This is a genomic window from Streptococcus ilei (genome assembly GCF_000479335.1).
GTDB lineage: Bacteria > Bacillota > Bacilli > Lactobacillales > Streptococcaceae > Streptococcus > Streptococcus ilei.
The window spans coordinates 1,325,275-1,382,945 of sequence record NC_022584.1 but is presented as its reverse complement, the minus strand read 5'-3'; the positions used below and the strand labels follow the sequence as shown (position 1 = coordinate 1,382,945).

45 protein-coding genes, 1 other RNA gene and 1 pseudogene (2 of these 47 only partly in view) are annotated in these 57,671 nt (G+C 43.2%); 43 read left to right on the top strand and 4 right to left on the bottom strand.

Going from position 1 to position 57,671, the window contains the following annotated elements; all coding sequences use genetic code 11:
- From N596_RS06475 to N596_RS06435, 9 genes are all read left to right on the top strand, one after another.
- On the top strand, positions 1–2,588 hold the 3' portion of the coding sequence (locus tag N596_RS06475; RefSeq protein WP_042361282.1) for an alpha-L-fucosidase. Its footprint begins 1,123 nt before the window's first position; the window shows 2,588 of its 3,711 coding nt (coding positions 1,124–3,711); its start codon lies off the left edge, out of view; it ends in the stop codon at positions 2,586–2,588.
- 229 nt (positions 2,589–2,817) lie between these two features.
- Positions 2,818–3,276: a CtsR family transcriptional regulator gene (locus N596_RS06470; RefSeq protein ID WP_042361280.1), complete on the top strand. Its 459-nt coding sequence runs from the start codon at positions 2,818–2,820 to the stop codon at positions 3,274–3,276.
- A 7-nt stretch (positions 3,277–3,283) separates the two neighbouring features.
- Positions 3,284–5,713, top strand: coding sequence for an ATP-dependent Clp protease ATP-binding subunit (locus tag N596_RS06465; RefSeq protein ID WP_023027355.1), 2,430 nt, complete (start codon positions 3,284–3,286; stop codon positions 5,711–5,713).
- Positions 5,714–5,724: 11 nt separating this feature from the next.
- On the top strand, positions 5,725–6,213 hold the full coding sequence (locus N596_RS06460) for an ECF transporter S component (RefSeq protein WP_023027354.1): 489 nt from the start codon (positions 5,725–5,727) through the stop codon (positions 6,211–6,213).
- Entirely contained in the window at positions 6,194–6,598 is a 405-nt protein-coding gene (locus tag N596_RS06455) for a DUF4430 domain-containing protein (RefSeq protein WP_023024640.1), read from the top strand. Before N596_RS06460 ends, N596_RS06455 begins: the two co-directional genes overlap by 20 nt.
- A 162-nt stretch (positions 6,599–6,760) precedes the next feature.
- Entirely contained in the window at positions 6,761–7,495 is a 735-nt protein-coding gene (locus N596_RS06450; RefSeq protein ID WP_023024639.1) for a hypothetical protein, read from the top strand.
- 198 nt (positions 7,496–7,693) lie between these two features.
- Positions 7,694–8,752, top strand: a complete 1,059-nt coding sequence (locus tag N596_RS06445; RefSeq protein ID WP_023027352.1) for an AAA family ATPase — start codon at positions 7,694–7,696, stop codon at positions 8,750–8,752.
- A gap of 12 nt (positions 8,753–8,764) precedes the next feature.
- Entirely contained in the window at positions 8,765–9,547 is a 783-nt protein-coding gene (gene pnuC / locus N596_RS06440) for a nicotinamide riboside transporter PnuC (RefSeq protein ID WP_023027351.1), read from the top strand.
- Complete coding sequence (locus N596_RS06435; protein ID WP_023027350.1) at positions 9,548–10,345, top strand: NUDIX domain-containing protein; 798 nt, start codon at positions 9,548–9,550, stop codon at positions 10,343–10,345.
- Between the two features lie 189 nt (positions 10,346–10,534).
- On the opposite strand, the gene dusB is transcribed toward N596_RS06435, so the two are convergent.
- Both dusB and hslO read right to left on the bottom strand, forming a co-directional pair.
- Entirely contained in the window at positions 10,535–11,515 is a 981-nt protein-coding gene (gene dusB, locus N596_RS06430; protein ID WP_006595451.1) for a tRNA dihydrouridine synthase DusB, read from the bottom strand.
- Positions 11,502–12,374 carry an Hsp33 family molecular chaperone HslO gene (gene hslO / locus N596_RS06425; RefSeq protein ID WP_023027349.1) on the bottom strand — a complete coding sequence of 291 codons (873 nt, stop codon included), beginning with the start codon at positions 12,372–12,374 and terminating at the stop codon, positions 11,502–11,504. Before hslO ends, dusB begins: the two co-directional genes overlap by 14 nt.
- Before the next feature lie 375 nt (positions 12,375–12,749).
- On the opposite strand from hslO, the gene N596_RS06420 reads away from it, so the two are divergent.
- From N596_RS06420 to N596_RS10390, 22 genes and pseudogenes are all read left to right on the top strand, one after another.
- Positions 12,750–14,042: an adenylosuccinate synthase gene (locus N596_RS06420; RefSeq protein ID WP_023024632.1), complete on the top strand. Its 1,293-nt coding sequence runs from the start codon at positions 12,750–12,752 to the stop codon at positions 14,040–14,042.
- A gap of 221 nt (positions 14,043–14,263) precedes the next feature.
- On the top strand, positions 14,264–14,776 hold the full coding sequence (tadA, locus tag N596_RS06415) for a tRNA adenosine(34) deaminase TadA (RefSeq protein ID WP_023027348.1): 513 nt from the start codon (positions 14,264–14,266) through the stop codon (positions 14,774–14,776).
- Positions 14,777–14,814: 38 nt separating this feature from the next.
- Positions 14,815–14,910, top strand: an RNA gene (ffs, locus tag N596_RS09750) — signal recognition particle sRNA small type.
- A 319-nt stretch (positions 14,911–15,229) separates the two neighbouring features.
- Positions 15,230–16,579 (top strand): glucose-6-phosphate isomerase, encoded by a 1,350-nt coding sequence (locus N596_RS06410; protein WP_008808173.1) that lies wholly within the window; start codon positions 15,230–15,232, stop codon positions 16,577–16,579.
- A 186-nt stretch (positions 16,580–16,765) separates the two neighbouring features.
- Positions 16,766–17,566, top strand: coding sequence for an SDR family oxidoreductase (locus N596_RS06405; RefSeq protein WP_001000837.1), 801 nt, complete (start codon positions 16,766–16,768; stop codon positions 17,564–17,566).
- Positions 17,567–17,628: 62 nt separating this feature from the next.
- The gene (locus N596_RS06400; RefSeq protein ID WP_023024629.1) at positions 17,629–19,455 is read left to right on the top strand and encodes a BglG family transcription antiterminator; all 1,827 of its coding nucleotides are present in this window, start codon (positions 17,629–17,631) and stop codon (positions 19,453–19,455) included.
- Positions 19,455–20,018 carry a transcriptional regulator GutM gene (locus N596_RS06395; RefSeq protein WP_023027346.1) on the top strand — a complete coding sequence of 188 codons (564 nt, stop codon included), beginning with the start codon at positions 19,455–19,457 and terminating at the stop codon, positions 20,016–20,018. Before N596_RS06400 ends, N596_RS06395 begins: the two co-directional genes overlap by 1 nt.
- Complete coding sequence (srlA, locus tag N596_RS06390; RefSeq protein WP_023024625.1) at positions 19,948–20,490, top strand: PTS glucitol/sorbitol transporter subunit IIC; 543 nt, start codon at positions 19,948–19,950, stop codon at positions 20,488–20,490. The genes N596_RS06395 and srlA overlap by 71 nt, the downstream gene beginning before the upstream one ends.
- Before the next feature lie 16 nt (positions 20,491–20,506).
- Positions 20,507–21,487: a PTS glucitol/sorbitol transporter subunit IIB gene (gene srlE, locus N596_RS06385; protein WP_020992831.1), complete on the top strand. Its 981-nt coding sequence runs from the start codon at positions 20,507–20,509 to the stop codon at positions 21,485–21,487.
- A 98-nt stretch (positions 21,488–21,585) separates the two neighbouring features.
- Positions 21,586–21,957, top strand: a complete 372-nt coding sequence (locus N596_RS06380) for a PTS glucitol/sorbitol transporter subunit IIA (protein ID WP_008808177.1) — start codon at positions 21,586–21,588, stop codon at positions 21,955–21,957.
- A 440-nt stretch (positions 21,958–22,397) separates the two neighbouring features.
- Positions 22,398–22,874: pseudogene (locus tag N596_RS06375) on the top strand (glucose-6-phosphate isomerase); the annotation flags it as partial.
- Between the two features lie 183 nt (positions 22,875–23,057).
- Complete coding sequence (locus N596_RS06370) at positions 23,058–24,227, top strand: hypothetical protein (protein ID WP_023027342.1); 1,170 nt, start codon at positions 23,058–23,060, stop codon at positions 24,225–24,227.
- Between the two features lie 21 nt (positions 24,228–24,248).
- Positions 24,249–25,046, top strand: a complete 798-nt coding sequence (locus N596_RS06365) for a hypothetical protein (protein ID WP_023027341.1) — start codon at positions 24,249–24,251, stop codon at positions 25,044–25,046.
- Positions 25,047–25,403: 357 nt separating this feature from the next.
- Positions 25,404–26,135 (top strand): hypothetical protein, encoded by a 732-nt coding sequence (locus N596_RS06360; protein WP_023027339.1) that lies wholly within the window; start codon positions 25,404–25,406, stop codon positions 26,133–26,135.
- A gap of 10 nt (positions 26,136–26,145) precedes the next feature.
- Positions 26,146–26,892 (top strand): hypothetical protein, encoded by a 747-nt coding sequence (locus tag N596_RS06355; RefSeq protein ID WP_023024614.1) that lies wholly within the window; start codon positions 26,146–26,148, stop codon positions 26,890–26,892.
- A gap of 17 nt (positions 26,893–26,909) precedes the next feature.
- On the top strand, positions 26,910–27,821 hold the full coding sequence (locus N596_RS06350; RefSeq protein ID WP_023024612.1) for a hypothetical protein: 912 nt from the start codon (positions 26,910–26,912) through the stop codon (positions 27,819–27,821).
- Between the two features lie 69 nt (positions 27,822–27,890).
- Entirely contained in the window at positions 27,891–28,805 is a 915-nt protein-coding gene (locus tag N596_RS06345) for a hypothetical protein (RefSeq protein WP_023024610.1), read from the top strand.
- Positions 28,806–29,014: 209 nt separating this feature from the next.
- Positions 29,015–29,713: a 2,3,4,5-tetrahydropyridine-2,6-dicarboxylate N-acetyltransferase gene (dapD, locus tag N596_RS06340; RefSeq protein ID WP_006595464.1), complete on the top strand. Its 699-nt coding sequence runs from the start codon at positions 29,015–29,017 to the stop codon at positions 29,711–29,713.
- Positions 29,714–29,773: 60 nt separating this feature from the next.
- Positions 29,774–30,907: an N-acetyldiaminopimelate deacetylase gene (locus tag N596_RS06335; protein ID WP_023027338.1), complete on the top strand. Its 1,134-nt coding sequence runs from the start codon at positions 29,774–29,776 to the stop codon at positions 30,905–30,907.
- Positions 30,908–30,919: 12 nt separating this feature from the next.
- Positions 30,920–31,459, top strand: coding sequence for a 5-formyltetrahydrofolate cyclo-ligase (locus N596_RS06330; protein ID WP_042361276.1), 540 nt, complete (start codon positions 30,920–30,922; stop codon positions 31,457–31,459).
- Positions 31,443–32,117, top strand: a complete 675-nt coding sequence (locus N596_RS06325) for a rhomboid family intramembrane serine protease (RefSeq protein WP_023027336.1) — start codon at positions 31,443–31,445, stop codon at positions 32,115–32,117. The genes N596_RS06330 and N596_RS06325 overlap by 17 nt, the downstream gene beginning before the upstream one ends.
- Positions 32,118–32,356: 239 nt before the next feature.
- Positions 32,357–35,212 (top strand): C69 family dipeptidase, encoded by a 2,856-nt coding sequence (locus tag N596_RS10390; protein ID WP_023027335.1) that lies wholly within the window; start codon positions 32,357–32,359, stop codon positions 35,210–35,212.
- Positions 35,213–35,302: 90 nt separating this feature from the next.
- On the opposite strand, the gene galU is transcribed toward N596_RS10390, so the two are convergent.
- Both galU and N596_RS06310 read right to left on the bottom strand, forming a co-directional pair.
- On the bottom strand, positions 35,303–36,214 hold the full coding sequence (gene galU, locus N596_RS06315) for a UTP--glucose-1-phosphate uridylyltransferase GalU (protein WP_023024600.1): 912 nt from the start codon (positions 36,212–36,214) through the stop codon (positions 35,303–35,305).
- A gap of 61 nt (positions 36,215–36,275) precedes the next feature.
- On the bottom strand, positions 36,276–37,292 hold the full coding sequence (locus tag N596_RS06310) for an NAD(P)H-dependent glycerol-3-phosphate dehydrogenase (RefSeq protein WP_023024598.1): 1,017 nt from the start codon (positions 37,290–37,292) through the stop codon (positions 36,276–36,278).
- Positions 37,293–37,522: 230 nt separating this feature from the next.
- On the opposite strand from N596_RS06310, the gene N596_RS09745 reads away from it, so the two are divergent.
- From N596_RS09745 to N596_RS06250, 12 genes are all read left to right on the top strand, one after another.
- Entirely contained in the window at positions 37,523–42,403 is a 4,881-nt protein-coding gene (locus N596_RS09745; RefSeq protein ID WP_023027334.1) for a Spy0128 family protein, read from the top strand.
- A 156-nt stretch (positions 42,404–42,559) separates the two neighbouring features.
- Positions 42,560–43,249, top strand: coding sequence for a gamma-glutamyl-gamma-aminobutyrate hydrolase family protein (locus N596_RS06300; protein ID WP_023027333.1), 690 nt, complete (start codon positions 42,560–42,562; stop codon positions 43,247–43,249).
- A 237-nt stretch (positions 43,250–43,486) separates the two neighbouring features.
- Positions 43,487–43,933 (top strand): dUTP diphosphatase, encoded by a 447-nt coding sequence (locus N596_RS06295; protein WP_042361437.1) that lies wholly within the window; start codon positions 43,487–43,489, stop codon positions 43,931–43,933.
- Positions 43,884–44,450 carry a histidine phosphatase family protein gene (locus N596_RS06290; protein WP_042361272.1) on the top strand — a complete coding sequence of 189 codons (567 nt, stop codon included), beginning with the start codon at positions 43,884–43,886 and terminating at the stop codon, positions 44,448–44,450. The genes N596_RS06295 and N596_RS06290 overlap by 50 nt, the downstream gene beginning before the upstream one ends.
- 13 nt (positions 44,451–44,463) lie before the next feature.
- The gene (gene radA / locus N596_RS06285; RefSeq protein ID WP_081698230.1) at positions 44,464–45,825 is read left to right on the top strand and encodes a DNA repair protein RadA; all 1,362 of its coding nucleotides are present in this window, start codon (positions 44,464–44,466) and stop codon (positions 45,823–45,825) included.
- Between the two features lie 81 nt (positions 45,826–45,906).
- Positions 45,907–46,602, top strand: a complete 696-nt coding sequence (locus tag N596_RS06280; protein ID WP_023027329.1) for a TIGR00266 family protein — start codon at positions 45,907–45,909, stop codon at positions 46,600–46,602.
- A gap of 289 nt (positions 46,603–46,891) precedes the next feature.
- On the top strand, positions 46,892–47,389 hold the full coding sequence (locus tag N596_RS06275; RefSeq protein WP_023027328.1) for a beta-class carbonic anhydrase: 498 nt from the start codon (positions 46,892–46,894) through the stop codon (positions 47,387–47,389).
- 175 nt (positions 47,390–47,564) lie between these two features.
- Complete coding sequence (locus N596_RS06270) at positions 47,565–49,580, top strand: DUF2079 domain-containing protein (protein ID WP_023027327.1); 2,016 nt, start codon at positions 47,565–47,567, stop codon at positions 49,578–49,580.
- A 394-nt stretch (positions 49,581–49,974) separates the two neighbouring features.
- Positions 49,975–51,504 carry an LPXTG cell wall anchor domain-containing protein gene (locus N596_RS06265; protein ID WP_023027326.1) on the top strand — a complete coding sequence of 510 codons (1,530 nt, stop codon included), beginning with the start codon at positions 49,975–49,977 and terminating at the stop codon, positions 51,502–51,504.
- A gap of 73 nt (positions 51,505–51,577) precedes the next feature.
- Positions 51,578–52,537, top strand: a complete 960-nt coding sequence (gene pgfS / locus N596_RS06260) for a glycosyltransferase PgfS (protein ID WP_023027325.1) — start codon at positions 51,578–51,580, stop codon at positions 52,535–52,537.
- A 20-nt stretch (positions 52,538–52,557) separates the two neighbouring features.
- Entirely contained in the window at positions 52,558–55,482 is a 2,925-nt protein-coding gene (pgfM1, locus tag N596_RS06255) for a glycosyltransferase PgfM1 (RefSeq protein WP_023027324.1), read from the top strand.
- Between the two features lie 436 nt (positions 55,483–55,918).
- Positions 55,919–57,671, top strand: the 5' end (the start) of a protein-coding gene (locus tag N596_RS06250) for an SspB-related isopeptide-forming adhesin (RefSeq protein ID WP_023027323.1). The gene runs 8,084 nt beyond the window's last position; 1,753 of the gene's 9,837 nt are visible here — the first part of the coding sequence; the start codon lies at positions 55,919–55,921; the stop codon falls past the right edge of the window.

The following is a 57,671-nucleotide window of genomic DNA, read 5'->3' as shown; positions in this document are numbered from 1 at the left end:
AGCCTAAGTCCCTGCGTGAATTGATGGACATTTACTTCAAATCTGTCGGTCGTGGAACGCCACTCTTGCTCAATATTCCACCCAATCAAGATGGAAAATTTGCGGATGCCGATGTGGCCCGTTTGAAAGAATTCCGCCAGACTTTGGATCAACTCTACAGCGTGGACTATGCGGCGGGAGCTTTGGTAGAAGCTGATTCGACACGGCGCAATTCGCATTACGCAGCTAGCCATTTGACAGATGGCGATGAAAAGACCAGTTGGGCCCCTGCCGATGATGCCAAGACCGGCTCTTTTGTCCTCGATCTTGGGAAAGAGCAACACTTTGATGTGGTAGAGCTCAAAGAAACCATCGAGAAAGGCCAACGGATTTCCGGTTTCACCATCGATGTAGCGGTGAATGGCCAATGGGTTCCTTTTGGAGCTGGGTCAACCGTTGGATACCGCCGTTTGATCAAAGGGCAACCAGTTGATAGTCGCTACCTCCGAGTGTCAATTACTGATGCCCAAGCCACTCCAATCTTGAACGGTGTCTCGGTCTATAAGACGCCAGCCAGCATCGAAGAAACCGATGGCTATCCGCTTGGTTTGACCTATCATTCTGACCGGACTGCTGACCGGGGCAATAGCCAATGGAATGAAGAGGGAGAAGGCGTTCGAGGTACCTCTATGTGGACCAAGGAAGCGGGAGCTTCTGCAACCTATCAATTCGAAGGGACCAAGGCCTATGTGGTCGCAACTGTAGACCCAGGTCATGGGGAGATGGATGTCTATGTAGATGGGCAAAAACTAGCGACGGTCAATACCCAAAGTCCAACTCGCAAACGCAGCCAAAAGGTTTATGAAACACCAGATTTGAAAGCAGGTTCCCATACCTTGACCTTGGTCAATAGCAAGGGAGATGCTATCGCAACGGAAGGGATTTATGCCCTCAATAACCAAGAAAAAGGCCTCTTTGAGTTTGCTCAGCCAACCTTAGCTGTTAAAAAAGGAGAGCCAGCGCAAATCGTCGTCAAAAGAAAAGGTGGCTCTAAAGGAAGTGCCAGTCTTAAGTTAATCACAGAACCAGGAACAGGGGTTCATGGCAAGGTCTACAAAGATACCAATGTCACCCTTGAGTTCGCAGATGGAGAGACAGAAAAAACAGTCCAAGTCCCAACCCTTGATTTTGCAGGAAAAGCGACCGATGTCTATGACTTTAAGGCCAAATTGTTGCATCCGGATCAAGGCAGCCTGGTCGGCTTTATTCCAGAACTGACAGTCCAAGTGATGAACGAGGACCTACTTCCAGAAAATCGCAAAGAAGTGGATGATCAAGATCCAAAACTGCACTACAGCCAAGGCTGGAATCATGAGACGGACAATCGAGACTTCTCAAATGGAACGGAATCTTGGTCTAGCTTCAACCAAGTAACCGATGAAGAAGGAAAAAAACACATTGAGGTGACCATCACCTTCAAGGGAACTGGTGTGGAAGTTCGAGGAGTGGTTGATCCAAGCCATGGTCTCTACAGCGTCACCCTAGATGGAAAAGAAATGGCCTTTGAAGAAGGGCGTGGTCATGACTATGAGATTGAAGGCGACCATTACTTCAGTGGCTATGGAGATCAACGCAAACTGGACCAGAGTTTGGTCAATCTGCAAGGTCTAGCAAAAGGCTACCACCAATTACGTCTGCACTTGGATCCATCTCTCAATGATCCTCAGTCATCTAGAGCCATTCAGGTAGACCGCTTTATCCTATCAGGAAAAGATAGTCAGTTGCTTGGTCAAGAAGAGCTCCAACAGGTTATCAAAGAAGGAGTAGAAAAAATCAAGGCTACTTCTCTCGATCGCTTGAAAGCAAATCTCAAATCAACTGTTCAAGAGCAATTGACGGAATTGACTCAGTTGTTGAATCAAGAGCGACCAGATTTGGTTGCTGCAGCGAATCAAGTGGAAGCCCTTGAGACCATCTTAGAAGATGCTCATAATTATGAACCGCTGACGCAGACACGCCCAGACGAAGGTGTTCGGGATTTGATTCTTGAAAAGCCAGAACTTCTCATCGAAGCGGAGGAGATTCCATTTGAGAGTCAAACGCGTGAAAGCAAGGACTTGGCCAAGGGCGAAAGCCGGATCCTTCAAGCAGGGAAGGTTGGACGCCGCTTGAAGTTGATCGAGGTTCGACAAGAAGAAGGCAAAGAAATTCGGACAGAAGTCGATGCCTTTGTCGAAGTGGAAGCCCAGGACCAGATTACAGAAGTCGGAACAGGAGTGGTAGAAAAACATCCTGTGACACCTGATCTACCGACTCCAATAACACCTGTAACTCCAAGTAAAGACTTGCAAGTGCATGCACATCATTCAACAGTAGAAGATAAAAAAGAGAAAGAAACTCCGGTTCTTCTGAAAGAGACGATTCCAGAAGTAACTGCTGTTTTGACTGCCGAGCATCCAATAGTAGAAGAGGTTGAAAGCCCTTCTCTACAACCGGAAGGTAAACTGCCACAGACAGGATCAGAGAAGGCAAGTTTCTTAGCCTGGATGGGACTTTTCGGCTTAGGCTTCTTAGGCGGAAGAGTAAAATTCGCTCGTCGAAAATCCTAATGCTCCTTCTATAAGAGGTTAGCAATCGCTAGCCTCTTTTTTGTTTCTTCTGGCTACCAGTAAGGGGGATTCAGATTCCATCTGGACGTAGTCTTTGCTTTATTTACAGGCGTAAAAATTGTATAATAGTCAGATAAGGTCAATAATGACATCACGGATGATGAGACCATTTTTTATCCTCTGAAGAACAGAGAATCCATCTAGAATGAAACCATCAGAAAGGAGCATCATGGCAAGTAAAAATACATCAGATAGCATCGAGGCCTATATCAAGTTGCTACTGGCTCAAGCAGGAATCGCTGAGCTCAAGAGAAGCGAATTAGCGGATGTTTTCCAAGTTGTTCCTAGTCAAATCAATTATGTGATTAAGACCCGCTTCACCGAAAGTCGAGGCTACATCGTAGAGAGCAAGCGTGGAGGCGGAGGTTATATCCGGATTGGCAAGATTCAATTTTCAGACCAACACCAGATGCTAACAGAGCTTGGCGCAAGCATTGGAGAACAGATCAGTCAGACTGTATTCTGTGATATCCTCCAGATGCTATTTGAAGAAAAACTCCTTACAAAGAGAGAAGCAGAGCTCTTGTCAGTGATGACAACAGACGAGGTTTTGGGAAGTGAAGCCCATCGCTTACGATCCAATATCCTACGAAAAATTATCCAACAAGTCGATAGAAAGGGAATGTAATCTCCTTATGAACTATTCAAAAGCCCTATTAGAAACGATTGAAGCCGCTCAAATCTTGGCGGGTCATTTTGATTCCCAAACCCTAGATACCTGGCATATCCTAGTGGCCCTAGCAAATAACCCCTATAGTGTAGCTGGTTCCGTCTTAAGTGACTATCCTATGCAGATTGATGATTTTCAAGACGCAGCTGAGCACATCACGGGCCAAGTCTACCAACGGGATGGTCGCTATGAGGTATTTCCTTTTTCTTTCCGTGTAGAAGAAATCATGAACCGTTCCCAAGAGATTGCCCAGGCAGTCCATGCCAAAAGTCTTGGGACAGAGCATGTCCTCTTGGCGCTCTTACTAGAGCGAGGAACCTTAGCTTCTCAAGTATTGGAGTATGTTGGCTTCCGCTATGATGATCAGGAAGATGGCATTAAAATTGTCGAGCTTCGTAAGAGTTTGGAACAACGAGCAGGTTGGGACAAGGAAGCTGTCAAGGCTATCCGTTCTCTCTATCGGTCCCAGCAACCAAATCGTCAAACCATGGGAAATATGATGGGCATGCCGGCCTCTACTAGTGGTGGTTTGGAAGATTATACCCGAGATCTGACAGAAATGGCTCGCAATGGCAGTTTGGAACCGGTGATTGGCCGGGGTCAAGAGATCTCGCGGATGATTCAGATTTTGAGCCGCAAAACAAAAAACAATCCAGTCCTCGTTGGAGATGCCGGTGTCGGAAAGACTGCTCTGGCTTTGGGCTTGGCTCAACGGATTGCCAGTGGAGATGTCCCAACTGAACTTGCTAAGATGCGTGTCTTAGAGTTGGACTTGATGAATGTTGTCGCAGGGACTCGTTTCCGTGGGGATTTTGAAGAGCGGATGAACAACATCATCAATGATATTGAAGAAGATGGGCATGTCATTCTCTTCATTGATGAGCTCCATACCATTATGGGATCTGGATCAGGGATTGACTCCACCTTGGATGCGGCCAATATCTTGAAGCCTGCCTTGGCTCGCGGGACCTTACGGACCGTAGGAGCGACTACGCAAGAAGAATACCAAAAACACATCGAAAAAGATGCCGCTCTGTCACGCCGTTTTGCCAAGGTTTTGATTGAGCAACCGTCTGTTGCGGATAGCATCGCTATTTTGCAAGGGCTCAAGAAGACCTATGAGCGTCACCACCGTGTCCATATTACGGATGCAACCATTGAGACAGCCGTTGTCTATGCCCATCGTTATTTGACCAGTCGCCTCTTGCCAGACTCAGCCATTGATCTTTTGGATGAGGCGGCAGCGACCGTGCAAAACGAGGGGCCTCAAGCAGGCCTTCAGTCCGATTTGACAGCTGCCGATCAGGCCTTGCTCAAGGGACAGTGGAAAAAAGTTGCTCAGTTACTAAAAGAAGACGCCAGTCCGAAAGGCTATCAGTTAGAAGTCAAGGAAGAGGATATTCTGAAGACGCTCAGTCAGCTTTCTGGCATTCCTGTGGAGAAACTAACCCAAACAGCGGCTAAGAAATACCTTGAATTAGAAGCGGAACTTCATAAGTGCGTGATCGGTCAGGATCAGGCTGTCTCAAGTATCAGTCGAGCGATTCGCCGCAATCAATCTGGAATCCGGTCTCACAAGCGACCAATTGGTTCCTTCCTCTTCCTCGGTCCGACAGGAGTCGGGAAAACCGAGCTAGCCAAGGCGCTTGCTGAGGTCCTCTTTGATGATGAGTCCGCTTTGATTCGCTTTGATATGAGTGAATACATGGAGAAATTTGCGGCTAGTCGACTCAACGGAGCTCCTCCGGGTTACGTTGGTTATGAAGAAGGTGGTGAGTTGACGGAAAAAGTCCGCAACAAACCTTATTCAGTCCTCTTGTTTGATGAGGTGGAAAAAGCCCATCCGGATATCTTTAACGTTCTCTTGCAAGTCTTGGATGACGGTGTTTTGACCGACAGCAAGGGACGCAAGGTAGATTTCTCCAATACCATTATTATCATGACCTCAAACTTGGGAGCTACCGCTTTACGAGATGATAAGACGGTTGGCTTTGGAGCTAAGGATATTCGCTTTGACCAGGCCAATATGGAGAAACGCATCTTTGAAGAGTTGAAGAAGACCTATCGACCAGAGTTTATCAACCGGATTGATGAGAAGGTTGTCTTCCATAGCTTGACCAGTGACCAAATGCATGAGATTGTCAAGATTATGGTGAAACCGCTGGTTCAATCTCTAGCAGAGAAAGGCATTACTCTGAAATTCCAAGCGTCTGCTCTTAAATGGCTGGCGACTCACGGATATGATCCAGAGATGGGAGCACGTCCTTTGCGCCGAACCATCCAGACCCAGGTGGAAGACTACTTGGCAGAGATCCTCTTGAGAGGAGAAGTGGCTGAAGGGCAAACCCTCAAGGTAGGTGTTAAGTCTGGTCGGCTTAACTTCACGATTGACTAGGAGGATATGCAGTGCCTCTCAAACGCTTGACCCGAATCACCCTCTTAGCAGCCCTCTGTGTGGTGCTGAGACAAGCCTTTGCCTTCTTGCCCAATGTCCAACCCATTAGTGCCATTTTCTTTTTACTGGTGCTATTTGAAGACTGGCAATTTGCCTGTTTGGTGATGGCGGTCACCATGTTTACCTCGGCTTTTCTCTTGGGGATGAGCCCAGTGGTGCTCGCTCAGATACTGGCCTTTGGCCTCCTCTTGACTCTTTGGCGGGGGCTTTACCGCCATCTGTCTTTGCAAGTTCAGACTCTAGTGGTCGGCACCTTATCCTTTCTCTACGGGGTGCTGATTGACAGTCTTTATGCTGTTCTCTACCACATGCCTTGGTGGACCTATGCTCTGGTGAATGGCTTTAGCTTTAACTTGGCCCACGCCCTTTCCACCGCCTGTTTTTACCCTCTACTTTATGTAGTATTTAGGAGATTGTATCATGAAAAAAACACTTTATAGTTTCTTTGCTGTCCTAGCAGCTCTTGTATTGGTCAGTTGCGGACAAAGCAAATCATCGACTACGGAAAGCTCAGCTTCTAGCTCACAAGTAGCGAAAGAAAAACAAATTACCATTACGGTCAGTATCGCCCCTGAAGGGCAAGAAGCTCAAAGCAAGACCTTGAAGGTTGCTGAAAAAGCCAACCTGATGGAAGTCCTGAAAGCTAACTACAAGATTGAGGAGAAGAGTGGCCTCATCACCTCGATCGATGGCGTAGCCCAGGACGAAAGCAAGGGACTCTATTGGATGTACAAGATCAATGGAGAGATGGCACCAAAAGGGGCAGCAGAAACAACTGTCCAAGATGGAGATACTATCGAATTTTATCAAGAAGTTTATCAATAAGAAAAAGAGTGAATGCTTGGAGTAGGGCTCCATTTGTTCACTCTTTTTTTGAAACTAGTTTCTATTTTTTATAAGACTTGCAAATCCTCTTGACTTCCCTATAGATGAATGTTACAATTATATTACAAAATGTAACAAATGTTACAAAAGAGAGGTATTGCCATGAAAATGAAAGGAACCTTCTTTAGTCTATTTACCCTTGCTCTAACAGCTGCTCTTCTCTTAAGCGGATGTGGATCAGAAAAGAAAAAGGAAACCAGTCCATCTTCAACTAGTAAAATTGCGCAAGTGAAACAAAGCTCTACTAGTAAAAAAGAAGAGAAAAAGACCGCAAGCAAAACCACACAAAGCACAGAAGTTGCACAATCACCTGCCATGGCTTCGAGCGAAACACAAGCGAGCCAAGAAAATCCATCAACTCCAGTGACACCAAGAGTTCCAGAAGCCAGTCAAGGCCTGGTTCCAACTCCTTCCAAAGAAACAAAACCAGCAGTGAACTCAGCACCAGAAAAACAAAAACGTCCTAGCTTGGAAGAAGGTCGCACGACTGCCAAAGAACAAGCCTCTAAGACAGAGAACCCACGCTATAAAGGTGTCTTGAGTTATGCCTCAGGGGATTATTCAGGAGCAGCAGGTAGTTGGACCGACGGTCGAGATACAGGCGTAAGCATCGGACAAGGTGGACAAGTAACCATTCAAACTCCTGGTGGCGATGCAGTGGGCTATACAATTGGAAGCTATGAATACAACTTGGATCAAGGTCATTACCATGCTGGCTTGATTTCCACCCAAGATGGATCTGCAGCTAGCCTGGATATAGTTGTCGGTCAAGATGGTCAAGTGGCAAGTGTTCAAGTGACAGAAAATGGCCATGCGCATGCCTTGGTTCGGGAATAATGGCTCGCCACTGAGAAAATTAAAAAAATGATTGAAATCAGAGATTCAATTCTGTATAATAACATACAGAGTTGAATCTTTTTAATTTTGTTTTATAAAATATATTTTTTATAAAAAGTATTGACAGATTGAAATTATAGTTTATAATAAAATCATAAGCAAAACATGTTTTGACATTATGATAAAGGAGCCAGTTAGATGAAAGAAAAAGTGGCAGTAGTATTTGGAACGTTTGCCCCCCTTCATCAAGGTCATATTGATTTAATTCAACGGGCAAAACGCCAATGCGACCGCGTTTGTGTGATTGTCTCTGGTTACAAAGGTGACCGAGGAGAAGAAGTTGGCCTTCCTTTGCAGAAACGTTTTCGCTATATTCGAGAAGGTTTTTCAAATGATGAACTCACCCAAATTTATAAATTAGACGAGACAGAACTTCCTCGCTATCCCTTAGGATGGGAGCCTTGGTTGAAAACAGCCTTAGAAACCATTCAATATGATGCTGAGAGAGAGGAGCTTATCTTCTTCGTTGGAGAGAAAGCTTACCAAGAGGAGCTTGAAGCGAGAGGCTTTCAAGCGCACCTACAGGAGCGTCAGTTTGGGATCTCAGGGACCCTCATCCGGGAAAATCCCAGCAAGTATTGGAAATACATTGCGCAACCCTTCCGTCGTCAGTTTACGAAAAAGGTCCTCATTATGGGGAGTGCTAGTAACGGGAAGACGACCTTGGCAAAAGATTTGGCCCGCTTCTATGATGCGCCAGTGAGCTTAGAATATGCCCGGGAGTACCAGATCAGAAACAATGTACGGGATGATGAGCTGACCCCCAAGGACTATTATTATCTCCTACTTGGACAATACGATCAAACCTCAAAATTAATCGACAGTAGTGCCAATCGAGGCCTGGTCATTGCGGATACGAATTCGCTGGTGACCAAGGGCTATTACGACTACTATATGGAAGTAGAAGGCCAAGAGACCAGTATGACGGATACCTTTGATAACTTATTCGTTAGTATCCTCGCTAAGGAAAAATGGGATCTGATCTTATTTGTCCAACCCATTGGATCCTATGTCAATGATGGCTTCCGTGATATGACCATGGCAGATGACGAAATTCGCAACAGTTTTTCAAATCACCTGGATCACCTCCGCCACCAATATCTCGCAGATATTCCTACAGCCTATCTCGGGCAGGACTACTTGGGGAATTACGAAGAAGCAAAGCGTGTCATCGATACGATTTATCAAGCTGATTAAAGGAGAAGCAACATGAAACGATTACAAGAAAAAATTCAAACATTTGGGGAACATTTAAAAAATGTCCATCGAGAAGCTGGTAAGCGTGGCTTTATAGGAATTATGAAACTCCTTTGGAAAGACCTGTTCGCTGGCCGCACATTGACACAATGGCTCTATTTGCTTGCTTTGTCCAGCGTGCCCTTTATCTTAGAATTTACCAATCAGGAAGCGAGTCATGATTGGTTGGGGCTCTTTGCATCCTGGACAGGAATAGTTTGTGTTATACTAGTAGCAGAGGGTAGGGCTAGTAACTATCTCTTTGGAGCAGTAAACTCAGCGATTTATCTCATCCTAGCCTTGAACAAAAACTTCTATGGAGAAGTCTTGACGACCTTGTATTTCTTCGTTATGCAGCCAATTGGTCTCTATGTCTGGTTGTCGAATCGGATCAATGATCAGGGGGAAGCGGAAGAATCTCACTTTGAGGCCAAGAAATTAACGCTAGTGGAATGGATCAAGTACTTGGCCCTAACAGCTCTGATTTGGATCGGGATGGGCTACGCCTATAAAAGCATCCACAGTGCTCGGCCTTTCCGTGATAGTATAACAGATGCGACCAATGGTGTCGGACAGCTTCTGATGACTGGTCTCTATCGCGAACAATGGATTTTCTGGATTGCGACCAACCTCTTCAGTATTTACCTCTGGTGGGGAAAGAGCATCCATATTCAAGGCATGTACTGGGTCTATACCCTTAACAGTCTTGTCGGTTGGTATCAGTGGAGTAAAGCAGTGAAAAAGGAGGTTGCTTAAATGACAGCAACAAGCATTCCGGAAGGAATGAACGAAAAGGAATACTACGAAAGGGTCGTCAGCGAGGAAGAATTTCTCCGTTGGTATAAGGAACAGGATCACCCTACCTATGAAAATCCGAGCGTAACTGCTGATATGGTGGCCTACTGCTTTGTGGAGGGGCGCTTGAAACTCTTGGTGATTCGCCGCAAAACGCATCCTTGTCAGCATCGGGTAGCCTTGGTTGGAGGATTCTTGCAAAAGCATGAAGATGCTATTCAGGCTTGTATCCGTGAGGTCCAGGAAGAAGTTGGACTAGAGTTGACCCCTCAAAAAGTCGAGCAGTTAATGACCGTTTCGACTCCTGGACGGGATCCACGGGGCTGGGTCATCACCATTGCCCACCTGGTCTACTTGCCTGCGGAGGCCGTCAATTTGGTCCGAGCTGGGGATGATGCCAAAGAGGTTCTTTTCCTCGATGTGGACTTCAAACAAGGGGAGTGTTCCCTAGATGGCCGTGTCTTGACTGCTGAAGATTTTGCCTTTGACCACTATGAGATTGTCCAAGAATCCATCAAGCGGATCCAAGGGCGTTTGGCTTGGAATCCAACCTTCCTCCATCTCCTAGAAGAACCTTTCACCGTATACGAGGCGACGGAGTTGGTGAACCTGATCCATCCAGATAAAGAAATTTTGACCAATAATTTCCTTGTCACCTACGGTTCCTATGTGGAAGAAGTAGGAGTCAAGCGGGTACCTAAGAAAAAACCACGCAAGACCTATCGCTGGAAAGAAAGCGAAGGCCAAAAGGACCAATAACATACAAGAGAGTGGGACAGAAATCGGTCATTCGTTAGAATTCGATTTCGTCGTCCCACCTCCGCACAGTTGAGTAGGGCTGTAAAAGCTGATGAAATCAGCGTAGTAGAGCCCACTCAACCACTGCGTCTTGCTCGACAATCCAAAGACAATTAAGAGGCTAGGACTTTTGTCCTAGCCTCTTTGTCATTAAGCTTTTTCTAATTGAAGAAGTTCTTCAATCTCTGCTAGGGTGCTAGCCTGCGAGATTGCTCCGCGTAGTTTGGCAGCACCTGAGGTACCACGGAGGTAGTGAGGGGCTAAGCCACGGAATTCGCGGACGGCAATGTGCTCACCCTTGAGATTGATCAAGCGCTTCAAGTGCTCATAAGCAATCTTCATCTTGTCTTCAAAGGTCAAATCAGGCAGGATTTCTCCTGTTTCAAAGTAGTGATTGATTTGGTTGAAGAGGTAAGGATTGCCCATAGCGGCACGGCCAATCATGACCGCATCAGCACCAACTTCTTCGATGCGTTGTTTGGCGTCTTGAACTGTCCGGATGTCTCCATTTGCAATAAATGGAATCTTGGTCAGAGCTTGCGCAACCTTGTGAAGGGTCTCAAGGTCAGCGTGACCAGTGTACATTTGTTCCCGGGTCCGTCCGTGCATAGCCAGGGCAGAGACACCTGCAGCTTCAGCTGCGAGGGCATTCTCCACTGCTAGGGAAGGATCCGACCAACCTGTCCGCATTTTGACAGTGAGAGGGATATCAAGGACGGATTGAACCTTGTTGATAATGGAGTAAATCTTATCAGGATCCTTGAGCCACATAGCCCCCGCCTCGTTTTTCACGATTTTATTCACTGGGCAGCCCATGTTGATATCCACGATATCGGTCTTGGTATTTTCTTGGATAAATTCTGCTGCGCGTGCCAGGCTATCTTCGTCACTCCCGAAAAGTTGGATCGATACAGGATTTTCTCCTTCATCGATATGGAGCATATGCAGTGTCTTTTCGTTGTTGTATTGGATTCCTTTATCAGAGACCATTTCCATGACTACAAGCCCTGCTCCCAGTTCTTTAGCAATCGTCCGGAAAGCGGAGTTGGTCACACCGGCCATAGGTGCTAGGACCGTCCGGTTTGGGATCTCGACGTTCCCAATCATAAAAGGTGTATTAAGATTTGTCACGAATGAGTTCCTCCAAGTCGTTTTCGTCAAAGTGATAAGCTGTCTGACAGAATTGGCAAACAATTTCCGCTCCCTGGTCTTCGTCCTTCATTTCTTGAAGGTCTTTGGCGGGTAAGCTAGCCAAGGCATCCATGAAACGTTCCTTGCTACAGTCGCATTGGAAACGAAGTTCTTCTTCAGAGAGACGTTTGTAGGGATCTTCGCCATAGATGGCAGCAAGAAGAGCTTCAATATGGTCGTCAGACGCTAAAAGGGTAGAAATGGCCGGCATTTCTTGGATACGTTTTTCAAAGCGGGCAATTTCTTCTTCCTTGGCATTTGGCAAGACCTGCACCAAGAAACCACCAGCAACCTTGACCTTGTCTTCTTCGTCGAGTAGAACATTGAGCCCCACTGCAGATGGCGTTTGTTGGCTTTCAGTCAAATAATAAGCCAGGTCTTCACCGATTTCGCCAGTGACCAGGGGCGTCATGGAGTGGTAAGGATTGCCTGTGCCATAGTCGGTGATGACTAAGAATTCCCCATTTCCGACGAATGGTCCGACCACAACTTCACCAGTCGCTGTTTTCTTGATATCCACACCAGGATTTTGAACGTAGCCTTTGACGTTTCCTTGAGTATCTGCCACAGTGATAATAGCCCCCAGTGAGCTAGTACCTAGGATTTTCACCGTAATCTTGGTATTTCCCTTTTCATTGGCCGCTAAAATTTGGCTAGCGATGAGGGTCCGACCGAGGGCCACTGTTGAGCTTGCTTGTGTCTGATGGTGTTCTTGGGCTGCTCGCACGGTCTCTGTACTGTCAAGTACAAAGGCACGGAAGGAGCCACTTTCTGAGATAGTTTTAATAATTTTGTCCATAGCTTCTATTTTAGCATAAAAAAAGAAAAGAGGTGAAGGGAGTAACTTGATTTATTTAGACTTGAAAGGGAAAAAATCTTTCTGAGGAGAACCTTGCTTAAAAACTGAAAAGAATAAGATCTAATTTAGGGAGAAAAGAAGGTAAAAGACGAACGATCATTGTATAAGCTGGGATATGAAGGCCAAAAGATGGATGTTTAGAAAATGAGAGACAACTTTTAAGGGTAAAAAACCAAGCAAAGAAATAGCTGACCTTGAAAAAAAAGAGGAAATTTCTTATAATAGGGTGTAAGACAAACTTGCAGGTGAGACTCCTGCCCCTAGTTTGAAGAAAGGCATAGATAGGGAACTATCTATGGTATATGAAAAAGAATTATGACATCAGTAGTTGTTGTAGGAACCCAGTGGGGAGATGAAGGAAAAGGGAAGATTACAGACTTCCTATCAGCCAATGCAGAAGTCATTGCTCGCTACCAAGGTGGGGACAATGCCGGTCACACCATCGTGATCGACGGCAAAAAATTCAAGTTGCACTTGATTCCTTCAGGTATCTTCTTCCCTGAAAAGATTTCTGTCATTGGGAATGGGGTTGTGATCAATCCTAAATCATTGGTCAAAGAGTTGGCTTATCTCCATGAAGAAGGGGTATCCACAGACAGCCTTCGCATTTCTGATCGTGCCCATGTCATCCTTCCTTACCACATTGAATTAGACCGTCTCCAAGAAGAGTCTAAAGGCGAAAACAAAATCGGAACCACCATCAAAGGGATTGGACCAGCCTATATGGACAAGGCTGCGCGTGTGGGAATCCGGATCGCGGATCTCTTGGATCGCGAGGTCTTTGCGGAACGCCTTCGCATCAACTTGGAAGAAAAGAACCGTCAATTTACCAAGCTCTATGATGCAGAAGCTCTTTCTTTTGACGATATCTTTGAAGAATACTATGAATATGGTCAACAAATCAAACAATATGTAACCGATACTTCCGTGATTTTGAACGATGCTTTGGATAACGGCAAGCGCGTGCTCTTTGAAGGAGCCCAAGGGGTGATGTTGGATATTGACCAAGGAACCTATCCATTTGTAACCTCTTCAAACCCAGTCGCTGGTGGGGTGACTATCGGATCAGGAGTTGGCCCAAGCAAGATCGATAAGGTTGTCGGTGTATGTAAAGCCTATACCAGCCGTGTCGGTGATGGTCCATTCCCTACAGAGCTCTTCGATGAAGTAGGTGATCGGATTCGTGAAGTTGGCCATGAGTATGGGACAACTACCGGTCGTCCTCGTCGTGTTGGTTGGTTTGACTCAGTTGTCATGCGCCATAGCCGTCGTGTGTCAGGAATTACCAACCTATCCCTCAACTCCATCGACGTTTTGTCAGGCTTGGACACGGTAAAAATCTGTGTAGCCTACGACTTGGATGGGGAACGCATCGACTACTACCCAGCAAGCTTGGAGCAACTCAAACGTTGCAAACCAATCTATGAAGAATTGCCAGGTTGGTCAGAAGACATCACGGGTGTCCGCCACTTGGATGAGCTTCCAGAAAATGCCCGCAACTATGTTCGCCGGATCGGTGAATTGGTTGGCGTGCGCATTTCAACCTTCTCAGTCGGACCAGATCGTGACCAAACCAATATCCTTGAAAGTGTCTGGTCAAGTAAATAAACAAAAGAAAGTTGGGAGAACTCTCTCAACTTTTTTACTTCTTAAGCTTACTTTAAGACACGTGGTCTATACTAAGACCATAAACAAAGACCTCCTAACTTTGTTTAGAATCCAAACTTTTTTTCATAATATCTCCCTATAAGAAGTCACCCATTGGTGGCTTTTTTTGTGGCTTCATCATATAATAGAACATGAACATAAAAAGTAAGTGAGAGTTATTAGTGAGAGACTATACCCTAGAAGAGAAAGAGGCCTTTATGCGAGAGGCTTTAAAAGAGGCGGAAATCGCCTTGGCCCATGAGGAAATCCCCATCGGCTGTGTCATCGTCAAAGACGGTGAGATTATTGGGCGTGGCCACAATGCGCGGGAGGAATTGCAGCGGGCGGTCATGCATGCGGAAATCATGGCGATCGAGGAGGCCAATCAGCGTGAAAATAGCTGGCGCCTGCTGGATACGACGCTTTTTGTCACGATTGAGCCCTGTGTCATGTGTAGTGGTGCCATTGGTCTAGCTCGGATTCCCCAGGTGATTTACGGGGCGACCAATCAGAAGTTCGGTGGAGCAGGGAGTCTCTACGACATTTTGACAGATGAACGTCTCAATCACCGAGTCGAAGTAGAAACAGGAATCTTGGAAGCAGAATGTGCAGCCATCATGCAGACCTTTTTTCGCCAAGGTCGAGAACGAAAAAAACAAGCCAAACTCGCAGCCAAGGCCGAAACACAAGAATAAAAACCGGACCTTTGCAAATCGAACAAATTATGATATAATACCTATCGGAGCAACAGTTCTGCGTGAAGCGGGTCAGGGGAGGAATCCAGCAGCCCTAAGCGAAGTGAACTGTGTGCTCTTTTCTATTGCTCTTGATGAGTCAAGCCTAAAAGGTGCAGATGAATATTGGAGCAGCGAATCTAGTTTGAACGGACCTGAAATGAATTCAGCTGACATCCAATCTTAAGAAGCATATTTGTTTTCTTGTCAATCAAAATTGTTCTTCTCAATAGGCCTAAATAGGCCTAAAATTTGTTGACTCACGCAAACGATTGCTCTCGGTTATGTCCTAAGGTTAGCTTATTTAGAAAAATAGTATAGAATACAAATGTAAACGTTTTAAAATAGCGAAAGCACTTGCTTATTTTTTCTTAAAGCGTTATCATAAAAGAAAAGAACAATTGGAGGATAAACATGTCACATATTAAATTTGACTACTCAAAGGTGTTAGATAAATTTGTAGCACCACATGAACTAGATTATATGCAGCCTCAAGTGACTGCTGCAGATTCTGCTCTGCGAAATGGTACAGGTCCTGGGGCAGAAATGACTGGCTGGTTGAACTTGCCTGAAGAATATGACAAAGATGAATTTGCTCGTATTCAAAAGGCTGCTGCTAAAATCCAATCTGATAGTGAGGTATTGATCGTAATCGGTATTGGTGGTTCCTATTTAGGAGCTCGTGCAGCTATTGATTTCTTGAATAATTCTTTTGTAAATCTACAAAGCAAGGAAGAACGCAAGGCACCTCAAATCCTCTATGCTGGAAATTCTATTTCTTCAAGCTATTTGGCTGATTTGGTAGACTATGTATCAGACAAAGATTTCTCTGTCAACGTTATTTCTAAGTCAGGAACGACTACAGAGCCTGCTATTGCTTTCCGTGTCTTCAAAGAACTCTTGGTTAAGAAGTATGGTCAGGAAGAAGCAAATAAACGGATTTATGCAACTACAGACCGCGCTAAAGGTGCAGTTAAGGTTGAAGCAGATGCTAATGGCTGGGATACTTTTGTAGTGCCTGATAGTGTAGGTGGTCGTTTTACAGTATTGACAGCAGTGGGACTCTTGCCAATCGCAGCTGCAGGGGCTGATATCAGCAAGTTAATGGAAGGAGCAAATGCTGCTCGCAAGGCTTATGCTTCTGATAAGTTGGCTGAAAATGAAGCATATCAATATGCAGTTGTACGCAATATCTTGTACCGTAAAGGTTATCTGACAGAAGTTCTAGCTAACTATGAACCATCTCTACAATACTTCTCTGAGTGGTGGAAGCAACTGGCTGGTGAGTCAGAAGGGAAAGACCAAAAAGGGATTTACCCAACTTCAGCCAACTTCTCAACAGACTTGCACTCTCTGGGACAATTTATCCAGGAAGGTACCCGTATCCTCTTTGAAACAGTTGTACGTGTAGATAAACCTCGCAAAAATGTGCTGATTCCTGAATTGGCAGAAGACTTGGACGGTCTTGGCTACTTGCAAGGAAAAGATGTTGACTTTGTCAATAAAAAAGCTACAGATGGAGTGCTGTTAGCACACACTGATGGTGGAGTTCCAAATATGTTTGTGACACTGCCTGAGCAAGATGAGTTCACTTTGGGCTACACTATTTACTTCTTTGAGTTGGCTATTGCTCTTTCTGGCTACCTGAATGGTATCAATCCATTTGACCAGCCTGGAGTTGAGGCTTATAAGAAAAACATGTTTGCCCTTCTTGGAAAACCAGGCTTTGAAGAGCTGGGTGCTGAGTTGAATGCACGCCTTTGATTCTTATATGCCTTGAGTTCATTTAGAGTATAAAAAGAGATCCACAAGTTCATTTCTTGTGGATTTTTTAGTACAAGCCTCTTAATTAGTTTATTATTTTTTTGAACTGTGTAAAAAAGAGTGTCTTAATTCATTTATGAAAGCGCTGTATAATTGCCTTGTAAATAAAATTTGAGAGGTATCAAAATGAATGATTGGTTAAACATAAAAGGCAAAACAGTTCTTGTGACTGGCGCGTCATCTGGGATCGGTAAGGCAATCGTTGAAGAATTGCTGGAATTAGGTGTCAACGTAGCGAATTTCGATCTTAGCGACAACGATTTGCGTCATCCAAATCTATTATTTGTAAAAGTTGATGTAACTTCTCGCTCTGAAGTAGAAGAGGGTGTTGCCAAAATAGTTGAAAGATTTGGCAATATTGATGCAGTGGTCAATAATGCAGGGATTAATATCCCTAGATTATTAATCGATGCAGAAAATCCTAAAGGTCCTTACGAATTGGACGATGAGACGTTCGAAAAAGTAACGATGATTAATCAAAAAGGTTTGTATCTGGTTAGTCAGGCAGTGGGACGTATTTTAGTGAAAAATGGAAAAGGTGTAATTGTGAACATGGCTTCAGAAGCAGGCTTGGAAGGTTCTGAAGGACAAAGTGCCTATGCTGCCACAAAAGCAGCAGTCTATAGTTACACTCGTTCATGGGCAAAAGAGCTGGGTAAGCATGGTGTACGTGTGGTTGGAATTGCTCCAGGAATTATGGAAGCTACGGGACTTCGAACTCTTTCTTATGAGGAAGCTCTTGCTTATACCCGTGGAAAGACGGTAGAAGATATTCGAGCTGGTTATGCTTCAACTTCAACAACTCCTTTGGGACGAAGTGGTAAACTACGGGAAGTAGCTGACCTTGTAGCATTCTATATTTCAGACCGTTCTAGCTATATAACTGGAGTCACTACAAATATTGCCGGAGGGAAAACTCGCGGTTAAAAAAATGAAGGTGAGGAAGAGAGTTGACCATAGTAAATCGATGGTATAACATTTTAGAAAAAATGGTCTCACAGCCAACTTATTCCTTGGTAGATATGCGCTCAGAGCTGGATATTAGTATGCAAACCTTGCAAAAGAGTATCCAACAATTAAATGATGTTTTGGCTCCGAGTATCCAGATTATCTCACAAGATGATAAGTTAATGTTAGAGGTGTATGACTATACTGAGTTGGAAAGGATTTTATCTGGTAGTTTAAAACGGGAGAGTGACTTCAATTCTTCCAGTAAAAGAATTGCCTATTTACTAAAACGTTTAATTAAGTCAACCTCCCCTCTTCTTATTGACGACTTGGCTGAGGAAGCAGGTGTTAGTAGAAGTACCCTTAATAAGGATTTAAAACAAGTAAAATCTTTGGCAGAGAGTTACTCTATCACTATTTCAGGAAAGCCCAACCGTGGGCTGGAGGTCTTGGGGTCCGAGCTGAATTTGCGCTTGCTCTATATTCACCAAGTGGCCCCTTACTTTGAAGGAAAGACACTCACCGAGGCAACATCTTCTTTTCTGGAGACGCTAGTCCAGGAGTATAAAATCCCGAAAGAAACAAAGGAACTCCTTCGAAAGACAATTTCAATTATGGTGGAGCGTATTCATGCATCTAGGGTGTTGAGTTGCCCTATTCCTTACTATAGGAATGATTTAACAGAGACACCTTTGGTTGAAAAATTAATCTATCATATTGAGATGACTTATAAGATTTCCCTCAGTCAGTTTGAGATAGACTTTTTGTGTTTTCCGTTTAATATCCGTTTTATTGACACTTTAAGCAAGCCGTCTTATCAATCTGAACAGCTTGCAAACATTTTTCAAGGGATTGTCAAGAAAGTCAAAGAAACAATGTTGGTTAACTTTGATGATGAAGAATTATTTGAAGAAATCAAGTCTCATCTAGGCCCCTTAATCAATCGACTGATTTTCCATGTGCAAGCTAATGATATATTCCATGGCGAGGTTCAAACTCAATATCCTTTTGCTTTTGAAATGGCGAAAATTGCTGGAGAAGAACTATCTGCAATTTTTGGTTCTGAATTGGAATTATCTGAAATCGGATATCTGGCTTTGTATTTTGAAATGATTTTAAGAAAGCAAAACTCTGTTGTAAATGGTTCTCGCAAGCAGATAGCTGTAGTTTGCACAACAGGAAGAGGAACTGCTGCGATGATTATTCAGCAACTCAGACGAATACTTGGAAATGATGTAGACATTACTCAGTATTCTGAAGAGGATTTTAATCTGGATTTGAATCAGGACTATTTCGCGATTTTTACGACAGTTCCTCTAAAATATAAAGATTCTAAATCTCCAGTCATTCAAGTTAATCATCTTTTTGATGATCAATGGCTGCAGGAAGAATGGCAGAGGGCCAATGCTTTTCATCAAAAAAATCTAGAAACAGTCAGCTTACGTTTTCTTCGGTTGAGTCCCCAAAAAACCTATCAGCAATACTTGCTAAATATGGTTGCAGAGTTAGAGAAACTTCAGATGATTGATGAAGGTTTTAGAAATCGGATAATTGATAGGGATAAAAAACAATCAACCATTTTTGGTGGAGGAATTGCCTTCCCCCATACAATTAACCAGGGTTATGCAAAAACTATTTTAATGTTTGGAAAGCTAGAAGAGCCCTATCAAAAAGGAGATGATTGGATTGAATTTATCTTTCTAGTCGCCATTCCCTCAGAAATTGAAAGCAAAATGGAGAGTGAATTGCTGGAATTGTATGACGACATTTTTCGAATTGCAGGAGAGCCTTCTCTAAAAGAAGCATTGAGGGCTGTAGAAACAGAGACAGAGTTTCTATCATTTTCTAAGAGCAAAGGAGTATTTTAATGAATTCGCTAATAATTTTCGCTGTATTTATCATGGCAGCTTATATATTTCAAATGTTCCTCGGCTGGCAGCAACTCAAAGACTTCAATAAGACCTATACGATGCTCCGAAGACTGGGGCGCGTAGCGATTGGCAGGAAGTCCGGAAGAATCAAATCCGGTACGATTGTCATGTTCGCGGTTGATGAAAACGGTCGGGTTCTTAAAGCTAGCAAAATGCAAGGAGTCACAATCTTAGCACGTTTTCAAAATATGGACGATTATGTTGGAGAAGACATCCATTATTTTGACAAGTATAATCCTCTTGTGAGAAAAGAAAATAAGTTGATGCAATCAGCCATAGAAGATGCTAGAAAAGTCTATCTTTGGCATGAGGCAGGTATTGAGAAAGAGACAAGTTCATCTGATTCTTTTCTGGGATTCGGCTTTTATGCGAATTACTTACAATTATCTATTAAACAGTTATTAAAAAAAATAAGAAAGGGAGTTCCTTATGAATCACATTACAAATTTTGCAGAGAGTTTTATGAAACTCTTCCAATTAGGTGGAGAAACCTTTATTAGCTGGATGACAAATATTGTACCGCTTGTCTTAATGCTATTGATTGCAATGAATACCCTTATCGCTTTCTTGGGAGAAGAGAAGGTCAATTCCCTGGCTAAGATTTCTGCCAAAAATCCTGTTAGCCGGTATATGATTTTACCTTTCATTTCAGCCTTTATGCTGGGGAATCCGATGGCAATCAGTATGGGACGTTTCTTACCAGAATATTATAAACCTAGTTTTGTAGCAGCTCAGATGCAGTTCTGCCATACTTCAAATGGTGTATTTCCGCATATCAATCCTGGGGAATTGTTTGTATGGATGGGAATTGCAACAGGAATTCAAACTTTAGGTTTAAGTCAAATGGACTTAGCCATTCGTTACATGCTTGTTGGGCTTGTCATGAACTTTGTAGGCGGTTGGGTGACCGATTTTACAACTGCTTATGTAGCAAAACAGCAAGGTGTTACCTTGAGTAAAACATTTGATTGATAGAAAGAGTGAAATTATGTCATATAAGAGTATAAAAGTTGTTAAAGGAAATGGCGGTTTCGGAGGACCTTTGGTCATTACACCTAGTGAAGCTAAGCATAAATTCATCTATATCACTGGCGGAGGAGAAAAGCCAGATATTGTAGATAAAATTGCTGATTTGACCGGTATGGAAGCTGTTAATGGGTTTAAAACTTCTATCCCAGATGAGGAAATTGCTTTAGCAATCGTGGATTGTGGCGGTACTCTTCGCTGTGGTATTTATCCTAAAAAGGGGATCCCTACAATAAATATTGTCGCTACAGGGAAAAGTGGGCCTCTAGCTCAATATATAACCGAGGAAATCTATGTGTCAGCAGTTGGTCTTAATCAAATTTCTGCTGCTAATGAAGACGAAAAAGCGACAACTGTGGTAACAGAAAAGCCAACTTACGATACTAGTAAAAAAATTACAGAGCAAAAAGCTGAAACAAGTATTGTAGCAAGAATTGGGATGGGTGCTGGGAAGGTCGTTGCGACTTTCAACCAGGCTGCTCGTGAAGCCATACAAACAATGCTCAATACGATCATTCCTTTCATGGCCTTTGTTTCCTTGCTGATTGGGGTTATTCAAGGTTCAGGTGTTGGAAATTGGCTGGCAAAATTAATGGTTCCCCTAGCTGGGAACATCTGGGGACTCATTTTGATTGGCTTTATCTGTTCCTTGCCATTCCTATCTCCTTTGTTAGGCCCCGGAGCTGTTATCAGTCAGATTATTGGAACCTTAATTGGAGTTGAAATCGGCAAAGGGAATATTCCGCCCCAAATGGCTCTGCCAGCTATATTTGCTATCAACACTCAAAACGGTTGTGATTTCATTCCTGTAGCACTCGGTCTATCTGAAGCCAAGGCTGAAACAGTTGAGGTTGGTGTCCCTTCTGTGCTTTATTCACGCTTTCTCAATGGTGTTCCGCGGGTGCTAGTAGCTTGGATAGCTAGTATTGGCCTTTATCAGTAGACCTTTGATAGATGCACGTAAATATAGCAACTATTATGTTAAACTTATCTACAAACATAAGTTTATGACAGATTTGAGAAAGGATGAATAGGAATTAGATGAAGAAAATTTTTGAAGCTAAAGTAATTCAAGTGGGGCCTGAAGCTCAGAATATGATTCAAGACGCTAATATGCTCATTTTATTTGGAGAAGAAGCTCCAGAAGACTTAGCAGAGTATTGTTTTAAAATCGATAACAAAAATCTTCTAGGTGCAATACTAGAAGGTGGAAAGCTGGTCGTAGATAGTCAGGAATATTCGATTACTGCAGTAGGAAATGTAGTAGAAAAAAATTTAACTGGACTGGGCCATATCACTATTTCTTTTGATGGTTCAAAAGAGGGCAGCCTGCCGGGCACTCTCCATGTTGCAGCAGACCAAGCAGTAGTAATTGAAAAGGACTCTACCATTCAGATTTTCGAAACTGCTTGACCATAACAAAATTTAAAATCAAGCAATTTAGAAAAATAAAAGTCTAAAAAATTGATTCAGAGCTTGGACAAAAAGTCCAGGCTTCTGGGTCTAAATTAGAAAAAATAGATGACGCAGTGGTTGATTGGCATCTTCCTTCGCTTTTTAAGCCCCAAAGATTGCCTGATCAACTGTGCGGGGGTGGGAAGATGAACTTTTTAACTTGTTTGAAGTTCTTTCCCACTCCCTTTTTGATAGGGAAAATAATTTATGTTTTAATATTGTAAAATTTGTCATTGTTTTTCAATGTTTTCGCAATATGACAAATCAACAAAATTTATAAGGATAAAAACATGCCAGAAAAAGACGGTCAGGGTCAAGCGCAAAGAGCTTGAAGTCAATCAAACTAGCCAGCCAGTGCAAGGGAATTTCCAGCAGATGCATCCATAAGGGGTGCCTGAACAGAAGGGAAAGACCAAAAAGGGATTTACCCAACTTCAGCTAACTTCTCAACAGACTTGCACTCATTGGGTCAATTTATCCAAGAAGGAACTCGTATCATGTTTGAAACAGTTGTCCGTGTGGATAAACCACGTAAGAACGTGATCATCCCTACATTGGAAGAAGACCTTGATGGACTTGGTTACCTCCAAGGAAAAGACGTTGACTTCGTAAACAAAAAAGCGACTGACGGTGTTCTTCTTGCCCACACTGACGGTGACGTACCAAACATGTACGTAACTCTTCCTGAGCAAGATGCCTTCACTCTTGGCTACACTATCTACTTCTTTGAGTTGGCTATCGCCCTTTCAGGTTACTTGAATGCCATCAACCCATTTGACCAACCAGGTGTTGAAGCATACAAACGCAACATGTTTGCCCTTCTTGGTAAACCAGGATTTGAAGAATTGAGCAAAGAATTGAACGCTCGTCTTTAATCGACAGACAAAACGATCTCGAAAGAGGTCGTTTTTTAATCGCTTTCAATATCTCAGAATGAGGTGGAAAAGTAGACGGTTTTATGATATAGTAGAACTACGATATTTATACTTTGCACGTCAAACTATGGCCACAAAAAGTGGGGAGGATGATGGGCGAAGGTTCTTAGTAAAGGAGAGATTATGACAACAGAAGACAAGACACCTTTTGGAACACAAGAGGGACAAACTGTCCAAGAACCTTTGGGAGCGAAAGACGAACAAACCGTTCAACCACCTCTTGAAGCCCAAACTGGTCAAAGCGTTCAAGAACCTTTTGGAGCACAAGGAGGGCAGACTGTTCAAGAACCTTTTGGAGCCCAAACTGGTCAAAACGTTCAAGAACCTTTTGGAGCACAAACTGGTCAAACAGCTTATGAGCCATTTGGCGCACCAGGAGCGCAAGCCTTTCAACAGTCTTCTCCAGTAGAAGGACCACAAGCTGGTGGGCAGGGACAATTTTTCCAAAACCAAGCTCCTCAGGTAGAAAACAATCCTTTCTACCAACAAGGGAACCCTCAAGCCTTCCAATCGCAATGGAATGTTCAGCCAAAACCGAAGCGTGGATGGACGAAAATTGTTGTCTTTTCCCTTCTTGCACTCCTTCTTGGTGGATTAATTGGTGGCGGAGCTGGCTATTTCTGGGGAAATTCATCTAAGCCTCAAGCAGATGCTAATCGAACAAAACGCTTAGAACTCGCTAATGAAGAAGCAAAGAAGGTAAAAAACAGCTTCATTACAGAAAAGAAGGAGACTGTTTTCACCTGGACTCTTAAAGACCTTGCTACCTTGAGTTATACCAACAAGGATGGTTATGGGTTGACTGCTGATCAGATTGTTGAAACCTATGGATTGGCTTCCAGTGTAGAGTATGATAAGAATAGCCTTACTCTTTATTGGGATCGCGCAAAGAATGCTGAACATCAGAATGTTTATTTCCGATTTGAAAAAGTTGATGGCAATTATTATTTGAAAACTGTAGAAGCTTTTGACTTAGAAGAATTCTATGCAGACGATGAAGATGAAGATACTTCTGCAGATCGTGAGTTGAGTACAAAAGAATTCAAAAATCTGAAAACAGGAGATAAGAAAACTGGTGAAGGTGGAACTTCCCTATCAGAAGTTTTGAAAAAGCATAAATCAAATGTTGTCCGAATTGGAACAGAAACAAAAATGACTGAGGACGGAGAAAAGTATGACTCTACTCGTGTTATTGCAACCGTAAACTTTAAGGTCGGTGACGATTATAAGACATTGCGCTTCTTAGCACAACCAGATGGAGATTTCTTATACATTGGTCCAGAACGTTATTAATATAGAGGAGATAGATGAAAGATGAATATGAATCAATCACAGGCACCATTTGGTGTGCCAGAAACTGGTAATCAAAAGAAGCCAGGGAAAGGTCTGTTAATCGCTTGTGTTAGTGTTTTTGCAGTCTTAGGAGTCATTGCAGGTCTATTTCTTGGTCGTTCTTTTGGTGCAGCAAATGCTAAAAGTAGCGAACCAGCCCTTCACCCAACAGCTAACGCAGGAGAATCAAAACGAGATCAGGCTGGTAAGTATATTGATCCGGAAGAAGCAGAATTTTCTTGGAACATTGATGATTTAGCTGATTTGGAGTTTGGTACATACGAAACTCCAGATTTAGGCACAAGCATTGAAGATGTTGTGGATGTACATGGCAAAGCTTTGAAAGGCACGTTTAGAAAAGATAAAATTGATTTAGAATGGGGCGAGTTACAAGAAGATCAGGATGATACACTGACTAGTTATCGTACTGTTCGTGAAATGCGCCTTACGTTTCAGAAGAAAGGGGACAATTACTATTTAAAAAACCTCTATTATTTAGGGAATCATAAAGAAGCTGAGGACGATTTTATGACCTCATCTTACTATGATAAACTGAAAGTGGGAGATGCTAAAACTGGTAAGGATGGAGTGTCCTACAAGGAAGTGATTAAGGATCATACTATTTCTAGTCTTTCAATGTCTGCAGATGAAGACTATAAAACTAAAGATATTGTTACTACAATGACAGTAAATATAAAATCCTCAAGTTCTTCTGAATATAGGTTGACTTTTGTGAGACAATCTGATGGAGATTTCCTTTTATCTGAAAAAAAATTATGATGAAGAAGGGGCTCTTCATTCATTCTCTTTGAAAGATGTGAAGGAAGAAAAATCCATTCACCTAAAAACAAGAAAAGAGGCTGGGACAAAAGTCCTAGCCTCTTAATTGTCTTTGGATTGTCGAGCAAGACGCAGTGGTTGAGTGGGCTCTACTACGCTGATTTCATCAGCTTTTACAGCCCTACTCAACTGTGCGGAGGTGGGACCGCGAAATCGAATTCTAACGAATGACCGATTTCTGTCCCACTCTCTTCTCTGTTCTAGCGGGGACAGGATATTTATGGTATAGTAGGATATGTTGCCAAAGGAAACAGGTGTGAACAGTTGGACGGAAAGGGATACAGATACGATCGCAGAATGGATAATGTAAAGGAAACCATAAGAAAACATCTGAAGACCCTCTTAGCTTTCATCCAAAAAAGAGGAATTATTTTAGGGATCCTCGCAATGCTGGGAATAGGATATGGGCTTGCTACTTCTGGGAGACCACAAGACCAGCTAAGTTCAGACCAGCAAGTGACCTTCAGCAAGGAAGAAGCCTATCTGCAGGACTTCCTGGCGAAATCAGATCGACCAGAAGTTGGGGTGCATTTGGAGGAATTGCTAGAATTTAAAATAGGAGATGGGACTGGTGAGCTAAGCACCAAGGGGACGACACCGGAGACCCTGGTCAAAAAATTAGGGGGAGCCAAGCAAGCTCGGCTGGAGTCAAAAGCTAGAACGCAGCTCCTTCGTCTCAGCTATGGAACGACACAAGATGGTCGAGATAGATACCAATTTGAATTTACCCATATGAAGGATGGCTACTATCTAACAGCTATTCAGGGCTATCAACCAAGCTCTAAGCACAATTTAGAAAGTAAACAGCTGAAAAAGGCAGCCTTGACCAGTCTTGCTAGTGGGAAAGAGAAAACTGGCATGAAACTAGAAGACATTTTACAAAAGGTTGGCTTGCCACAATCATTGCTTTTGAATCGTAAGGATGGAAAGACAGTTTTGGTCCTAACCTACCGTGCACAAGAGGGGCTCGTCTTTCTCACTTTGCAAGCCCAAAAAGATGCTCACTATCATCTAGTTAAGGTCGAATAAGGAGGAGTAAATGGATACAGTCATCAAGAAGCTAAAAATTCCTGGTCTCCTGCTGCTAGCGTTCCTCTTAGGGATGGGTCTAGAGGTCCTTAGTCATCCACCCAAAAGTTCTACAGCGATAAGTGAAATAAAGAACTTATCAACTTTTAAAGCGAAAGAATTTCAAGGGGAGCGACTCTTAAAAGAAACGAATGAAAAAAAGGATTCGCCATGGACCTTGGAACAGATCGAGCGCTTCCCTCTATCGATAAAGAACCAAAACGGTAGTCTGAAGCAGACTGGAAGTCGCCTGGAGACCCTTCTGAAGGAGATGGGGCACCCCCAAGAGAAAGTTCTCTTTCAATCTACAGCAAGCAAGCAACCCAGTCTCTCCCTGCTCTATCGATGGGACGATAGGGGAAAGGGAGCCTCCATCCGTTTGCTTTTTAGCAAGGGGGCTGATGGGAGCTATCTGCTAGAAGAGATCGACGCCAGTCTAGCCAATCTAGACCGGGAGGGGAACAAAGCTTTTTCAGAAAAAGTTTACCAGAGCTTAGAACCTGGAGAAAAGATGGATCTTAAAGCACTTCTAGGTAGCTATCAGGGCCTACAATCCTTCGTCCGACGCCAAATCAGCCCTGATCAGGAAGGATTTCAACTATCCTTTCAGGATGAGAAGGGGAAATCTTATTTATTAGAGATTAAAATAATGGATGGTTCTTGCTATTTGTTGCGAAAGAGCCAGGTGGACTCTCAAGGGATTACAAGTCTTACCTGATAGAGGGGAGAAATTGAATGGAAAAAGGTAGAAAGATTCAGAGAGAATGGACTAAGGTCCCAGGTGGAAATAAAATCTCTTCAGAGCTCTCTTCAAAAAGTAATCTGCAGAATGATAGGATGGAACTACCAAGCAGGGTCAAAGAAGCAAAAACAGGGAAGCGAAATGGTGGAGAGAATCTTCAAAAAAGTGTGCTTAAGAAGTCTTACTTAGCTCATTTCTCTATTTTCTTCAAGCTAGTGCTAGGAGGTCTGTTCCTCTTGTTCCTTTTTAACATTGTGTCTCGATATGTGAAATCACCTGCGCATGATTCTCACTCTGTAAAATTAAGCAAGGGGACAGAGGCTCGTTTATCAGATAAGGAATTTAAAAATCTTTTTAATAAAAACTCTCGCTATACAGACCCAAATCATAAAATTGATATCAATATAGAGGAGGTTGTCGCATACATTAGAAAAATTAATGATGCCAACCTTACTATGGATGATATTTTCAACCAATTAGGAAAAGCAAGAGATGGATATGTGAGTATAGACTCTGATGGTAGTCGAGGAAGTGTATTGACGTATCTCCTTACCGATAATAAAGCAGCACTGGACTTTGATTTTAGTGAAAAGGAGAATCGCCTCCTTCTGCATTCGATTCAGTATTTTACCCTAGAAAGCCAGAGAGAATCAACTGAAAGAACAAGTGATGATTATAGTGCTCTTATTCCTCAGCCAGGTCAAGAGGGGGTGGAGTTGATGGAAGCTATCAAAGAATTGGGAGTACCAGATTGGCTCTATTCCAGTTTTTTACCTGGGACGGAGGCTCAAATTGCTATCTCCTATAAAGCAAGTGATGAGATGCGAGTTACCTTGTATTTTGATCAAGATGGAGATTTTTTCCGTTTGGGAAGTATGACGAAATTAAAGGATAAAAAAGAATAACTAAAGTGAGAAGGAGGAGTCTCATTCCGTTTTCTTCCATCCTGAGAAACGAGAATAAGGGAGAGTGAAATGCAAAAAGGTAGAAAAATTCAACGAGAATGGTCAAAAGTGCCAGGGGGGAATAAAAAAGTACCGGAGGTGTTTTCAGAAGGTCAACCACAAGGAGAGGTATTTGAATCCAAAGATCAATTTGAGGAAGACAAATATTCGAGATCAGATCGAGTATACGCATCCCAAATGGGCCAGTTCAAAGCATCCTGGTTTTCTCGTCGCAGTGGTCTCCTGAAGCTAGGGATAGGTCTTGTCGTCATTGTGTGTCTCTTTTGTGGGGCTCTCCACTATGTAAGATACCTTTCCCATCAAAGAGATTCCTATTCAACCACTAAAAAGACTGAGAAGCTCCCAACAGATTCATCCGTAAAAACTGAATTTACATTTTTTGGAGAAGATTCTCCTTATATTGACAAGGACCACAGAATTGAATTGTCCATAGAGGATTTCATTTCTTTAGTGAGAAAAGCGAATGAACCTAATGTAACGCCAGAGCAGATTGTCGATCAGATTGGGAAAGCGGTCTCTGGTCACCTGTCCTCTAGCTCCGACGGTAGCCAGAGAATCGGATTAGAATATGAGCTCGTCGGGGATACAGGGCGCTTGTCTCTTAATTTTCTGAAAGAACAAGATTCTATGGAACTCAGTAGTGTGACCTATTATACTAGGAAAAGTTTTAGAGGAGAAGTCACGAAAACAAGTAAAGACTATAAGGCTTTGCAAGCTTCATCTGAAGAAGGTCTAGAGTTGACAGAAGCTGTAAAAGAATTAGGAACTCCTGACTTTATGCATAATAATTATGCTATTGGGGGAGTCAAACGAATTACAATCGTCTATACTACAAGGGATAAGATGAGTGTCTTTATGTCTTTTGATGAAACTGGGGGAAGATTCCGTTTGAAAAGTATAAGGAGTGTTGAGGATAAATCATAATCGATAAGATCATCTGAGAATTCCTATTTAGGGGTTGTCAAAAAATTCTGGCCTCTCTACTTGTCTCTATTGGTCCAGAACGTGTTGCTTTGATGAAATCTTTAGATGAGAAAGAATTCTTGCAAATTATGCTATAATAGTAAAATCAAAGAGTTCAAAAGTAGCCTATCTTCCTAGAGGACTGACTACATAGAACAAGAGGTATCGCCATGACTGCACAAAAAATGACTGCACAAGAAATTATCGCCTTTATCGGCAATGCAGAAAAGAAAACCAACGTAAAAGTGACCTTTGAAGGGGAATTGGCAGGAGAGCTTCCAGCATCCGTTGTAAAGCTAGGCAATGTCCTATTTGGAGACTGGAAAGAGATTGAGCCCCTTCTTGCCAACTTAACAGAAAACAAAGACTATATCGTAGAGCAAGATGGTCGCAATTCAGCGGTACCTTTGCTGGACAAGCGTTATTTGAATGCCCGGATTGAACCGGGTGCGATCATTCGAGACCAGGTGACCATTGAAGACAATGCGGTGATCATGATGGGAGCGGTCATCAATATCGGTGCTGAAATCGGTGCGGGGACCATGATCGATATGGGGGCTATTCTTGGTGGCCGTGCAACGGTTGGTAAAAATAGCCATATCGGAGCAGGAGCAGTCCTTGCAGGTGTCATTGAGCCAGCCTCTGCAGAACCAGTTCGTATCGGGGATAACGTCTTGGTGGGTGCCAACGCCGTCGTCATCGAAGGGGTTCAAGTTGGTAATGGCTCCGTCGTAGCGGCAGGTGCGATTGTTACCCAGGATGTGCCTGAAAATGTAGTGGTAGCCGGTGTACCTGCGCGCGTGATCAAGACCATTGACGAGCAGACGCAACAAAAAACAGCACTTGAGGATGCTTTGCGTAACCTTTAAGAGTATAGAAGTAGGAAGCTGGGGGATACCTCGGCTTCTTCTCAAAAGAGAAAGACGAATATGATACTTGATTTAGTAAAGATTCGACGGGACCTGCATCAAATCCCAGAAATTGGACTAGAAGAATTTAAAACACAAGCCTATCTTTTGGAGCGCATTGCAGAAATCACCGAGGGAAAAGGGTTTGTCGAGCAACGGACCTGGCGGACGGGGATCCTGGTTTTTCTGAAGGGTTCCAATCCCGAAAAGACCATTGGCTGGCGGACGGATATTGATGGACTGCCCATTGTTGAGCAGACTGGTCTTGACTTTGCGTCCCGTCACGAAGGTCGGATGCATGCCTGTGGCCATGATGTTCATATGACCCTAGCCTTGGGCTTGTTGGAGCAACTGGTCCAAGAACAGCCTAAGAACAATCTCTTGTTCCTTTTTCAACCAGCCGAGGAAAATGAAGCCGGAGGCATGCTCATGTATGAAGATGGTGCCTTTGGAGACTGGCTGCCTGATCAATTCTACGGTCTCCATGTCCGACCAGACTTAAAGGTAGGTGAGATTGCGACCAATCGGGGGACCCTCTTTGCAGGGACCTGTGAAGTGAAGCTGACCTTTAAAGGAAAAGGTGGACACGCCGCTTTTCCGCATGAAGCTAAGGATGCCTTGGTTGCTGCCAGCTATTTTGTCACCCAGGTTCAAACCATTGTCAGCCGTAATGTCGATCCTATCGAGGGAGCAGTTGTGACCTTTGGTTCCATGCATGCGGGCACGACCAATAATGTCATTGCGGAGACGGCCTTTCTGCATGGGACGATTCGGACCCTGACCATGGAAATGAACCTCTTGACCCAGAAGCGGCTTGAGACAATTGCGAGAGGAGTTGCAGCGACTTTTGATATGGACATAGATTTGGAACTCAAGCAGGGGGGCTATTTGCCAGTGGAAAACAATCCAGACTTGGCAGATGAACTGATGACCTTCTTTAATCAAGCAGAAGATGTCACCTTGATTGATATCCTGCCCGCGATGACCGGAGAGGATTTTGGTTATCTCTTGTCAAAAGTGGATGGGGTCATGTTCTGGTTGGGAGTGGACAGTCCTTATGCCCTTCATCATCCTCAGATGAGTCCCAAGGAAGAGGCCTTGTCCTTCGGTGTAAAGGCCATTAGTCCTTTCTTACAAATGAAAGCTAATCAATAAAGAAAGATGGAAATGAAAGCAAGTATTCGAAAAAGTGTATTGAAGAAGATGAAAGGTTTGGAGTCGGAGACCAAGCGAAGGGCCGATCAAGCCTTGATCCAGCGTTTACGCTCTTTGTCAGCTTACCAAGAAGCAAGTGTTATAGCGTCCTATTTGTCCTTCCCGCATGAGGTGGATACGAGTATTCTGATTGACGCAGCTCAAGCAGATGGCAAGCAGGTCGTCATTCCGAAAACCTATCCAAAAGGACGCATGGAATTTGTGGCCTATGATCCTCAGAAGTTGAAACAAACATCCTTTGGCCTCATGGAACCAGAGGATGGGACTCAAGCAATAGATAAGTCGGAGATTGACCTAATCCATGTTCCCGGAGTAGCCTTTCAAAAGGATGGCTATCGGCTGGGTTATGGAGGAGGCTATTACGATCGCTATTTGGTAGATTTCGACGGAGCGACCGTCAGCACCATCTATGCTTGCCAAGAAGCAGACTTTTCACCTGCTCCCCATGATATCCCTGTTAAGGAGGTTCTAGTGGATGAATCAACTATTTGATAAGAAATACCCAGTGACCAGTAGCTTGCTTCTATTAACAACCGGCGTTTTTCTATCCATGTTGCTGGTTCGTGGCTTTAACTATGAATCTGTCCAGACTGTTTATGATTTTGGGGGTGTCCTAGGAGCTGAAATTCAGGTAGACCCGAGTCAGAGCTGGCGTTTGCTTGCTGCCATGTTTGTTCATATTGGCTTGCAACATTTTGTTTTAAACATGGTTACCCTCTATTTTCTCGGAAGAATCGCAGAGGATTTATTTGGCTCCAAAGCTTTTCTAGTCCTTTACATCTTATCAGGTTTAATGGGCAATCTTTTTGTGATGACCTTTTCTCCAGAAGTCGTCGCAGCTGGGGCTTCTACCGCCTTGTTCGGCATCTTTGGGGCCATTGCCAGTTTGCGCTTCATTGCTCGGAGTCCCTACATTCAGTATCTGAGCCAAAGTTATACTTCATTGATCCTGGTCAATATCCTCTTTAGCTTTATGCCGGGGATTAGTCTGGCAGGTCACTTAGGAGGCTTGGTAGGAGGAGGGATTCTAGCCTTTGTCTTTCCAGTCTATGGTGAGCGAGATAGCGTGAAAAAAACTTGGCGCTTGGGAGCTCTGCTCCTTTATATAGCTGGAGCCACCCTTCTTTATGCATGGGCTCTTATGTCTTAGTCTTTCCAAGGATTTGTAGCACATTTGTAAACTATCTGAAAACTGAGTGAAGTCTCAGTTTTTTTGTATATATTTCTTAAAAACGATAGAGAAAGCTAAAAATATCACAAATAAATGAATAAAATTGTAAAAAGAAAGCGCTTGCAAAACTGGTTGAAAAGGAGTAGACTGGTAGTATATAAAACCTACTTGTGTCCAAAATCGCTTGAGGACAAAAATAAGCAAAAAGGAGATTTGCGATGAAGAAATGGTTGTTTAAACTAGCTTTGATAGCGATGACGTTCTTACTCCTACCAATTCAAGCCGTTCAGGCCTGCTGTGGATTTATCATTGGTCGCCAGTTGACCAAGGATGGTACCACCCTGTTTGGTCGGACTGAGGACTATCCTTATTATCCAAATGGTGGAAAACACAACAAAAACTATGTTGTTGTCGATGCCAAGACTTATAATGAGGGAGATCAAATCGAGGATGAATCTAATGGATTTACCTACCCTCATGCTGCCAACGAAATGAAATATACAGCTACTTATGACTCTGCTCGTGGTGACGGTAGCAACGGCGCTTTCGGGGAACATGGTTTTAATGAAGCCGGTGTATCCATGACTGCGACAGTAACAGCTATCCCAAATAAGAAAGTCTTGACAACGGATCCCTTGAAAGAGAATGGCCTACCAGAAGCAGCTATGCTAGATGTGATTTTGCCCCGTGTCAAAACTGCCCGTGAAGGAGTTGAATTACTGGCTAAAGTCATCGAAGAAAAAGGTTCAGCTGAAGGGAATGTGGTTGTCTTTGCAGACCAAAATGAAACTTGGTATATGGAAATTCTTTCTGGTCACCAATATGTAGCGGTGAAGGTGCCAGAAGATAAATACGCAGTTTTTGCAAATACCTACTATCTAGGTCATGTTGATTTGAATGACACTGAAAATGTCATTGCCTCTAAAGACGTAGAAAAAGTAGCCAAGGAATCTGGCAACTATAAGACTGATAAAGATGGTAACTTCCATATTGCTAAATCTTATGGACCAGAGAAATATGCTGAAGGTGACCGCTCACGGACCTATGCAGGAATTACCTTACTAGATCCAGATTCTAAAGTCACTTATGAGGATGATGAGTATGAGCTCTTCCGTTCACCAACCGATCCAAACAAAAAATACACCTTAGAAGATGCTTTTGCATTGCAACGGAACCGTTTTGAACACTTGAATGGACGTTTTGTACCAGATGATCAAATTGGTGTTAAGAAACAAGGTGATGATGGTAGCAACGATACTGTTCGTAAAGACCAATACAAGTATGCTTTAGGGAACGAAAATGTAATTGATGCCCATGTCTATCAAATCAATCCAAACCTTCCAAAATCATTTGGTGGAACTGTATGGCTTGGCATGGGACCTTCACGGAATACCCCTTATGTTCCATTCTATGGAAATGTAAAAGATACTTACGAAGCCTTTAAACCTCAAACAGCTACTTATGATCCAAATTCATGGTATTGGACAGTTTGGCACATCGACCAAATGGCCATCCATAACCAAGATCTCTTCGGAAAATCTATCCAAAATCACTGGAAAGCACTGGAAGAACAGCTCATTATCGAACAAAAAGTGAGCGATGCAAAATACGCTGCCTTGAAAGCTGATGAAGCAGCTGCAAAAGGGGCAGAGGATCAAGTAACTGCTGAATCAATTGCGCGTTCTGAACGTCTTTTCAAACAATTTAAACAATACGAAGCAGAGCTTTCAGCGACCTTGAAAGAAGCGGGGAGAACAGATGATCCGTATCGGGCATCTCTTCCAGATGATTACAAGGAACCAACTGACGCAACTACAACAACAGCTCCAAGTACTGAGCCAAGCACTGACGCAACTACGACAACAGCTCCAAGTACTGAACCAAGCACTGACGTAACTACGACAACAGCTCCAAGTACTGAGCCAAGCACTGACGCAACTACGACAACAGCTCCAAGTACTGAACCAAGCACTGACGCAACTACAACAACAGCTCCAAGTACTGAGCCAAGCACTGACGCAACTACGACAACAGCTCCAAGTACTGAGCCAAGCACTGACGTAACTACGACAACAGCTCCAAGTACTGAGCCAAGCACTGACGTAACTACGACAACAGCTCCAAGTACTGAGCCAAGCACTGACGCAACTACAACAACAGCTCCAAGTACCGAGCCAAGCACTGACGCAACTACAACAACAGCTTCAAGTACCGAGCCAAGCACTGACGCAACTACAACAACAGCTCCAAGTACCGAGCCAAGCACTGACGCAACTACAACAACAGCTTCAAGTACCGAGCCAAGCACAGATGCAACTACAACAACAGCTCCAAGTACTGAGCCAAGCAAGAATGAAACCAAGCCAACTCAACCAAGTACCGAGCCAAGCAAGGATGAAACCACAACTACAACGACTGAACCAAGCACGGATGCAACTCAACCAACTGAGCCAAGTACTGAGCCAAGCAAGAACGAAACCAAGCCAACTCAACCAAGTACTGAGCCAAACAAGGATGTAAACACATCAACTACGATTGTCCCTGCTCCAACTACAAACAATCGTCCAGTTCTTCCTACGAATTCCTACATTTTAGTAGATCCTGTTACTGGAATCACCCTACAAAACCCAGACTTTGCCCAAGGTGGCTTTAATTTGGTAGCTTCTGTATTGAAGGATGTCCAAGCCCTCAAAGGTAAAGACTATCAGATTTACGACATTCAGTTGTCAAATCAAAATGGCCCTGTTCATCAATTCAGCCCAACTGTGGTGACCATGCCAGTGGATCCTAAGAAAGAAGTAGAATCTGTTGTAGGGATTGGAGAAGATGGCAAGGTTGAGACCTACCAGTTCAGCTTGAATGAAGACAAGAGCAAGGTAACCTTCACAACCAATCATTTCTCATCTTATGGAGTTGTTTACAAAACAGCAGCTAAGGTAGAAGAAAAAACAGAAAGCAAAAAATTGCCATCTACTGGACAAACCATTTCAATGGTTGGTATCATCGGTGGTGTCTTGATTAGTGCACTTGGATTTGCCTTCTATGTAGAAAAACGCAAACAGAATAAAGCCTAAAGAACCAACCTGTTTTTAAGAAAGAAAAAGAGGCCGGACGTTTAGTCCGGTCTCTTTGCTTTATAATCGAAAAGTCAGGGTGAGGATTTTTTACTTCTCAGTCACTTTCCCACTTTCTTCTAATTGTTTTCCAAGGTTGATGATGTATTGTTTGAGATCATCTTTAACCTGTGGGTGTTTCAAGGCATAATCAATAGATGTTTTCATGAAACCAAACTTGTCCCCTACATCGTAGCGTTTGCCCTTAAATTCGCGGGCAAATACTCGTTGGGTCTTGTTCAAGGTATCAATGGCATCAGTCAATTGGATTTCATTTCCAGCGCCTGGTTTTTGGTTTTCCAAGATTTGGAAGATTTCTGGAGTTAGCAAATAACGACCGATAATGGCAAGGTCACTTGGTGCCTCTTCAGGTGCCGGTTTTTCGACAAAGGTTTCAACGCTATAGAGTCCGTTGATGCCTTCCCCTTGAGGAGCAATGACTCCGTAGGCAGAAACCTCTTCATGGGGAACTTTCATGACAGCAATGGTTGAAGCATGTGTCTCATCGTAGTCATTCATCAATTGCTTGGTGAGCGTAGTCGCTGTATCATCTGTGATATCCATGAGGTCATCACCCAGCATCACGACGAAAGGCTCATTCCCAACGAAGGCCTTCGCCTGAAGGACAGCATCTCCAAGGCCGTTCGGATGTTTTTGACGAATGAAGTGGAGGCGCATCCCGGTAGTTTCATCGACCAGTTTCAACAGATCATTTTTCCCTTTTTCCTTGAGGTTGTACTCAAGTTCGAAGTTTGAGTCAAAGTGGTCTTCGATCGAACGTTTTGATTTACCAGTGACAACGAGAATATCCTCGATGCCAGCCTTAAGGGCTTCCTCAACGATGAATTGGATGGTTGGCTTATCCACGATTGGCAGCATTTCTTTGGCCAGGGCTTTAGTAGCAGGTAGGAAACGAGTTCCAAGTCCAGCCGCAGGAATGACTGCTTTTCTAACTTTTGTCATAATAATTCCTTTCTAACTGAAGAATAATTGGTTGTTGATCTGATTGGGAAGGAAGAATTCCTTAGTTCCACTCATTTTCTTCTTTAAATTCGTTGCTCATCATGAAGTTGATGGCTTCACGAATATCTTGCCCTTCATAAATTACTTGGTAGATGGCTTGTGTGATTGGCATGTAGACGTCTAGCTCTTGAGCCAGTTCGTAGGCAGCCTTAGTGGTTGAAATCCCTTCGATGATCATGCCCATGTTGGCTTCGATATCTTCCAGTTTTTCACCGCGACCAAGGGCATCCCCAGCACGCCAGTTCCGAGAGTGGATGGAAGTCCCTGTCACGATCAGGTCTCCAACTCCGGATAGTCCACTATAGGTTAAGGGGCTAGCGCCTAGTTTGACACCTAGACGGGTAATTTCAGCTAGTCCACGCGTGATGATGGCAGCCTTAGCGTTGTCTCCGAATCCAAGTCCGTGGAGGGCTCCAGCTCCGACTGCGATGATGTTTTTAAGGGCACCGGCTGTCTCTACCCCAATCACATCTGTATTGGTATAGAGGCGGAAGTAGTGGTTGCTGAAGAGTTCTTGAACATAACGAGCTGTTTCTAAATCTTTAGAAGCCGCTGTGATCAGAGTGATATCGCGAACGATGGTTTCTTCAGCGTGACTTGGCCCAGACACGACCACAATCTCGCTACGGAGAGAAGCAGGGATTTCCTCTTCTAAGATTTGAGAAATCCGTTTGTGACTATTTGGTTCTAATCCTTTGGAAGCGTGCATGACCTTGATAGGATGGTCCAAGAGTTCAGCTACTTGCTTGGCAACGAGTCGTGTTACCTTGGTTGGAACGACAAAGAGGACCGCATCCACACCAGAAAGGGCTTCATTCAGATCGTGGTAGGCTTTGATCCCTGGATCTAGAAGGACATCCTTAAAGTAGCGTTTGTTGGTATGTTCTTGATTGATTTCGTCGATTTGTTCTGGGACATTTCCCCAGATCCGTACTTCATGGCCATTATCGTGGAGGACTTGAGAAAGGGCAGTTCCCCAAGAACCTGGACCGATGACCGCAACGGTTTGTTTATCCATAGCATTCTCCTTTGTGAAGATTTCATTTCTATTTTACCATACTATAGAGAAAAAAGCTTTGGAATCTAGCTGAATTTCATAGGAAAAGCAAATAATATGATAACTGAAAAAATGTTGGTAATTTTAGTAAATTATTCTTGCATTTATATTCTGAATATGGTAATATTGCCTTCGTATATTACTCTAGCTAGTGATATATAGGAGAAACAAAAAAGAAAAAGGAGTTTATGATGAAAAAGAGCTTAAAAATAATACTGACCTTAGTATTAGTTTTAGCTAGTGTCTTTGGTTTGTCCAAAATTCGGTCGGCCCATGCAGATGGCGCAACAGGAAAGATCCAAATTACAAGTAAAACGATCACACCTACTAAGTCACCCGTGGACCAGTACACGGACATTAAAGTTGATTTAACTTTCAATGTTCCGAACGGGGTCAAACCTGGAGATCAAGCGGTTATTACCCTCCCTCCGAATCTAAAATTTATCAAGGATGCAGAATTTGAGGTACGAAGTCCTAATGGTGAATTAGTATCAGAAGCAGTCATTAATGCTGCAAATAAAACCATCACCTTGACCTATCAAGATTATGTGAAAGGTAAATCAAATATTTCAGGAAGCATGTTCTTTGCAGTTCGGGTAGAGCCTGCAACTGCATCTCCAAGCAAGGTCCCCATCACCTTGAATGTGGACAACAATCCAGTCCCTGTAGGAGAAGTTGACTTTGTAGTTGACCCAGGGAATGCTGAAAAGGTCTTGGACAAGGTTAGCTGGGACACAAAACACTTAGCAGATGGCGGCATTACACGTCAATATGAAGTACGTGTCAATGCAACGAAAGAGCCGTTAACAGAAGCAGTTGTGACTGACCAATTGCAAACAGAAGGAATGAGCTATGTGGAAGATTCCTTTGTGATTAAAAAAGGGAATTGGGCCGTTAACAGTTCGCATAAATTAGATTTGAAAAATGGGCAAGTTGTCTCTTTGCCAGTTGAGTTTGGAGCAGATAAGAAGAGTTTCAAAGTCAGCTTGGGAAATGTAGCTCAAGGCGAAGGTTACTCGATTGTCTATAAGGTGAAGATTCCTTATACCCCTGCAAATGATGAAAAGTTCTTCAACAATGTAACCTTGAATGCAAAAAAAGTTGTTGAAACAAAGAGCAATCCCTTCGTTTATCAAACTGAAGGTGGGAAGGCCCAAGGTTATACCTTCTCCATTAACCTCAAGAAAGTTGATGGCCAGGATGAAAACACTGCTTTAGCAGGTGCTGAATTTAATGTGATCCGTGTTGCAACAGGTGCCGTTGTCGGTAAGTTGACAACCAATGCAAAAGGAGAAGCAAGTATTGGTGGTTTGTTGAACACAGCCTACCAATTAGTTGAAACAAAAGCTCCAGAAGGATATGAATTGGATGCCACTCCAATTGATGTCAAATCAGAAGATTTTGGAACAACAAAAACAGCCCTTAAAACAGTTACAAATAAGAAAATTGTCAAAGAACCGACACCAACCAGTGCGGTGATTGAATTAGATAAGGCCCTTACAGGTCGTGACTTGGTAGACGGTGAGTTTAGCTTTGAATTGTACGAAGGTGCGAACAAGCTTCAAACTGTTACCAACAAATCTGGCAAAGTAACCTTTGAATCTATTTCTTACACAGCAGAAGGTGAACACACTTATACTGTGAAAGAGGTCAAAGGGGATAATGCTACGATTGCTTACGATGCTTCTGAAAAACAAGTGACTGTTAAAGTCACTCGTGATGGAGATGCCTTGAAGGCAGAAGTTGTCTATCCAGAAAGCAAAACATTTACCAATGCCTTCACACCAAACGCAACGACTGCAACAATTGAGTTGACAAAAGAGTTGACAGGTCGTGACTTGGTAGACGGTGAGTTTAGCTTTGAATTGTACGAAAGTGCGAACAAGCTTCAAACTGTTACCAACAAATCTGGCAAAGTAACCTTTGAATCAATCTCTTACACAGCAGAAGGTGAACATACATACACTGTAAAAGAAGTCAAAGGTAATAATGCTACCATTACTTACGATGCCTCTGAAAAACAAGTGACTGTTAAAGTCACTCGTGATGGAGATGCCTTGAAGGCAGAAGTTGTCTATCCAGAAAGCAAAACATTTACCAATGCCTTCACACCAAACGCAACGACTGCAACAATTGAGTTGACAAAAGAGTTGACAGGTCGTGACTTGGTAGACGGTGAGTTTAGCTTTGAATTGTACGAAGGTGCGAACAAGCTTCAAACTGTTACCAACAAATCTGGCAAAGTAACCTTTGAATCAATCTCTTACACAGCAGAAGGTGAACATACATACACTGTAAAAGAAGTCAAAGGTAATAATGCTACCATTACTTACGATGCCTCTGAAAAACAAGTGACTGTTAAAGTCACTCGTGATGGAGGTGCCTTGAAGGCAGAAGTTGTCTATCCAGAAAGCAAAACATTTACCAATGCCTTCACACCAAACGCAACGACTGCAACAATTGAGTTGACAAAGAGTTCGACAGGTCGTGACTTGGTAGACGGTGAGTTTAGCTTTGAATTGTACGAAGGTGCAAACAAACTTCAAACTGTCACCAACAAATCTGGCAAAGTAACCTTTGAATCAATCTCTTACACAGCAGAAGGTGAACATACATACACTGTAAAAGAAGTCAAAGGTAATAATGCTACCATTACTTACGATGCCTCTGAAAAACAAGTGACTGTTAAAGTCACTCGTGATGGAGGTGCCTTGAAGGCAGAAGTTGTCTATCCAGAAAACAAAACATTTACCAATGCCTTTACACCAAATGCAACGACTGCAACAATTGAGTTGTCTAAAGAGTTGACAGGTCGTGATTTGGTAGATGGTGAGTTTAGCTTTGAGTTGTACGAAGGTGCAAACAAACTTCAAACTGTTACTAACAAATCTGGCAAAGTGACCTTTGATGCTATCTCTTACACAGCAGAAGGTGAACACACTTACACTGTGAAAGAGGTCAAAGGGGACAATGCTACGATTGCTTACGATGCTTCTGAAAAACAAGTGACTGTTAAAGTTACTCGTGATGGAGATGCCTTGAAGGCAGAAGTCGTCTATCCAGAAAACAAAACATTTACTAACGCCTTCACACCAAACGCAACGACTGCAACAATTGAGTTGTCTAAAGAGTTGACAGGTCGTGACTTGGTAGACGGTGAGTTTAGTTTTGAATTGTACGAAGGTACTAACAAACTTCAAACTGTTACTAACAAATCTGGCAAAGTAACCTTTAATGCTATCTCTTACACAGCAGAAGGTGAACACACTTACACTGTGAAGGAAGTGAAGGGGAACGTACCAGGTATCACATACGATACAGCAGAAAAACAAGTAACCGTTCAGGTAACAAAAGATGGAGACAACCTAAAAGCAACAGTTGTCTATCCAGAAAACAAGGTCTTTGCAAATACTTACTCAGCTCCAAGTCCAGCAAAAGCTCAGATTTCAGCTAGCAAGATTTTAGAAGGTCGTGACCTAAAAGATGGCGAATTCAGCTTTAACTTGTTGGATGAAGCTGGAGAAGTTCTTCAAACAAAACAAAATGCAGCAGATGGTTCTGTAGCATTTGACGAAATTTCTTATTCACAAGAAGATGCAGGGAAAACTTTCCACTACACAATTAAGGAAGTAATCCCACAATCTCAAGAAAAAGGAATGACCTACGATCAAGCGAGCATCGAAGTGACAGTAACAGTTACGAAAGATGACGCAAGCAATACGATCAAGGCTACAGTGGCATATGGTGCGAAGACATCCTTCACCAATACCTTTGTCACAAGTGAAATCCCACCAACTCCACCAGTCGTTGAAAAACCAGAAGCTAAGCTTTATACGATTCAGCTTCACAAGGTCAATGGTGAAGGTCGAGCTTTAGCGGGAGCTGTCTTTGGACTCTTTGAAGCGGATGGTAGCACTCCAGTTGCCAACCCATATGGCGAAGGTCAAGCGACAGCGACATCCGATGCTAATGGTCTTGTAAGCTTTGTAGGCTTTGAGGCTAAGGATTATGTAGTGAAAGAATTGACAGCACCAGAAGGTTACCAACTTTCAACAGCTTCAATAGCTGTCTCTGCAACAGAATTGAGCGCTGCGTCAGATTTGGTAGTGGATAAAGGAAATGTGGTGAACCAACCGTTTACTGAAATCCCACCAACTCCGCCAGTTGTTGAGAAACCAGAATTGACTCTCTACAGCATTCAATTGCACAAAGTTAACAATGAAGGCAAAGCCTTGGCAGGAGCAGTCTTTGGACTCTTTGAAGCAGATGGTGTGACACCAGTAGCTAATCCATATGGTGAAGGTCAAGCGACAGCGACATCAGATGCCAATGGTCTCGTTACCTTTACAGGGCTTGAAGCCAAGGATTATGTAGTGAAAGAAATCACTGCTCCAGAAGGATACCAACTTTCTGAAGAAGCGATTACTGTTTCATCTAATCAATTGATTGCCTCAACCAATCAAGTACTTGATCAAGGTAAAGTTGTCAATAAACCATTCACTGCTATTCCACCAACTCCACCGGTAGTTGAGAAACCAGAATTGAAGCTTTATACCATTCAGCTTCACAAGGTGAATGGTGAAGGTCGAGCTTTAGCGGGAGCTGTCTTTGGACTCTTTGAAGCGGATGGTAGCACTCCAGTTGCCAACCCATATGGCGAAGGTCAAGCGACAGCGACATCTGATGCCAATGGTCTTGTAAGCTTTGTAGGCTTTGAGGCTAAGGATTATGTAGTGAAAGAATTGACTGCTCCAGCTGGTTACCAACTATCAACGAATCCAATCACTGTCACAGCGGAAGACTATGTACAAGCTACAGACTTGGTTGTAGATAAAGGAAATGTAGTTAATGAACTAACTCCTCCGACACCTCCGACTCCACCAACTACTCCACCAACTACCCCATCAACAGATAAACCAAAAGGTGATAAGCCTTCTGGAAGTCAACCAAAAGAAGAGAAGGAACATACTCTTCCTTCTACAGGTGAAACAGTGAGCGAGGGACTAGTGGCTACAGGACTCGCATTGGCGGTTGCTGGAAGTGCCTTGGTTTACAAAAAACGTGAGAATTAATCTCTAAAACAGGTTTTGTTCTAGCCTTGCTAGACAAGCCTGTTTTTTTGATTTGGGTGATAAAAAATATTTATCAGGTCCTTAAAAAATACATATTAGACGCTCTAAGGGTGGGATGATAAAATAGGGAATAGAAATATCAAAGGAGGGAAGGCCATGTGTAGAACGATTGTTGGAGTCTCTGCCAATCTATGTGCAGTGGATCCAGATGGGAAAAATATCCATTCGTCTGTATCTTGTAAATTTGCGGAAACCATTAAGCAAGTAGGTGGCCTTCCTATGGTCATCCCAGTGGGAGACCCATCTTTTGCCAAGGATTATATCGAAACAGTGGACAAGCTCATCCTCAGTGGAGGGCAAAATGTCCATCCTAGCTTTTATGGCGAAGAGATCACCGTCGAAAGTGATGACTACAATCTCGAGCGCGATCAGTTTGAATTGGCCTTGCTAAAAGAAGCGGTCCGTCAAAACAAGCCCGTCCTAGCTATCTGTCGTGGCGTTCAGTTGGTCAATGTTGCCTTTGGTGGGACTCTCCATCAAGAAGTAGAAGGGCACTGGCAGGGCCTCCCTTTTGGGACTTCTCATTCAATTGAGACCAAAAAAGGCAGTGTGGTGGAGCGACTCTTTGGGAAAGCCAGCCAGATCAATTCTGTTCATCGCCAAAGCATCAAGGACTTGGCACCTAACTTTCGAGTGACAGCCATTGACCCACGAGATCAGACCATTGAAGCCATCGAAGCAGTGGACGGTCATCGCATCATCGGCTTGCAATGGCATCCAGAGTTCCTAGTCAAAGAAGAAAAAGGCAATCTCGAACTCTTCCGCTATCTGTTACAAGAATTGTAAACTCTTTAGGATTTTTTAAGGAGAAAGAGGTAAACTAGTCTCATCAACAAAGACCTCCTAGCTTTGTTTGATACAGTTTACTTTTTTCATATAATCTCCTGCAAAAGTCTCCTCCTTTGAGGGGGCTTTTGTGTGTTTGTCAGGAAAAATACGAATAGTAGTATAGGGGAGACGCTAGGCCAAAGTGATGGTATAATAGAAGAGATAGAAACTATTTAGAATGAAAGAGGAATCATGATGACAAAAATTCGTGGATTTGAACTTGTATCAACCTATACCAATCAAGACTTGCTTCCAAAACGGGAGACAGCCCATGCGGCTGGATACGACTTAAAGGTAGCAGAACGCACGGTGATTGCGCCAGGAGAGATCGTCCTTGTGCCAACAGGAGTCAAGGCTTATATGCAACCGACAGAGGTTCTCTACCTCTATGACCGTTCCTCTAATCCTCGCAAAAAAGGTCTAGTCTTGATTAACTCTGTTGGTGTCATTGATGGTGATTACTATGGAAACCCTGGAAATGAAGGCCATATCTTTGCTCAGATGAAAAACATTACCGACCAGGAAGTGGTTCTTGAAGTCGGCGAACGTGTGGTTCAGGCTGTCTTTGCACCATTTTTAATCGCAGATGGAGATGAGGCAGACGGAGTTCGTACTGGTGGATTTGGGTCGACAGGGCACTAAGATGAAGATTATCTTTGTGCGTCACGGGGAGCCAGATTATCGCGAGTTAGAGGAACGCTTCTATACTGGATTCGGAATGGATTTGGCACCCTTATCTGAGAAAGGAAGACAACAAGCTCAGGAACTTTGTCAAAATCCTTTGTTCCAATCAGCTGATCTGCTAGTAGCTTCAGCAGTAACGCGAGCTTTAGAAACGGCTTCTTATCTGGCTTGTGCTACGGGCCTACCTTTGAAAGTGGAACCCTTATTGCACGAATGGCAGGTCTACGAAAGTGGAAGAAAGAATTTTGAAACAGCTCGGACTCTGTTTCTAGAAAATAATGGGAAGCTCCTTCCGGATAGCCCGATACAATATGAAACCGCTGAGGATATGAGAGTTCGCTTTATTGAATCGTTGGCCAAGTACCGAGACTATCAGAAGATTGTAGTGGTTACCCATCGCATGCTCATGCGTCAATTTGTACCGAATGAAACCATTGATTTTTGCCAAGTGATTGAGTGTGAGATAGAGATTTAGAAAGAGGTTTATCATCGCAAAGAAAAAAACGACATTTGTGTGTCAAAATTGTGCTTATAATTCACCCAAATACCTAGGGCGCTGTCCTAACTGTGGGGCCTGGTCTTCTTTTGTTGAGGAGGTCGAGGTTGCAGAGGTCAAGAATGCACGGGTATCCTTGACGGGTGAAAAGACCAAACCCATGAAATTGGCGGACGTGACCTCTATCAATGTTCACCGGACCAAGACGGAGATGGAGGAATTCAACCGTGTGCTTGGAGGAGGAGTGGTGCCAGGAAGTCTAGTCCTCATCGGTGGGGATCCAGGGATCGGGAAATCAACCCTGCTCCTCCAAGTGTCGACCCAGTTGTCTCAAGTGGGAACGGTACTCTATGTCAGCGGAGAGGAATCAGCCCAGCAGATTAAACTGCGAGCAGAGCGCTTGGGAGATATCGACAGTGAGTTTTATCTTTATGCCGAGACCAATATGCAAAGCGTGCGAGCAGAAGTGGAGCGCATCCAGCCTAACTTCCTCATCATTGACTCTATTCAGACCATTATGTCTCCTGAGATCTCAGGGGTGCAGGGGTCTGTTTCTCAGGTGCGTGAGGTGACAGCTGAACTCATGCAGCTGGCTAAGACTAATAACATTGCCATCTTTATCGTAGGGCATGTGACCAAGGAAGGGACCTTGGCAGGACCTCGGATGTTGGAACACATGGTGGATACGGTGCTCTACTTTGAGGGTGAACGCCACCACACCTTCCGGATCCTGAGAGCGGTCAAGAACCGCTTTGGCTCCACCAATGAGATTGGGATTTTCGAGATGCAGTCAGGCGGCCTGGTTGAGGTCCTCAATCCCAGTCAGGTCTTTCTAGAAGAACGCCTGGATGGGGCGACTGGCTCTGCCATTGTCGTCACCATGGAAGGAAGCAGACCAATCTTGGCGGAAGTTCAGGCCTTGGTGACACCGACTGTATTTGGAAATGCCAAGCGGACGACAACGGGTCTTGACTTTAATCGGGTCAGCCTCATTATGGCTGTGTTAGAGAAACGTTGCGGGCTCCTTCTTCAAAATCAGGATGCCTATCTCAAGTCGGCCGGTGGTGTCAAACTGGACGAACCAGCCATTGACCTATCTGTAGCGGTGGCTATTGCTTCCAGCTACAAGGAGCTTCCAACCAATCCGCAAGAGGCCTTTATCGGTGAGATTGGCTTGACTGGCGAGATTCGCCGAGTGACTCGGATCGAGCAACGGATCAATGAAGCGGCGAAACTTGGTTTCACTAAGATTTATGCACCTAAAAATTCTCTCCAAGGGATCGCGATCCCAGACGGTATTCAAGTAATAGCAGTCTCCACGGTAGGGGAAGTTTTGAAAAAAGTCTTTTCTTAACTAGATCTTGGAATCGTTTGCAAAAAGGTTTTTCCTGTGCTATACTTTTTCTATACTTACTAAACATAGGGGGTACTTATTTTGCAATTTTTTACAGATAACAATGTGCAGTTCCCTTTGGTCGAGCTGTCTCTCAATCAAGGTGAAACTGTCTATATTCAACGGGGGAGTATGGTCTACCATACGCCTAATGTGACCCTCAACACCAAATTAAATGCGAGTGGCTCTGGTGTGGGACGCTTTGTGAAAGCAGTTGGACGGTCAATGGTTTCGGGTGAAAGTACCTTTATCACTCAGGTATTTGCCCAGTCTAATAATGCTTACCTAGCATTAGCACCCGACTCACCAGGTCAGGTGGTGCCACTCTACTTGGGCGAAAAGCAGTATCGATTGAACGATGGTGCCTTCCTTGCACTGGATGGTTCAGCTTTCTATACAATGGAAACCCAATCGATTGGTAAGGCTCTCTTTGGTGGTCAGGGTGGATTCTTCGTCATGACGACCCAAGGTCAAGGGACCCTCTTGGTGAATGCCTACGGCTCAATTAAAAAAATTGAGCTAAACAATCAAGAAATCACCATCGATAATGCCCATGTCGTTGCTTGGAGCCAGTCTTTGGATTACAATATCCATTTGGAAAATGGTTTCTGGCAATCCATCGGAACGGGTGAAGGTGTTGTCAATACCTTTAGAGGGACTGGTGAGGTCTATGTTCAAAGTCTCAACCTTCAGACCTTTGCTGGCTTGCTGAATCGTTATTTACCAAGACGATCATAATGCATAAAAGAGGCTGGGACAAAAGTCCTAGCCTCTCAATTGTATTTGGATTATCGAGCAAGACGCAGTGGTTGAGTGGGCTCTACTACGCTGATTTCATCAGCTTTTACAGCCCTACTCAACTGTGCGGAGGTGGGACGACGAAATCGAATTCTAACGAATTACCGATTTCTGTCCCACTCTCTTTTTCATGTAGGCTGACAACTGACAATCTGGGAAAAAGATGGTAAGATAGAGTGTAAATAATTTGGTGTTCAAACTATTTTACCAACCAGAAAGGAAGTTCCTAATGTCCTATTTTGAGAATTTTTTAAAAGCCAATCAAGCCTATGTTGAATTGCACGGAGACCTCCATCTTCCGATCAAACCGAAAACGCAAGTGGCCATTGTGACCTGTATGGACTCTCGTCTTCACGTGGCACCAGCACTGGGGCTTGCTTTGGGAGATGCCCATATTTTGCGGAATGCAGGTGGGCGCGTGACAGAGGACATGATTCGTTCCTTGGTCATCTCACAGCAACAGATGGGGACTCGAGAAATCGTGGTCTTGCACCACACAGACTGTGGAGCACAAACCTTTGAGAATGAAGGCTTCCGTCAGCATCTGAAGAAGGAACTGGGAGTTGATGTTGGAGACCAAGACTTCCTACCCTTTCAAGATATCTACGAGAGCGTCCGGGAGGATGTTGCTCTCTTAAAAGCATCGCCACTGATTCCAGACGACGTCATTATCTCAGGAGCTGTCTATGATGTCGATACAGGATTGATCACTGAGGTGATAGATTGACTTAAACTTATACCGTTAGCTTTTTGGCTAACGGTTTTTGTATGCAAATACGAAACTGAAAATTGATAGGGGTTGAAAACATAAGGCATCAAATGGTTAGAGAGGTTACAAAAATATTAGTCCAAACTAGGTTTGAAGTATAAAATTATGATAAAATATCATTTGGAGGAATTTTATGATGAAAAAAGTTTTTAGCGATTTGTTTTCGAAAACGGATTATGCTATCATGTGCGGTATCAGTGCCTATTTGACAATGTTATTGGTAGACTTGTTGAGTGCGACCTCACAGGATCTGTTTTTGACACTCGCCCCCTTGTCCGTATTAAAAATGGGAATCTTTTTTATTGTGGGAGGTGCCTTAATTTGTTTACATGACAAGTTGACGAACTCAGATATAGGTAGTATCACGATGATTCTTTCTTGTGTGACTCTCCTCGTAGCTATTTATAAGAGTATGTCCTTCTTTTTATCGTTGGGTTTAATTCTTTTAGCTCTGATTTTGTTTATAGGAGGGATGTTTAATGAAGAAAAGTCTTCCTATTTGTATTTATCGGTCATCTTGCTAGCCATACCGCGTTTACTAACCTTGGGAAGCTCGAATTTTCAAGATCAAGTACTTGGCTTCCATGCTGTTGATCTTTCCAGTACCCGATTTCTTTCAATCATCTGGCCAGTTGTTATTGCCTCCATTATCTCAATTGTGTTTATGATCCTCTATCTCAAATTTCCAATCTTTAACTATTTAGAGCGACATAAAAAAATAGTTCAAATAATCGTGTTTTCGCTAGTTCTAGTTTACGTCCTTTATCTTTCTGTTGTAGTGGTTTACAAAGTGAAGACGAATGAGTTGTCATCGTTTGATATTGGGATCTTTTCTCAAATGTTTGAACGGATGAATCACGATTTGACTCCGATAACGACCTTGGAAAGAGATAGAGTACTCTCTCATTTTTCTGTCCATATTTCACCGATCTTTTATGTAATGTTGCCATTCTATAAGCTCTTCCCATATGTAGAGACTTTAGAAGTTTTACAGTTGCTCGTAGTCTTTTCGGGGATTATCCCATTGAGATTAATCCTTCGTAAATTAAAGTTTTCTAATCTCACAAATACCTTGGCCGTCTTATGGTTTGTGTTGTTGCCAGTGATGACAACGGCAGGGGGATTTCATCTGCATGAAAATTGCTTTTTAGTCCCATTAGTGTTTTGGGTATTCTATTTTATTATTTCGGAACAAAAATGGAAGATTCTACTAGCGACCATGTTACTATTGTTCGTGAAAGAAGATGCCTTTATCTATGTACTTAGTATGGGTTTGTTCTTCCTTTTTCAAAAACGATTTGATTTATCCAAACAGACAAAAAGATGGCTTTTCTTTACAGAGATTGTCTTGCCAATAGTCTATTTCGTTTTTGCCATGTACCTTTTGAGTGCCTATGGTGAGGGAGGAATGGTTTCACGGTATGACGGATTCTTGCTCAATGGGGAAAGCGGGATGTTAATGGTGATTAAGAATCTATTCTTCCATCCAGGCTATGTCATTAGTACGCTACTGACTGCCAAAAGATTAGGGTATTTATTCTTAATGTTTGCTCCGTTATGTTTCTTAGGACTACTCCAACGGCGTTGGTCGACTTATTTTCTTGTGCTTCCACTGATAGTGATTAACCTACTGCCTAATTGGCCCTATCAGTATGATATTGGTTTCCAATATAGCTATGGAAGTGGTGCTTTAGTTTTCATCATGACGCTTCTAGCATTAGAGGATCTTAAGGAAACTAACATCCTACAGGAAAAAATAGCGGTAGCTATCGTGATAGTAGGAATTATTTTTTCTGGTAGTCTTCTACACCACTTTACTAATAATTGGTCCTTTAATATCGGCTATTACCGTCAAAATAAAGACATGTTTGATGAAATCCAAAAGACTTTAGGAAGTTTGCCAAAGGATGCTTCAGTCTTAGCTGAGGGAGCCTATACACCATCACTTAGAGGTCATAAAAAACTCTATGATATTTTCTATCACAATGATAAGAAGGCGGATCCAACAATTGATTATATTGTGATCCCTCAATCTCAAAAGGATCAAAACGAAGAATACAATCAATTATTAGCGAGTTATGAAGCTTTAGGATACCGGGAGAGTCAGTATTCGTCCGCTCATGTTTATATTTTAGAGAAGGCGAAGTAAAAAAGGTGGCTACCTTGTCTATTTGATCAGAAGCAATAAACATATGCTGTGCGATATTTTTTCATAATGAACAATTATAGAGGCAGTAGTACATAGTAGCTACTGCCTTTTTATATAGGTTGCTTACTTTTATTCTCGGAGCGATGAAAGCAACATCTGAAAAAACTAGGAAAAGCTTGTGAAAATTTAATGAAAAAGATGAAGATCAAGATGGTTTTCGTTGTGAATTGAAAGGCTGTCGATGGGCTTTGTTTCGGTGTTTGAGAGGCTTTGACTCTCCTGTAAAATCGGATTGACAAAAAACTGAACAATTAGTGAAAAATAATTAAAAAATCTTGCATTTATAAACAGATATGTTACAATAATAATCAAATAATTTATAAAGGAGCATAATATGCAGACCACAAAAGCACGCGTGAAGCGAGTTTTAGCATTTATGAGTCTTTTAGTTTTATCCTTGACAGTTTTTACGACAGTCTTTGCGACTGAAGTAACCAGTTATACGATAAAAACTGAAATTAAGGTTGATAACCAACCGTTAACTGCCGACACGAAGATCACTACTGGTCAAACGATGGAGGCGACAAACGAGATTAGTTTCCCTGACTCACAGCAGATCAATGCTGGTGACACATTGGTTCTAGATCTTCCAAAAGAACTAGGCCTGGTGACCAAGCTAGAGTTTCCAATTGTACACGAAAATGGTGAAGTAATTGCCAATGCAGTGACCGATCCAAGTACGCAAAAGGTGACCATTACTTTTACAAACTATTTCTCTGAGAATTACAAAGATAAGGTAATGACCTTGAGGTACAATGTTCGTCCAAATGCAGCGAACTTGCCAAAGACGGGAACTTACTACTTTACATTTGGTAGCACTGACTTCACATTGAACTACAACAAGGACGATGGTGAAGCTGGTGACTATGAAATGAAGTATGGTTACCAAGATCCAGAAAATCCTAAGCGGATAAAATGGCGTATTGTCTTGAATGCGGTTCAAGACAAGTTGAACAACATGGTCATCAAGGATGACTTCAGCGACAGCGGACAAGTCTTGGTAGAAAGTTCCTTCCGTGCAGTTCGTTATGCGACTCAACCAGAGAAGATTCCGAATGAGGCGGCTCTTCTTAAATTGGATCCAATTGATAACTTTAGCAATAAAGCTGAATTTACACGAAATGCTGATGGTGGCATCACAGGATTCACGATTAATTTTGGGGATAACTGGAACTGGGCTATGTACATTGAGTACACAACAGAGTTGAAGTCAGAGCTTCCTGAAGGAAGCAAAGTAGCTAATGTCCTAGAATGGTCAGCTAGCAACTTTGAAAAGTCTCGCTCAGTCAACGCCTTGACACGTTTGGAAACTGCTTCAGGTAGCGGTAGTGGGGATCGAACAACCACTACAACGACAACTACCACAACAAGCACAACCACTACAACGACAACAACCGAGGAGCCTTCAACAACGTCAACTACGACAACTGAGGAGCCTTCAACTACGTCGACCACGACAACTGTGGCACCAACGACCACGTCAACCACGATGACTGAGGAGCCTTCAACAACGTCAACCACGACAACCGAGGAGCCTTCAACAACGTCGACCACAACGACAACAGAGGATTCAACAACCACCTCAACCACAACGACAACTGAGGGACCAACCACTACGTCAACCACGACAACTGAGGAACCAACCACTACGACTGGTGAAAGACGACCAACAACCACTACAACGACTCCAGGTGGGTCAACTACTGGTGACACGACTGAGCCAGCGCCAGGCGGCGGTACGGGTGGAGGTCGTAAGAAACTTCTTCCAAGTACAGGTGAAGTCGTGGCAACTGGTCTTGTAATTTCAGGAGTCATTGTCCTCATCGGTGCGATCGTGTTAAAACGTAAAATTTCTAATAAATAAACAAAGAGTTTCCGTATGATGGAGAGAGCGAAAGCTCTCTCTTTTTTGGGAGAACGATAGATGGAGAAAAAGGATGAAATTATCAATACTCATTACACTACTCAATGAGGAATTAGTACTAGCTCAGACGCATGCAGCTATTTCGGCCCAGTTGGAAGACATGCTTGGGAAAGATCTTTCGGATTATGAAATCCTTTATATTGATGATGGGAGCAATGACAGGACCTTTGAGCTGATTGCAGGAATTGCCAGAGACAATAATCGGGTCAAATATATTCGCTTTAGTCGAAACTTTGGCCGGGAGAGCGGCATCTTGGCTGGTTTTAAGTATGCGACGGGAGATGCGGTCATGGTCATGGATGGTGATTTGCAACATCCGCCCTATCTCATACCTCTCTTTCTAGAGGCTTACAAGGAAGGCTACGATATCGTCAGTGGCCAGCGGACTCGTGATGGTGAGTCCTTTGTGGGGAGCAGTTTTGCTCGTCTCTTTTACTTCCTATCCAACCGCTCGATGGATGTCCATTTGACGGATGGGAAATCTGAGCTCAGACTTCTCAGTCGCAAAGCTATCAACGCTTTTGTTTCCATGCCAGAATACAATCGATTTAATAAAGGTTTGTATGAATGGATTGGTTTCAAGGAGAAAGTCATCCCTTATAAAAATGAACTTCGCAAGGCTGGAAAGAGTAAGTTTGGCTTTAAGAAATCCATGAACTATGCCATACAAGGGATTATTTCTTTTAATGACCGTCCCCTTCGGGTTTGTATCCAGTTTGGCTTTATCTGTCTGGGCTTGGCTATTCTTTACTTGGCTTTTGAGTTGATGAAGTATATCTTTGCTCCGGGGAATTATGTGAGTGGGTATTTCACCACCATTGCGGCCATCATTCTCTTTAGTGGAGTGCAGCTGATCTTTATCGGAATTCTTGGAGAATATATCGGGAAGATTTATTACGAAGTGAAGCGTCGCCCTCACTTCATTATTGAAGACACCAATATTGAGAAGGCGAAAGAAGATAGTATCGGATAAGGAAGATAGGAGATAGAAGAATGTTTGTTTGGACCAAGCCTTGGCAAGAGCTTTGGAAGAGAAATCCCAAGGGCTTGCTGTATGCTTTTAGTGCCATGCTCCCAATGGCTATCATGCTGGTCGTTTGGGCTTTTATGGGGACTTTTCCATTTGGAGACAAAAGCTTGATGGCTGTTGATTTTGGTCAACAATACATCAGCTTCTTTGGCTTGTTGAAACATGCCGTGCTCTCCGGAGATTTATCTAGTTTGAGCTATTCCTTTACCAAGTCTCTGGGGGGAGATATGATAGGGGTGCTCGGCTACTATTTGATGAGTCCTTTTAATATCATCTATATTTTGACGCCCCTCAAGTACTTTGGGTTTGCGGTCTTCTTGACCATTTGGCTCCGTTATGGGGCTATTGGGATGGCCTTTGCCTTCCTCTTGGTCAAGCGGTATAAGGGCTTGGAGTCTAGGAAGTGGCTGGTGCCCCTCTTTGCGACGGCTTATGCCCTGTCTGGGATGCTAGTGTCCTATCAGATGAATGTCATTTTCTACGATGCCATGATCATGCTTCCCATCGTCATTGTCTACCTAGAAGAATTATTGGATGGAGGCGCTCCCTATCGCTATGCCTTTGCCTTAGGCTTGACGGTCTTGCTTCAATTTTATATGGGCTATATGATTTCCATTTTCATCGCCTTGTATGCTTGCTACTATGTATCACCAAGACTGATGGTCGAAGGAGATTGGAAGAAGAAAATAAGAAACGTGACTCTCCCCCTCTTGCAGGCAGTGATCTATTCGATTATCGGGATTGCACTAGCCTCAGTCATCCTCTTGCCGGTCTTCTTCAACCTTATCGAAAGTAAGGGTCAGGTCGGAGGAGGGATGACCTTCTCATTGGCCTTTCAAATAAATCCCTTGGATATTTTTGCCAAGCTAGTTGTGGGTGGCTTTGATAACACCTCAGGCTGGTCCGCGGGGCCAAACCTCCCCAATATCTATATCGGAGCCTTGGGGTTACTAGGCTTTGTATCCTATTTCTTGTCGAAAAAAGTTGTCACAGTCAAGAAATGGGCTGCCGGTCTGGTCACCTTCGTCTTCTTTATTTCCTTTGTCAATGAATTTGTCAGCAAGATTTGGCATATGGGACAAAATCCAGCTGGTTTCTTTTTCCGCTTCTCTTGGCTATTCTCTTTCTTTATGCTCATTCTGGCCTACCAAGCGATGAAAGAAAAAATTGTGCTTTCACGCATCGCCAACCTAGTGATTGGTCTGGTATTAGCCTTGGCAGTTGTCTACGTCTATTCGCAGAACTATAGCTTCATTGCCAAGCTTCAACCGTCTGGTGTCTCCCGTTACATCACCCGATTTACCACCCTTCATTTGTTGGGGTTCCTGGTCGTTGCCTCCTATGGCTTTTACAGCTATTGGGACAAGTCCAAGAAGAGCCAGAAAGAAAAGCTTGTTCGAATTGGCTGGACGGCCGGCTTCCTTGTCCTTGCCCTCATCCTTTTAAAAGCAGGCTATTTGTTGTCCCAAGTTGGAATCACTGTTCTGATGTACTTGCTTGTCCTTCTGCTCTTGAACCAAAAATGGTCCCGCTTGTCAGTCATGATCTTATCCGTCTTGACCGTCTTTGAGCTTGGCTACAATGCCTATCTCTCTCAGGTGACCTTAGGTTATGACAGTGTCCATAAATTTGCAGACGCTGCTGTATCGGTCAAGCGTGTGACGGACAAAGTCCAAGCTGATGCGGATGAGAAGTTTTACCGGATTGCGACCGACTTTGCCTATTCTCGAACGGTCCCATCCTTGGTATCTTATCCAGGATTGAGTACCTTCAGCTCGAGCTTAGAACGGTCGACTATGGATCACTTTGCTTACATGGGCGATTTGGGGGTCAATGCAGCCACAGAGTATACCAATGGGACGCCCCTGACGGATGCCTTGTACGGTGTTCGCTATTACATGCATGTCAAGGAGTTCGATCCAAAAGAGATGGAAGCTCATCCGGAAAAGATGTATTTCTATCGCTTTACCAACCGCTTTGACATGGGGCGTTACTACACAGAGACGGTCTATGAAGACAATCGCTTTGTCGTCTATAAAAACCCTCATTCCTTCCCTTTGGCCTATGGGACGAATTCCCTTGTGAAGAACATTCAGTTTGGGGCCAACAATGCTTTTGCCAATCAAAACATTATCTTGAACTCTATGGAAGGACATCAAAAGAATACAGGCGATTATGTAGAGTATTTCAAACCCTTGGCCTTTACTGGGATTGAAACGGAGAATTTAATAGAAGAAAAGGTCAACAAGGAGACAGGAGAGGCCATCTATCGACGGGCAGATTCTTCTAAAGAAGGCATTATCCGTTATAAGATCATTCCACGTTCCAACAATACCTATTACTTCTTTGTGCCGGCGTCCTTGATTCCTAAGCAAGATTATTCTGTCCTGGTCAACAATAAATGGCTACCAAATAGTAAGACCTTTACCCAAAGGCAAATATGGCAGTTGACGGACATGGCCGAAAATCAAGAGTCGGTGATTGAGTTCCGCTTTAGAGCGGATACCATCGACATGAGTCAGGCGGGTGTCTATCGGGCAGAGCTGGATCAGATCCAAGAAGTACTTGAGAAGCGCAAGCAGCAGGGTCTGAAGGTGACCAAGTTCAGTAATACTCATATCGAGGGCGATGTCACCATTACGGATGATAGTGATGTCATGATGACCTCCATCCCATACAGTGCCGGCTGGCAGGTGAAAGTGGATGGTCAATCCGTCCCAACCGAAAGAGCCTGGAATAGCTTTCTATCTTTCCCAATCACCAAAGGGAAACATAAGGTCGAGTTTGTCTTCAAAACCAGAGGTAGCTTGATCGGTGCCCTATTGTCTATTGTCTCAGTTGTGAGTCTCGTCGTCATTAGAAAAAGATGGGAAGAGGAGCATGCTTAAGTTTCCTCAGTGAGGAATAGATTTCTTAAAAGAGGCTAGGACAAAAGTCCTAGCCTCTCAATTGTCTTTGGATTGTCGAGCAAGACGCAGTGGTTGAGTGGGCTCTAATACGCTGATTTCATCAGCTTTTACAGCCCTACTCAACTGTGCGGAGGTGGGACGACGAAATCGAATTCTAACGAATTACCGATTTCTGTCCCACTCTCTTTTCTATATAAAGGATGAAAATGTGTCAAAAAAATGAATAATAAAAAAATGGACTAAATGGGAAAAAAAGTAAAAAAATGTTAAAAAATAGAGGGAAACTTCGTCTGAATATTCAGAAAGTTTTACGATAAGTAACAACTTTGATATAATTAGTTGACGGAGATGAACAAGTTTGATAACATTTGTTATGTATCAAACAATAAAAATATGAAAAAGGAGATACAAATAAATGAAGGAAATGTTTAATAGACGTCAGCGCTTTTCTTTGCGAAAGTATAGCGTTGGCGTTTGTTCTGTATTACTAGGGACAGCGCTTTTTGCTGTCGGAGCTCCGACAGTAGCTGCGGATGGAGTTAGTGCGTCTACTGACACAAGCAAGGAAACTGTAGAAAGCGTTCAACCCGAGGCTGACCAAGCGCCTCAAGATACTGCTACTACAGCTCCAGGTGAGACTTACGCTCAGGGAGCACCTGCACCTAAAGTGGAGCTTCCAAACCCTGCTTTAGCAGCTGAGGCAAAAGCTGCGACTGAAACTCCAGCCGCACCTGAAGCAAAACCAGCTGTAGAAGCAACTCCAAAAGCAGAAGTGGTTGCAAAACCAGCAGTTGCTGAAGCAGGTGTTACTGCAGAAGAAACTGCCAAACCAGCAGAAAAAGCTGAAGAAGCAAAACCAGCTGCACCTGAAGTAAAACCAGCAGCTGAAGCAAAACCAGCTTCACATGAATCAAACAAACCAAGAGTACGTAATCGTCGTGCTGTTACTAACGAAGCTGTTACTGGAGACCACAACTCTAACCCAGTAGCAGTAAGCACTTACTTAAAAGATGGGGAAAAAGTAACTCCAGAAATTAAAGATGCTAATGGGGCAACTGTAAGCTCTCAACCTGTACCAGCTGGGTACGCAAGAAAAGAAGGAGATGTGTATACTTACAGTATCATAGACCTTACTCGCTTCAATGAGAGATATAATACAAATTATTATACCCGTGCGTATAAAAGATTTGATGATTCTACAGAAACAACTGTTGAATTAATTGATAAAACTACTGGTAATGTAGTAGAAACTAGAACTCTTTCTGCGTCAAGCGGTATTCAAAAATTCACAACTACAACTGCGGCCTCTAATGGTCAATTAACTGTGAAATATGATTACGACAAAGGTTTAGGAGCAGGAGCTGGTAAAACTGACGAACCATTTATTCAATTTGGTTATGAAGTTGGTGCTAGTATTCAAGCTTTAGTAAATCCAAAAAATGAAGCTGAACAAAAATTATATCAAGATGTTTATAACGCTCGTACATCAACTGATATTATTAACGTTGTGGAACCAGCTTATAACGGTCGTACAATTACTGATTCAAACGCTAAAATTCCAAAATTTGTCGAAAAACCGACTTACTATAGAGTAGTCGATAAAAATAATGCTACATTCAATGCAAATAAAACTGATGTAACAGTTCAAGACTACGTACCAAATGGTAATGAAGTTGATTTAGCTAAATATGCAACTAAAGCTATGGAAGGACAACATTTCACAGCGTCTGGTGAGCGTCAATTTGATGGATACAAACTTTACCAAACAGCAAATCCAGATTCGACAACTGGCTTTGTAAGTCGTCCTTACGTAGTTGGTACTAAATTCATGGACGCTGAGCGTGCAGGAATTAAACGGATTAAAGAAATCGTAGGTGAAGATGGATCAGTAGTAGTTCGTGTTTATCTTCTTGATCCAAAACAACAAAGTAAACGTTCTGATGGCACATTGGAAACAGATGGCTACATGTTGTTAGCAGAAACCAAGCCGATTAAACCAGGTGATTATAACAAACAAGAATTAGCAGTTAAGAAATCACCACTTCACACCATTCCTTTCACAGATAGTAAAGGTGTAAACTATCCAGACGGGAAAGAAGTTTCATTTGACTTCCAAACAGCTGCTGGATACACACCGAAGAAGACTGTCTTCGTTCCATTCTTGGGAG

What these genes read in the sequence shown, in the direction of transcription:
- N596_RS06470 (WP_042361280.1), top strand. Translation starts at nt 2,818, where the DNA reads ATGGCAAGTAAAAATACATCAGATAGCATCGAGGCCTATATCAAGTTG.
- N596_RS06465 (WP_023027355.1), top strand. Translation starts at nt 3,284, where the DNA reads ATGAACTATTCAAAAGCCCTATTAGAAACGATTGAAGCCGCTCAAATC.
- N596_RS06455 (WP_023024640.1), top strand. Translation starts at nt 6,194, where the DNA reads ATGAAAAAAACACTTTATAGTTTCTTTGCTGTCCTAGCAGCTCTTGTA.
- N596_RS06450 (WP_023024639.1), top strand. Translation starts at nt 6,761, where the DNA reads ATGAAAATGAAAGGAACCTTCTTTAGTCTATTTACCCTTGCTCTAACA.
- N596_RS06445 (WP_023027352.1), top strand. Translation starts at nt 7,694, where the DNA reads ATGAAAGAAAAAGTGGCAGTAGTATTTGGAACGTTTGCCCCCCTTCAT.
- pnuC (WP_023027351.1), top strand. Translation starts at nt 8,765, where the DNA reads ATGAAACGATTACAAGAAAAAATTCAAACATTTGGGGAACATTTAAAA.
- N596_RS06435 (WP_023027350.1), top strand. Translation starts at nt 9,548, where the DNA reads ATGACAGCAACAAGCATTCCGGAAGGAATGAACGAAAAGGAATACTAC.
- hslO (WP_023027349.1), bottom strand. Translation starts at nt 12,374, where the DNA reads ATGGACAAAATTATTAAAACTATCTCAGAAAGTGGCTCCTTCCGTGCC.
- N596_RS06420 (WP_023024632.1), top strand. Translation starts at nt 12,750, where the DNA reads ATGACATCAGTAGTTGTTGTAGGAACCCAGTGGGGAGATGAAGGAAAA.
- N596_RS06410 (WP_008808173.1), top strand. Translation starts at nt 15,230, where the DNA reads ATGTCACATATTAAATTTGACTACTCAAAGGTGTTAGATAAATTTGTA.
- N596_RS06405 (WP_001000837.1), top strand. Translation starts at nt 16,766, where the DNA reads ATGAATGATTGGTTAAACATAAAAGGCAAAACAGTTCTTGTGACTGGC.
- N596_RS06400 (WP_023024629.1), top strand. Translation starts at nt 17,629, where the DNA reads ATGGTCTCACAGCCAACTTATTCCTTGGTAGATATGCGCTCAGAGCTG.
- N596_RS06395 (WP_023027346.1), top strand. Translation starts at nt 19,455, where the DNA reads ATGAATTCGCTAATAATTTTCGCTGTATTTATCATGGCAGCTTATATA.
- srlA (WP_023024625.1), top strand. Translation starts at nt 19,948, where the DNA reads ATGAATCACATTACAAATTTTGCAGAGAGTTTTATGAAACTCTTCCAA.
- srlE (WP_020992831.1), top strand. Translation starts at nt 20,507, where the DNA reads ATGTCATATAAGAGTATAAAAGTTGTTAAAGGAAATGGCGGTTTCGGA.
- N596_RS06380 (WP_008808177.1), top strand. Translation starts at nt 21,586, where the DNA reads ATGAAGAAAATTTTTGAAGCTAAAGTAATTCAAGTGGGGCCTGAAGCT.
- N596_RS06370 (WP_023027342.1), top strand. Translation starts at nt 23,058, where the DNA reads ATGACAACAGAAGACAAGACACCTTTTGGAACACAAGAGGGACAAACT.
- N596_RS06365 (WP_023027341.1), top strand. Translation starts at nt 24,249, where the DNA reads ATGAATATGAATCAATCACAGGCACCATTTGGTGTGCCAGAAACTGGT.
- N596_RS06360 (WP_023027339.1), top strand. Translation starts at nt 25,404, where the DNA reads ATGGATAATGTAAAGGAAACCATAAGAAAACATCTGAAGACCCTCTTA.
- N596_RS06355 (WP_023024614.1), top strand. Translation starts at nt 26,146, where the DNA reads ATGGATACAGTCATCAAGAAGCTAAAAATTCCTGGTCTCCTGCTGCTA.
- N596_RS06350 (WP_023024612.1), top strand. Translation starts at nt 26,910, where the DNA reads ATGGAAAAAGGTAGAAAGATTCAGAGAGAATGGACTAAGGTCCCAGGT.
- N596_RS06345 (WP_023024610.1), top strand. Translation starts at nt 27,891, where the DNA reads ATGCAAAAAGGTAGAAAAATTCAACGAGAATGGTCAAAAGTGCCAGGG.
- dapD (WP_006595464.1), top strand. Translation starts at nt 29,015, where the DNA reads ATGACTGCACAAAAAATGACTGCACAAGAAATTATCGCCTTTATCGGC.
- N596_RS06335 (WP_023027338.1), top strand. Translation starts at nt 29,774, where the DNA reads ATGATACTTGATTTAGTAAAGATTCGACGGGACCTGCATCAAATCCCA.
- N596_RS06330 (WP_042361276.1), top strand. Translation starts at nt 30,920, where the DNA reads ATGAAAGCAAGTATTCGAAAAAGTGTATTGAAGAAGATGAAAGGTTTG.
- N596_RS06325 (WP_023027336.1), top strand. Translation starts at nt 31,443, where the DNA reads ATGAATCAACTATTTGATAAGAAATACCCAGTGACCAGTAGCTTGCTT.
- N596_RS10390 (WP_023027335.1), top strand. Translation starts at nt 32,357, where the DNA reads ATGAAGAAATGGTTGTTTAAACTAGCTTTGATAGCGATGACGTTCTTA.
- galU (WP_023024600.1), bottom strand. Translation starts at nt 36,214, where the DNA reads ATGACAAAAGTTAGAAAAGCAGTCATTCCTGCGGCTGGACTTGGAACT.
- N596_RS06310 (WP_023024598.1), bottom strand. Translation starts at nt 37,292, where the DNA reads ATGGATAAACAAACCGTTGCGGTCATCGGTCCAGGTTCTTGGGGAACT.
- N596_RS09745 (WP_023027334.1), top strand. Translation starts at nt 37,523, where the DNA reads ATGAAAAAGAGCTTAAAAATAATACTGACCTTAGTATTAGTTTTAGCT.
- N596_RS06300 (WP_023027333.1), top strand. Translation starts at nt 42,560, where the DNA reads ATGTGTAGAACGATTGTTGGAGTCTCTGCCAATCTATGTGCAGTGGAT.
- N596_RS06295 (WP_042361437.1), top strand. Translation starts at nt 43,487, where the DNA reads ATGACAAAAATTCGTGGATTTGAACTTGTATCAACCTATACCAATCAA.
- N596_RS06290 (WP_042361272.1), top strand. Translation starts at nt 43,884, where the DNA reads ATGAGGCAGACGGAGTTCGTACTGGTGGATTTGGGTCGACAGGGCACT.
- N596_RS06275 (WP_023027328.1), top strand. Translation starts at nt 46,892, where the DNA reads ATGTCCTATTTTGAGAATTTTTTAAAAGCCAATCAAGCCTATGTTGAA.
- N596_RS06270 (WP_023027327.1), top strand. Translation starts at nt 47,565, where the DNA reads ATGATGAAAAAAGTTTTTAGCGATTTGTTTTCGAAAACGGATTATGCT.
- N596_RS06265 (WP_023027326.1), top strand. Translation starts at nt 49,975, where the DNA reads ATGCAGACCACAAAAGCACGCGTGAAGCGAGTTTTAGCATTTATGAGT.
- pgfS (WP_023027325.1), top strand. Translation starts at nt 51,578, where the DNA reads ATGAAATTATCAATACTCATTACACTACTCAATGAGGAATTAGTACTA.
- pgfM1 (WP_023027324.1), top strand. Translation starts at nt 52,558, where the DNA reads ATGTTTGTTTGGACCAAGCCTTGGCAAGAGCTTTGGAAGAGAAATCCC.